Source organism: Pseudomonas koreensis (assembly GCF_036668835.1).
Classification (GTDB): Bacteria; Pseudomonadota; Gammaproteobacteria; order Pseudomonadales; family Pseudomonadaceae; genus Aquipseudomonas; species Aquipseudomonas koreensis_I.
This window is the reverse complement of sequence record NZ_JAZEVW010000004.1, coordinates 171,300-228,970: the sequence shown is the minus strand read 5'-3', so window position 1 is coordinate 228,970 and position 57,671 is coordinate 171,300. Positions and strand designations below refer to the sequence as shown.

Genomic DNA, 57,671 nt, shown 5'->3' with positions numbered 1-57,671 from the left:
CCGGCAGGCGTCGCGTGCCCCATGGCCACAGCAGCGCAACCGCCGGGTGCCACAAATCCGGCATGGCATGCTGGCGCGCGCTATTCGCCGCTTGCTGGTGCAACTGCTGTTGCACCTCGTCCCTGGACATCTGTAGATAAAGGCTGGTCAGGTACTGCCAGCGCTCACTGTGCGGACTGTCCCAGGCCTGATGCGCCGACAGCGCCAGCCCGTTAGCCAGCAGTACCGTATTGGCCGGCTGATTGAGCCAGCGGCGCAGGGTCGGGTCATCGTCGAGGCGGTTTTGCTGACGCAGCGGATGTTCGCTATCGCGGGCGATACGCAACACCTTCACCAGTTCACGCTGTTCGTTGAGCAGCAGTTTATAGCCTTGCTGGACCCAGATCGGCAGATGCCAGGCCTCGACCAGCGCATCGGCAATTTTAAGCAGGCGCACGCCAAACAATTGCTTTTCGACGAGGTGCGCCGGTTCGCGTTTGTGGATAACCCGCAGCTCCCATTCCTCAAGCAGTTGTGGAAAGGTCAGCGCCAGCGGCCACAGCGGCGAGAGAAACAGCAGGCTGCCCCAATGGATGTCCTGCCACAGCCGCGCCAGGCGACTGGCAAAAAAGCCGTTGGCCTGTTGCGTTGCGTGCTGACTGATCAACTGCAACTGGCGCAGGGCCTTGGGGATCTGCATCTGCGGTTCGGCGGGCAGGCGTGTGAGCAGTTCTTCGGTGCGCGCAAGGCCGAGGCGGTTGATCGCGACCTCGAGATTTTCCGCGGGCGTGGCCATGGTGCCGTGGGTGTGACGATTCGCCTCACGCAGGATGCTCAAGGCCAGCGCCGGGCTGTCCTGCATCAGATCGGCGATGTCGCGTAACGAGCTGCGATTGTCGCGGATCGCCCGGCAGACTTTGTCGTGCGCCGCTTGCGGGACAGGCAGCCGGACGCCGTCGAGAAGCTTGACCCAACCGTCGAGCGTGGTCGGTTTTGCGTGTGGGACGTTCGTTTCATTAGCCATGTCTGGACGGGATCTTCACTGACTGTAGACGCGCCCGGCATGGGCTAAATTGGCTTTTCGCCTGAACTGGCTATAGTCTGGCGCAGTTTTGCCGATAAGTAGAAGAAGAGATTTTTTAACTTCCGAATATGACCTTGAACCCGACTTAAACAAGTACCTTCTACCTATGGCTAAAATTATCGGCATCATCGTCGTATTCGCGAGCGTGCTCGGCGGATACGTGCTCTCCCACGGCAAGATTGCCGCCCTGATCCAGCCCTTCGAGGTGATGATCATCGGCGGTGCGGCATTGGGCGCGTTCCTGCAGGCCAACCCCGGTTACATGACCATGCACGTGCTCAAGAAATCCCTGAGCATGTTCGGTTCGCGTTTCACCCACACGTTCTATCTGGAAGTGCTCGGGCTGATCTACGAGATCCTCAACAAGAGCCGCCGTGAAGGCATGATGGCTATTGAAGGCGACATCGAAGATGCCGCCGCGAGCCCGATCTTCGCCAAGTACCCGGCGGTGCTCAAGGATGAACGCATGACCGCGTTCGTCTGCGATTACCTGCGCATCATGTCCTCCGGCAACATGGCTCCGCACGAGCTCGAAGGCCTGTTCGACATGGAACTGTACAGCCTCAAGGAAGACCTTGAGCACCCCTCGCATGCGGTCAACGGCATCGCCGACGGCATGCCCGGTTTCGGTATCGTCGCGGCGGTACTCGGTATCGTGGTGACCATGGCCTCGCTGGGTGAGGGCGACCAGGCGTCGATCGGTCTGCACGTCGGTGCGGCACTCGTCGGTACGTTCTTCGGTATTCTCGCGGCATACGGTTTCTTCGGCCCGCTGGCGCACTCGCTGGCTCACGATGCCAAGGAAGAACTCAACGTCTACGAAGCCATCAAGGCCTCGCTGGTTGCCTCCGCTTCCGGCATGCCGCCGTCGCTGGCGGTCGAGTTCGGGCGCAAGGTTCTGTACCCGGCGCACCGTCCGAGCTTCGCCGAGCTGGAACAAGCGGTTCGCGGTCGTTAAGTCATGGAAAATAATCAGCCGATCATAGTCAAGCGCGTCAAGCGCATTGCCGGCGGGCACCACGGCGGGGCGTGGAAAATCGCCTTCGCTGACTTCGCCACGGCGATGATGGCGTTCTTCCTGGTGTTGTGGCTGCTGTCCACCGCGACGCCGGAACAGAAAATCGCCATCGCCGGTTACTTCAAGGACCCGGTCGGCTTCTCCGAAAGCGGTACGCCGTACATCATCGATCTGGGCGGCACGCCGACCCTGGCGCCGGAAAATACCCTCAACCCGGAAGTGAAGTCGCAGCCGCAACCCGATAAGGTCACGGTCGACACCGAGCAGGTTGAAGGCATGGCCGAGCAGGTCGAAAAGGAGCGTCTGGAGCTGTTGCTGCAAGAATTGCAGAACAAGGTTGACGAGAACCCGCAGCTGCAGAAATTCAAAGACCAGATTCTCTTCGAAATCACGCCCAACGGCTTGCGCATCCAGATCATGGACGCCGAGAACCGGCCGATGTTCGACTCAGGGTCTGCACGTCTGAAACCGTACTTCGAAGATATTCTGCTGGCCATGGCCGACACCATCAAAGCGGTGCCGAACAAGATCAGCATCAGCGGCCACACCGACGCCAAGCCGTACATCGGCAGCGGCGACTACGGCAACTGGGAGCTATCGGCCAACCGCGCCAACGCCGCCCGGCGTGCCTTGGTCGCTGGCAGCTACCCGGATGCGCAAGTGGCGCGGGTGGTCGGTTATGCCTCGTCGGCACTGTTTGATCGCGAGAACCCGTTCAACCCGGTCAACCGCCGCATCGATATCGTCGTGCTGACCAAGAAGGCCCAAGCGGCCATCGAGGGTGCGCAGGGTGCCGATGCTGCCAAACCGGCGGATCAGAGTCAGAACGGTGCTGCACCGGCGGCGCCAGCTGATCCGAATGCATTGCCGGCGGATCAGCAACCGGTGCCTGCGCATGAACTGCGTGAGCGGCTGAATCTGTTTGATGATGCCGCGCCGAAGCCGGCTGCGCCGGGTGGGGCGGCGCCAGCGCCGAAGCAGTGATTGATAAAAAACCGACAGTGATGTCGGTTTTTTTTGCCTGATCTTTTCGGCTTGAGGATTAATGTGCCGCATAGATCTCAGCCCCTCACCCCAGCCCTCTCCCGAGGGAGAGGGAGCCGATCTTCAGGGATTTCAGAACCAGAGTTCGATCGTAATATCTCAAGTCTGCGTACTTCTCAAAAAACGCGCGGTCAGTCCCCTCTCCTTTGGGAGAGGGTTAGGGTGAGGGGCTTTCAGGCGTGACGACGTTCTAGAAACCGCGCCGAATCCGGTTTTTCAGCTGTTCATGAAAGAACTCGGCATTGCGCTTGTAGCTGCCCTTGATCGATTCATTGATCGAATCGAGCGCCATCGAGCGTTTGCTCAGGACTTCATCGCGATAGGCATCGATGAAAAAATCCAGATCACTGGTGGTGCTCAGCTTCGGCCATTTATCCAGATAAAGCGGCAGCTCCGCCGGGCCGGTCTTGAACGAACAGATCCGGCGATTGCTGATAGTCGCTTCGCCAATTTCGAACGGTACCCACCACGACAACGCCGTCTTCTCTGAAACCACCGCCAGCAAATGCGTGCACTCGGTAATGTTGCGCGTGATCACCCCGGTGATGTCGTCGGTGGTCTGCGATTCCGGGTCGAGCACGTCGAGGTAAGTCTTGATCTTCGCCTGGGTCAGGCGGGCATTGATAGCAATCGCATGCGCGCGGTCCATGTGGCGGTAGCTGATGAATACGGGCATCAGAAGTGTCCTTTGATAGCGAGTTCGCGGTAATACGCACCGAGGGCCGTCAGGCGGCAGCCGGTGGAGTGGAGGGCGGCGTAGTACATGTGTTCGGCGTCGACCGGTTCGATCAGGCTGTGGCGGTTGCACATCTGCAGTTGCTTGAAAATCGCGCCGTGGTCGGCATCGAATGTGGCTTCGGTGGGCTCGTAGCTGGGGTCGAGCCGGAACACGGAGCTGGGCTCGGGGAACCAGTCCTTGAGTTTGCGCAGGGTTTCTTCGGCGATCAGCGGCGCGACTTCGCGCAATGGCACGAACTGCGACACGTTGGTCTTGAACACCGGACGTTGTTCCCACGCACCCAGGGCGTTGTCGACAAACGAATACACACTGCCCGGCGTGACCTTGCCCAGCACATTCGCCGCGCCGCCGTGCAACGCCTGCAACAGCAGATCGGTAAACACGCCGTGACCGCGGCTTTCCAGGGCGTACTGTTCTTTCTTGCACGCGGTGAGAATGGTCATCCCTTCGCCGATCACACTGCTTCCGCCGCGCAAGTTGCGCAGGGCGCCCGCTGCACCGGCCTGACAGCAATCGAGAATGATGATCTTGTTCTTGATGTGCGGTGCTTGATCCGCCCATTGCAGAATGTCGCTGATGCGAATGCCTTCACCGCCGTGTTTGAAGTCCTGCGGGATCAGCAGACCCTCATCGATGCTGGTATCGAACTGACCGTGGCCGGCGAAGTACAGCAGCGCTACGTCGCAATCGCCTGAGAACAGACTTTGAATCTGCTGTTTCAGGGTCGCCAGTGTCAGGTTGTCTTCGGCCGAGGTCAGCACTTTGCAGCTGAAATTGGGGCGTCCGTTGGCGTGACGTTCCAGTACCGAGGCCATGGCCATCGCATCGTTGTTGCATCCACTCAACGGTGAAACGTGGGCGTAATGGTTGATGCCGATAAACAGTCCCTTGCGCATGCTCACACCGCCGTATGCAGGCGAATCGCACTGACGATGCTGTTGGTGTTCCACGCGCATTCGGCGTGTGCCGCGTTGCGCACCACGGTCGAAATGCGCTCGGCGCCGAACGGTTTGATGGCGATGATCACCTTGCCCATGCGTTTGGCGATCTCGATTTCCTTGTTGATCCACTTGCTGTACGTCGAATACATGCCGGCCATGATCAGCACCGCCGAGCAGGGGCGAATCTTGTTTTCGATGGCTTGCTCAAGTTCTTGATCGGTACGAGCATCAAGGATCGGATTGTGCGTTGGCACCGAAAAATTCTTGTAGGTAAACCCCGGTTTCGCGTTAAGCAGGCGCACCAGATTGTCGTGGGCGTGGGCATAGCTCCACGAATGGCTGATGAACAGGTGATAGGTTTGCATGGCGTTCCTCGAAGATCGCAAGAGGCGAAAGAGGAACCGAATGTAGGCATCTGGAACGCGCTCACAAGGTCTGAGCGGCAAAACAGAAATATCCTTCAAGCAGGCGTGCGAAAGCCTTACAGAAAACTCCGACGTTTAAAAATGCTTCGAAGGGTCAGGCAGAAACTGACAGTCGGCAACCCTGCGCGAAGGGCTGCCGACAGGCCTGTTTAATAGCCGTTTTCAGGCAGGCTGGCGATGATCGAGCGGTAGCTGTTCATCCGCTGCTGCTGAATGCGCCCATCTTCCAGCGCCTTGAGCAGCGCACAGCCCGGCTCGCGGTCGTGCTTGCAATCGCGGAAGCGGCAGGTGCCGAGCAGATCATCGAATTCGATGAAGCCTGCTTCAACATCGGCACGGCTGACGTGACCGAGACCGAACTCGCGGATACCCGGCGAGTCGATCAGTTCACCGCCGCCGGGGAAGTGGAACAGCCGCGCGGTGGTCGTGGTGTGCGTGCCTTGGCCAGACAGTTCGGACAACGGCCCGACACGAGTTTCCACCTCAGGCAACAAGCTGTTGACCAGCGAGGACTTGCCGACGCCGGACTGGCCAACGAACACGCTGATGCGCCCGTCCAGTTGCTGCTGCAGCTGTTCCATGCCATTGCCGTGATGCGCCGAAACTTCCAGCACCGGATAACCCAGCGTGCGATACACCGCCAGCAGCGCGTTGAGCGCCGGGGCGTTCTGCTCGTCGATCAGGTCAAATTTGTTCAACAGCAGAAGAGGGCGGATGCCTGCGTGTTCAGCGGCGACCAGATAGCGGTCGATCAGGTTGGCATGCGGCTCGGGCAGCGGGGCGAAGACGATGACGATCATGTCGACGTTGGCTGCGACCGGTTTGAGCTGGCCCCGGCTGTCCGGGCGGCACAGCTCGGTGGTGCGCGGCAATTGCGCGACGATCACGCCGATGCCCTGGTTGCCTGCGCGCCAGACCACTTTGTCGCCGGTTACCAGTGCCGGCAGGTTGGCGCGCAAATGGCAGCGAAACACTTGGCCCGCCAGTTCGCCGTCAACGGCCTCGACTTCGACCTGTACGCCAAAGTGCGCGATCACCAGGCCGTGTTGTTCAGGGCCGAGGTCGCCGCCCTCAAGGGCTTCGACCGCCGAGGACTCGCGTTTGGCGGCGCGGGCGGCGCGCTCGCCCTGAATCTTTTCGATGCGCCAGTTTTGACGACGATTGAGTTGGCGTTTGGCCATGGGTGTTCCGTCTGAAGAATGCAGCGATTAGGTAAAACGGCCGCGAGTTTAGCACGCCCGGCCAGCGGCCTAGGCTAAACTGCGCAGCATTGCCCAGGAGCCCGAATATGCAAAACCCGCAGAACCTGATCTGGATCGACCTTGAAATGACCGGTCTGGACCCGGATAACGACGTCATCATCGAGATGGCCACCATCGTTACCGACAGCGACCTCAACACGTTGGCCGAAGGCCCGGTGATCGCTATCCACCACAGCGACGAAGTCCTCGCGCGCATGGACGAGTGGAACACCCGCACCCACGGCAACTCGGGCCTGACCCAGCGTGTGCGCGACAGCCGCATCAGCATGGCCGAAGCCGAAGCCGAAACCATCGCCTTCCTGGAAAAGTGGGTGCCGAAGGGCAAATCGCCGATCTGCGGTAACAGCATCTGTCAGGACCGTCGCTTCCTCTATACCCACATGAAAGCGCTGGAACGCTATTTTCACTACCGCAACCTCGACGTTTCCACCCTCAAGGAACTGGCCGCACGCTGGGCGCCGGACGTGCGCGACAGCTTCAAGAAGGGCAGCACGCACCTGGCGCTGGACGACATCCGCGAATCGATCGCCGAGCTGCAGCATTACCGCAAGCACTTCATCAAATATTGATCAGGTTTGCGCAGGAGCGGCCGCGGGTTGCTCCTGCATTTTGCCTTTCTTTGATATTTCCGAACCTGCCGGGCCGATGATGTTAATTGAGCATTGGTAATTTTTTGTCTGGGCCGCAAATATTAGAGAAAACAACGTATTTACAAGTACTACCTCGGGCTATCCGCACTGACTTCAAAGAACGAAGCTTCAGGCTGGAGCGAGGCTAACGTCATCTCTTTTGATACCGGTGCGAAGTGGCTAGACTGCGCGCCTCTCTGCCGGGATCGCCGCCATGTTGCTGATGCTCTATCTGATTGCCATTACCGCTGAAGCCATGACCGGGGCTTTGTCTGCCGGTCGTCGCGGTATGGACTGGTTTGGTGTGGTGCTGATTGCCTGCATCACCGCGTTGGGTGGCGGTTCGGTTCGTGATGTGCTGTTGGGGCATTATCCGCTGACATGGGTCAAACACCCGGAATATCTGGTGTTGACCTCGGTTGCGGCAATGTTCACCGTGTTCACCGCGCGCTGGATGCGCCACCTGCGCTCATTGTTTCTGGTGCTCGACGCAGTCGGTCTGGTGGCGTTCACCCTGATCGGCTGCATGACCGCGCTGGAAATGGGCCACGGCATGCTGGTGGCATCAGTCAGTGGGGTGATCACCGGAGTATTCGGCGGCATTCTTCGCGATATTTTCTGCAACGACATTCCGTTGATTTTTCGGCGCGAACTTTATGCGAGCGTGTCGTTTGCTGCAGCATGGTGCTACATGCTGTGTCTTTATCTGAATGTCCCTGGCGAACAAGCCATCCTGATTACGCTGTTCGGCGGGTTCTTGTTACGTCTGCTGGCAATTCGTTTTCATTGGGAAATGCCAAAGTTTGTTTATAACGATGAACATTGAAGATTTTTATTCAGGTATGACTTTATAGTTTTACGACATTGCAAGGGTATGTTTCTTACATTTTTCATTTTGCCGATTTTTTAAAGTGATGTATTTCTCTGCGTGGCATCTGCGATGTCAGTCAAGAATGCATTTCTTAAAAGGATTTTCGTCATGAGTGAAAGTATCGAAACTGCAAGCGACCACCCCTCTATCCCTCCCCTACTCGAAGCTATTGCCCGTTTCAAGGTCAAGTTCGATGCCAGTGATAGTAGTTACAACAAAACGCTATTCGGTAATGGCCGAATGCAGGTCAAGGTACAAGTGCTGGTTTCCGGGGTGGACGTCAATGGCAGCGCAGTACACATACCGGCCGATGTAATGGAAAGTATTCAGCTGATTCATTACAACACAGGGAAAACCTTGCGCGACGGTTGGACGGCCAGTACGGAACAAGGGCAATACACTCTTGAAGCACCAGGCTCGTCCAATAATGCAAATGTTGACGACGACGGATCAGAATATGACAGCCTGCATCCGCAGGTCCGCACGTTCTGGGTGTCCTCAGCGGTCGCCGGCACCACCCAGGTTGCTGCGCGTTTGTTCCTGAATGGGGAAAAGCTTCTTAGCAACGGCACCACGCTTACCAGCGTTCATGACAGCAGCGTCACCCTCGAAGCACAAACACCTGTGACCTATGCCGTTGAACAGTTCCGCTGGTACCAGACCCGTCGCGGCAATGAGCACTACGGCAATCGTATCTTCAACTATTATTTGGGACTCTATCCGCAGGGGCAGCAGATCAAACTGGTCGACTGGATTGTAGATGGAATCGAAAAAGGTGCCGATCATTTGTTTGCAGGGGGAAATAAACTCAACGAACCAATGACCAATTACATGAGCGTGTTTCTGGCTCGCCCCGAAACAAAAGAATTGTTTGTTTCCTTGCCGGCGAAGGGCGACCCGTATGCGTACGCTTTCTTCCCTGACGCTCCGTCGTGGAATGATGAAAATTATCATGTAAAGGTTAATGACCACGATGGAGAACTGACCGTTGTGCAAGCCCTCTCCGAATATTCGAGCACAACTGCGGGTCGAAGCAAATTTGGAGGCACCCTTCACTTTGTTGCCATTGATGAATACGGCACTGAACATAAGCTGGCGATTCGCGTTAATTTTTATGAGCGCAATTTGTATCTGCAGCGCGGCTGATGAGTGCTTTCACTGATGCAATGTCGGTGGAAGTAGTAGATCTGTATGCCTCATGCGGTGCAGCTACCGATAAGCTGTGATGTTCAATGGTGGGTAGTTTGCATAAAAGTGCCCTTACCAGCTCCAGACGCTCGCCCCTTTGTCGAAAGGGGCAGCACAATCCCACCTCAAGGATGAGCACACATGGCTGGAAAACCGCCAAAGGTCAAACCTGTTTCTGCCCCAACCAAAACGCCTGAAGTCAATGCGGATGGCTCTCACCGGCTACCGTTCACCTCTCCAGCAATGCCGCATCTGCCCATACCCAGCCGCCTCGAACCGTTACGTCCTTCCTTCGAACCAGACGCCGTCGTAGTGATGCCGGCGATCAGCGTGAGCGCGAACCCGAGTTCTTCCGCAATTGGCGAATTTGAGCTGCTTGCCGCGAAGTCTTCGCTGACGGATTACTGGATACCCACACCTGAAAACCTCGGCGATGCCGATGCGCAGGGCATCCGGATTTTGAAGCAGCGTCGGTATGTCGCCGTCGCCAGTGACCATATCGTGCAAGTGGTTCCGGACGCTGAGAGCGGTCTGCTTCGTGCCACGCTGGCCAGAGAACGCACGCCTTCCGGGCCCCTATTGAAGCGGGATGGCGAGTCCCGGTTTTGGGTCGCACTGGAGAGTGACGGTTTCACTATCTCCGATTCAATTACAGCGCAGGCCGCAGAACTTTTTCGCCGATCGGGACGCTCCGTTGCGCAGTTTTCCGACACCACGGTTGTACGCCTGCTGGCAGTGAGCGGGGTCAACGAAGCAGAGCTGCGTCATCTGATCGCGCATGATCGCCCTGTGCCTTTTTTGCTGGAAGACACCCTCAGGCGATTCGAACTTGATCAACAAGTTCAGGCGGAGGGCCGCGGAGCCAATGAGAGTTTCACGCGCTTCAAAGAAGTTGAGGATGCCTTCGAGTCCGATTGTGATGAAAACACTTTGCGGATGCGCCGTGTATTCCCTGATCTACCGAAAACGGCTGCACAGGCGATATGGCGTGATACCAGTGCTGCCGAGCGTTTGCATCTGCATAACCAGCCTGGCATCCCACAGAGAGTGGCGCTTGCGACTCTCGTGGCTTTGCGAGAAGTTCGCTTGGCAAGGGCCCTGGAAGGCATTTATTTGGAGGCGCTAGTCAATCCGGACAGTGACCGGTTAGTACTGCATATGATCGGAAATCTCGTGGATTGGCCGCAGCAGGTTCGTATAGAGATTCATCAAGGCGCGATTGACGGAGACGTCTTCGCGGCTATCGGCGATGCCCAGTCATCGGATCGGCACCTGCTGATTCGTCATCATGATGCTTACATGGTGGCAAGCGGCGGCCCGCCGTCTCTTCAGGGTGCGCAAAATCTGTATACGACACTCTGGTCCTTGTTGTTGCCAGTGCATCGTAAAACGCTCGGCATTTCAGTCGGGGCTGGCCAGGCGCTGCAAAAATTAATCCGTACTCAGCCTCCACCATCGCGGCAAGTGGTGAGCGAACTGCTGCGCTTGGCACCGCTTCCAGCCACCGTCAAGGCGGGTACAACGCAAAACCGGCAAGAGGGGCTGTTGCGCGGCGGAGCCGACGTAAGCCCTGAATCGACGAAGTCTTTTGAAAGTCGCATACGTGATCTTTACCCAGAGATTTCGAACGACGACATGGCGGCGTTCATCGACAAGCGCTTACAGCACGATCCCTCTGGAGTTTTAAGTCGTCTGGAAAATGAGTTCGCCACGCTACGTCATGAATTGGAAGTGTGGCGTGTTGAGGTGCCTCCACATCCAACAGAGGGAGTGGTATGGAGCGCCGAGGCATTTGCTGAACAGTCGCGGCTGCGTCAGAGGTTCAGCGAAAAATTACTATTGGTTTGGCAGCAAAAAATGCTTTCAGTAGAAGACGCAGCAGGTGAAAGTTTCAGTTCGTTCATCGATTTCAACGCTGAGTTGCCCAAAATAAGCACTAGACTAGAGCACGTGACGGAGCTCGTGTTGGAGGCGCGCAATCCAGGCGTGAAATTGGGTAGATTTCTCGAAAGTTTCCCCAGTATGAGTTATTTGGTTCTTGAAAAAGTACGCATGGATGGATTCGCTCCGGGCATTTTCCAAATGCGTGACTTGCGGCACTTGATCTTGAAAGACTGTTTACTTCAACTGTCTGAAGCCGAAGCGGAGGGTCTTTCGAGAATCGAAACGTTGACACTATTGAGGCTTGACGGAAATCCGTTGGTTGTCGTTCCTCATGTGGGATTCATGCATCAACTCAAAGAGTTGTACTTGGCTAACACTGGGCTGACCAGTATTCCCTCCGGTGTAGAGCGCTTGAGCAGGCTCAAAATCCTTGATTTACGCGACAACAATATAGTTGATATCGGGGATGATTTTTTTGACATCCCGGATACCCAAGACACGTATGTAGACCTGAGGGGTAATCCGTTAAGCCAGGCAGCACTGCTACGTATTAATGAATATCTCCAGAACGCCAGCATGGATAGCGAAATCGCTATCAGGATTCAGGATCAGGTGTTTGATGAGGCTTTCGAGCTTTCCGAGTTTTCGGACAGCGGCGTGGGGTCTGATAGTGATGAGGTATGAAGTTCTTTTGATGTGATAATCGCGCTTCAGTAACAAGTAACAATATGAATAAAGTCCACTTCCAGTCTCGTTTTGCAAACGATTTCGTGTGAGTGGGCTTTTTTGTGTGTGAAAGTTTTCGGTATTGCATTGTGTTGGCTGTTTGGTTGGTTTCGGTGTTGAGGTTGTTTTCTGTCTCTGGCTAAGCTGTTTCGGGTTTTGTTTGTCTGGGAATTATTTTTTAATCATTACAAGTGGAAATAAAACCCCTGTTTTATTTGAATGCGGTGCGTGTATTAATAACGGCTCAAACAGCAATGTCGTGCTGCGTAAATAAGTTGGTTAAAGGGTTTTATATGTTTGAACAAGATTTGAGTGTTCAGCGATTTCAAGTAAAGTTTGACACTTCAACAATTCGTCATAAGGCGCTTTACGCCAACGGTCGTATGCAAGTCAGGGTATTGGTGCTGGTTTCGGGAGAAAATTCGAACGCTGAGGAGGTGTCGCTTTATGGGCATCCGGCCCTTGAGACTCTCAAGTTGATCAGCTATGACACCTCCGCACCATTGGGTGATAGCTGGAGTGTCGGAACTCAGGAAAACCGCTTTGCGCACAATATGTCAGGTGGTGCAGCCCGCGTTTTGCCGCTGGTGCCTGCGCCCGATAACCGGATATCGGATCCTTCGGAACGTGTGCAGATTTTTGAGTTTTGGGTCACCAGCAGTCGTCCGGGTTCGATTCAGATTGCAGCTGAAATTACATTGCAAGGAGTAAAGTATCGAAGCGATGGTCGTCATGGCTATGACAGCAGCGTTACCCTGGAGGCAATCGCCCCCAAGCAGTATCCAATCTCAAACTTTGTGATGAAAAAAACCAGAGTTCTTGATCTGCCCAGCCTTTTTGAACGAACCGAATTACACAGTCTCTCTTTACATGCGGAAGGACGGCAGATCAATTTGCTGGATTGGGCGAGTTTCGATGCCAGATATGACGAAGAGTTTGCAACCGAGTTCTTCTCATCGGGTAATGCCCTAAATCTGTCTCCTGGGGTGAGAGGTTATGTTGCTTTTATTGGACCGATTTATGGTGTGCAGGTCACCGCCCGTACTTCAACAGGATTCCGCTCTTTGGCCCAGGATCCTGGGACGATATCGATACTTAGCCATTTGACACAAGACTATCCGAACAAACCTGCTCGCACGGCTCAATTGAATCTGCAGGTTTTTGATGAATACGGTACCGAGCACAACGTTCGTATCAATCCCGATATTGTTAATCGCTCTTACACATTGAGTTGACTAGGTTTTTTGCGATTACCCCTATTCGTTGTTCTCTGCAATGTAAGCGGGACGCTTGCTTGTGTGCTTTTTGATAATAACAGGAAGTTATCCATGAACAGTCAAGCTACGGATTCAGTACGTTCCAATGCATTCAATTTCGGCGGATTTGTCGCTGGTGGCGTAGATCCCCGTACGGGTATCTATGCCGTGGCTCTGACACTGGGTGCCATTCGCTCTACCGATCTTAACGGACCATCATTCAATCTTTCGCTAGGCTTCAACCCAATTGACACGCGTAACGCAGGTTATGGCACAGGTTGGTCGCTCGCGAGCAGTCGTTATGACTTGCGCAGTAAGGTCATGACGTTGGCCAACGGTGAGACCTATAAAGCCTCTGAAACTTCTAAAGCTTTATTTTTCAGGGAAATGAAGCTGGAGAGCGCCAAGGTTCTGAAAACGGGTGTCGGGCAGTATGCCGTTCACTACAAAGATGGCCGGCGAGAAGAGCTTGAGGTTTTTGGTGCTACCCGGATCGCGGTGCCCAAGAAAATTATCGCTGCGAACGGCGCTAGCATCGCTTTGAAGTATGCCTTGTTCAATGAGCAACCAAAACTCGTTGAGATAAGGGATGCAAAAAGAGTACTGCTCAAGGTCGGCAGTACTGCTGGCAAGCTTACGTTTACTCAGAATCCTGACATGCCGGACAGCACAGAATTCTCGCTGACATTCAGTAACGATCGTGTCACCGCCATAGCCTTACCGGTCGGTGGGAGTTGGGATCTGCAGTACGAAATCATTCACGGTATCAATTATGTCAGTCGTGTTGATTCGCCGCTTGGGACCGTTGAAATCATCCGCTACAAGCGCGACGGCCACATGTTTCCTGGTGGAATGCAACACGTACCGTACGTGATAGCGCATGATATTTTTGCCAAGCAAGGGCAGCGAAAGATAATCAAGACTTACACCTACTCGGATCCAAACTACCTGGGCTATGGTGTAGAAGCGGATAGCAAGGATGACATTGACCTGCTTTACCGGGCACAGGCGAAATATCAGTACAGCTCCACTGAACAGTTGATTGTGGGAAATAAGCTTCATACTCACACCAAACGCACTTACAACAAATTTCATCTGTTGGTCTCTGAAGTGACGCAATGTGGTAATGCGGTGACGTCGGCTTCTACCGAATATCACTGTGACGTCACCAAGCCATTTACCGGGCAGGACCCGCAATTCAGGATGCCCAGGTCCCATGCCCTCAGTTATGAAGACCGCACGACCAATAAGAAGCGCACCGAGATATCTACCACTGAATTCGACTCTATCGGCAACCTGGTCAAGCAGGTGGGTGCCAACGGTGTGACCACGCAGTTTGAATACTACCCAGACTCCGAATCAGAAGACTGTCCGAAAGATCCCCTAGGGTTTGTCCGCTTTCTAAAGCAGAAGACCGTAGTGCCTGCGGTTGGCGGCGGCGCCTCTACCGTTACCCGCTATCGATACGCTTTGCATCCCGTTCTCGAAGGCGCGACGCACGCTAATGTCGTGCCCATCCAGGAGGAGTTTTTCGAACTGGTGGACGGAAGTGAGACTCTTCGCTCCCAAGTCGACATGACTTATCTCAATACACCCAAGGACCCTGCCAGGCACGGATTATTGCTACACCAAAGCGTGGTCCGCAATGCCACGACAACTCGCATCGAGTACTCGTATGTACTCGACGGTACCAGCCTGGTGCTGAAAAAAACCGTGCACGGTTTTGACGACACCACCAGTTCGAGTGAGCAAACGCTCTCGACCCTGAACGGACTGATAATGTCCGAGAAAGATGCTGACGACCGCGTCATCGAGTATGAATACGACAAACTTGGCCGCCGTCTGCGCAAGACATTCTCACCCGGTACGGCGTTTGCCTCCGCTACTCATTGGAACTATGAGGCTGCCAAAGATAACAAGCCTGCGAGGATGACCACGACAGACTCATCAGGTGGTATGCAGATCGCCAAATACGATGGTTTGGGCCGCATCATGGCGATTCAGGAAAAGGATTGCGACAACCCCGACACGCAGGGCAACTGCCCGATGCGCACGGTCTACAGCACGTTTCATGACCAGTCGGGACGGCCGGTGCAGGTCATTCACGGTGACTGGTGGGAAGGCCTTTTGCGGGAGGTCAGGACGGAGTTTTCTTACGACAATTGGGGACAGGTCACAGAGACCCGCCATGGCGATGGGCGCATCGAGCATAGTGTGTTTGACCCGATCAGCCGCCAGCAGCAAAACTGGCAGCAGGGCATGGGCAAGACAGTTGCCGCCGTCAATGCTTTCGGTAAGCCGGACAGCGTCGAGATGTTCGATCTCAAGGATCAAAGCCTGGGTAAAACCGTTTATGGATATGACGGTTTGGGCCGAACCCTGAGTCAGACCGATCCCGCCGGCAACATCACCCGCTACGAATATGATGTGTTCGACCGGATGGTTCGCAGTGTTCTGCCGGACGGCCATGCCGTGGAAACCACATTTGCTGCCCATAGCACTGGTGAGCTGCCGGTTGAAATCAAAGTGGCGGGTTTGCCACTGGGACAACAGAGGTTCGATGGTTTGAACCGTGTGACCGAGATTACTGTGGGGGGGCGTAAGTCGGTCAGCAGTTACGAGGCTGGGCGCAGCCTGCCCAAGTCCTCAACAGATGCTGCGGGCCAGAAAATCGAGTTCGTCCATGCCCCTGAACTGGGCGGAGTGTTGACTGAGCGCAAGGCCGTGACCGAGGGGGACGAAGACGGGTTGGCCACCCGATTCACCTACGATGTCCAGAACGGAAAAACCAAGAGCTGCATCGAACAGGGTCGCGAGCGTCATTTCGAGTACTTCCCCTCTGGACGCCTGAAGTCGGAAACCAGTCAATATGGCGAACAACGCAAGACGGTTTCCCATACCTATTCTTTCGCCGGTTTGCCCCTTACCTACGTGGATGTGCTCGGTACAAAGCACCAGACCGATTACGACAACTGGGGGCGAAGAACCTCATTCAAGCAAGGTGCGGTGCAGGCTGATTATTTCTATGACAAACGCGGCCTGCTGGAGAGGATCGAAACACGCGACACTTCGACCAAGCGCCTGTTGACCACGCGTCTGACCTACGACGATATAGGGCGTGAAACAACTCGAGGTTTTGAAGTCGGCGGTTTGCCCACTCAGACGCTGAGCTCCAGCTACACCGTGGCAGGTAAACTGGGGCAGAAGGTTTTGAGGCGCGGCGCTTTCGTGCTGCGTGATGAGCGTTTCACTTACGACGTGCGCGGGCGCCTCAAACAGTACGACTGCGATGGCAGCCAGCGGCCACGGGATCCCTACGGCAAGGAGATCGCTCAGCAAATATTTATCTTCGACGCGCAGGACAACATCCTGACGCTGCAAACCACCTTTCCCCAAGGCGTCAACGTAACGACCTTCAGTTTCAGCGAAATCGATCCGGCGCAGCTTATTGGTGTAACGCACTCCCATGCTGACTATCCCGCGCCGGTCACTCTGGAGTACGACGCCGACGGTCGAATGATCAAGGACGATCAGGCGCGTAATTTGGCTTATGACGCCTTCGGTCGGCTGAACCGGGTGAGCAATGCTCGAGGGGATGTAGTGCGTGGTTTCCATTACGACGGCTTTGACCGAATCGTTGAACTGTCGCAACCGCGCATGCCGGATGTGCAACGCTACTATCACCACTCGGCAGTCAGTAGCGAAATTCGTGGCGAGGATTCGCGCAGTGTCGTACGCGATGGTGGATTGATACTGGGGCAACAGCAATTCGGGGCTAACGTCGGCAGCCGGATCTTCGGGGCGGATCAACAGCAAACTGTGCTGGCCCAGTTACACGGGGAGCAATGGGAAGACAATGCCTACAGCCCTTATGGACATCGTCCAGCCGAAGGCGCGTTGTTCAGTTTGGCGGGTTTCAATGGCGAGCAACCGGATGCAATCACAGGTCTGTACCTGCTCGGCAACGGTTACCGGGCCTATAGCCCGACCCTGATGCGGTTCACCAGTCCCGACAGCATGAGTCCGTTTGGTGCGGGAGGTTTGAATGCCTATGCATACTGCCTGGGTGATCCAGTCAATCGCATTGACCCTACGGGACATATTTCCTGGCAGTCGATTGCGGGGATTGCGCTGGGGATTATCGGGATTGTCGCCAGTATCGTGACCCTGGGTGCTGCTACGCCATTAGCCCTGTTGGCAATGGGGCTGGGCGTCGCTTCAGGGGTGACTGCCATTGGCAGCGAGATTGCCTATGCGTATGACCCACAATCCCAGGTCGGCGAAATACTCGGCTGGGTAAGTATGGGGCTGGGTATTGCGTCGGCTGCTGCGGGTGCACTGGCGGTTCGGCACGCAGTCGCGCAAACACTGAAGCCGCGCCAGTATCTTGTGAAACTGGCTGACGAGCCGCCGGGCAGGATCGTGGAAAAGGAATACGCGACGTTCGGCATGCCTTACAAGAAAGAGTTTTCCAAATCAAGCAAAGCCGGTGCCGCTGCTGCTGAGGCGGAGCCGCCAGCAAACTGGACGGTTATTGAAGATTTTGCCAGTCACAATTATCTCGATGAGGGAAAACGTGGAAAAGCACAGCTTGCGAAGTACAACGAGTACAAGGCAGAGATCATAAACCACAATACGCATCCTCGAGAGGCCGCGAAGGTTTTCCCCACGGGCCTGTACGAAAACTATCCTAACTACAAAAACTTCAAACCTAATGGTGAGCATAAGGGATTCATGCATGCACACATGCGTGTGACGCATGATCACCGTACTTTTTTTCTGGTGAATGACAACACCAGACAAATCATCATCAAGCAAGTCGGTACTCACGACCCGCAATGGTGATTAGCGGGGTGGTCCCGTTTTAGGTCTACGGGTCACCTGTTCCGTCCGTTGGCAATATAGTGGCCTGGGTATGGATCAGAGCCGAATGCTGGCTTAACGCCCACTCCACATGCTCCCTCACCAACTCCGACGGATAATCCCGTCGCGCCTTCAACGCTTCCAGCACCGGTATCGTTGAAGGCGCATTGCCCAGCCCCACCGCCAGATTGCGCAACCAGCGCTCATACCCGGCCCGCCGCAACGGCGAGCCTTCAGTGCTGCTCAAAAACGTCTCTTCATCCCACAAAAACAACTCGGCCAGTTCGGCATTGTCGAGGTTGTGCCGTGGCTTGAAATCGCTTTCCGTGGAAGGTTTGGCGAAACGGTTCCACGGGCAGACGATCTGGCAGTCATCGCAGCCGAACACCCGATTGCCGATAAGCGGCCTCAGCTCCTCGGGGATGGCGGTCTTCAACTCGATGGTCAGATAAGAAATGCAGCGCCGCGCATCCAGCACATACGGGCCGACGAAGGCATTGGTCGGGCAGATATCCAGACACGCAGTGCAACGGCCGCAATGTTCGCTGCCGTGCGGCTCATCCACCGGCAGCGGCAGATCGACGAACAATTCGCTAAGGAAGAAATAACTGCCGGCCTTGCGATTCAGCACCAGGGTGTTCTTGCCGATCCAGCCCAGCCCGGCCTGTTCGGCGATGGCTTTTTCCAGCACCGGGGCGCTGTCGACAAAGGCGCGGAAACCGAACGGGCCGATCTGCGCCTGAATTCTGTCGGCTAATTGCTGAACACGTTTACGGATCAATTTGTGGTAATCGCGGCCCAAGGCATAACGCGAGACGTAGGCTTTTTCCGGTTGCGTGAGCATTTGCGCCATTTGTGTGTCGCCGGGCAGGTAGTCCATGCGCAGCGACACCACACGCAAAGTGCCCGGCACCAGCTCTTCGGGGTGCGAGCGTTTGCTGCCATGGGCGCCCATGTAGTCCATTTCGCCGTGATAGCCCGCTGCGAGCCAGCGCTCGAGGTGCTGCTCATGTTCGGCGAGGTTCAGGCCGCTGATGCCGACTTGCTGAAAGCCCAGCTCGCGGCCCCATTCCTTGATCGATTGGGCGAGGGCGGGCAGGTCTGTGGTGATGGCGGACATGAGGCGAGAGAAACCGGAGCTGAGGTGCGTATAATTCTGCCAGACATCGGAGCCCGAAGACGCATGCCGCAGACGAAAGATGAATTACCCGACGCACTGTACGGCGCCGCCCAGGTACGTGAACTCGACGCCCGGCTGATTGCCGTCGGCACGCCGGGCTTCGAATTGATGCAGCGCGCGGCCCGCGCGACCTGGCGCGCGCTGGTGCGGCAATGGCCGGACGCGAACGAACTGACGGTGCTGGCCGGGCATGGCAACAATGCCGGCGACGGTTACCTGATCGCCGCGCTGGCGCTTCGCGCCGGTTGGGCTGTACGCGTGCTGGCAGTGGGCGATCCGCAGCGCTTGCAAGGGGATGCGGCGCTTGCGCATGCCGAGGCACTGGCCGCAGGCGTTGCTGTGCAGCGCTGGACTGGTGAGTGCGAGCTGCGCGGCGTGCTTGTCGATGCCTTGCTGGGCACAGGCTTGAGTGGCGAAGTGCACGAGCCTTATGTGGCTGCGATCAATGCAATCAACGCCAGCGGCCTGCCGGTAACGGCGGTCGATGTCCCTTCCGGACTCTGCGCCGACACCGGGCGTACCCTGGGTGTCGCGGTACGTGCTGATCTCACGGTGACGTTTATTGCTCTCAAGGTCGGCCTGTTCACTGGCGATGCCGCCGATCACATTGGTGAGCTGGTGTTCAATGATCTGCAGGCCAGCGCCGACATTTATAGTGACATTGCTGTCCGCGCCCGACGCCTCAATCCGGCTAATCTTCCGCTGCCAGCCCCGCGCGCACCGACGGCGCACAAGGGCCGGTTTGGCCATGTGCTGCTGATCGGCGGCGATCACGGTTTTGGCGGGGCGATCCTGCTGAGTACGGAAACGGCCCTGCGCAGCGGCGCGGGCATGGTGTCGCTGGCAACGCGTCCGGAGCACGTTCCGGCGGCGCTGAGCCGGGTACCGGAAGCCATGGCCCTCGGCACCTCGTCGGCCAATCAATTGATGGGCTTGCTGGAGAAGGTCTCGACGCTGGTCGTCGGCCCGGGCCTCGGGCAAGCCAGTTGGGGCCGCGCATTGTTGTCTGCCGCGGCCAACGCACCCTTGCCGCAGGTGTGGGACGCCGATGCATTGAACCTGCTGGCCAGCGGTTTCGTTCAATTACCCAAGGACAGCGTGATCACCCCGCATCCGGGGGAGGCGGCGCGTTTGTTGGGCGTCAGTACTGCCGACGTGCAGGCGGATCGTCCGACGGCGGCGCTTGAATTGAGCAAAAAACATGCAGCGGTGGTCGTGTTGAAAGGCGCAGGCAGCCTGATCGCGCATCCCGACGGGCGCCTTTCGCTGTGTCATCAAGGCCATCCGGCGATGGCCACGGGCGGCCTCGGCGATGTGCTGGCCGGTTTGATCGGCGCACTGCTGGCGCAGGGCATGCAGGCTTTCGATGCCGCAAGTCTCGCCGTGTGGCTGCACGCCAATGCCGGGCTGCAACAAGGCAAATTCGGCCGTGGGCTGGCGGCCGGTGATCTGATTCCAGCCATTCGTCAGTTGTTGGAGGAGCAAGCACCGTGTCTGAAGTAACCCTGTACCTGGCCGATGAACAGGCGATGAGCGACTTTGGCGCACGGATCGCCCGCGTGACCCAGGGTCATGGCCTGATTTTTCTCGAAGGCAACCTGGGCATGGGCAAAACCACGCTCTCGCGTGGCATCATTCGCGGGCTGGGGCATGTCGGCGCGGTAAAAAGTCCGACCTTCACCTTGGTCGAGCCCTACGAGATCGGTGACGTTAGTGCCTTCCACTTTGACCTGTATCGCCTGGTCGATCCGGAAGAGCTGGAGTTTCTCGGCATCCGCGACTACTTCGAAGACGATGCGCTGTGCCTGATCGAATGGCCCGATAAAGGTGCAGGCTTTTTGCCAAAGCCTGACCTGACCATTACCATTAGCCCGCAAGACAGCGGGCGTTCGCTGAAAATTTTGTCCCAGGGCTCGCGTGGCGAGGCCTGGTGTGCCGCTTTGGCATTGGAATCCAATTAAATGATGGGGTTTGGTATGCGCTTTCGCGCGTTGGTGGCTGCCGCTGGACTGATGTTGATGGCAGTAACCGTCAACGCTGTGGCCGATTCAAAGGTCAACAGCGTGCGCCTGTGGCGGGCGCCGGACAACACGCGACTGGTCTTCGACCTGAGCGGCCCGGTCCAGCACAGTGTATTTACGCTGACTGCACCGGACCGACTGGTCATCGACATCAACGGCGCCACTCTTGGTGCGCCGCTGAATGTGCAGACCGCCAACACGCCGATCACCGCGATGCGTTCGGCTCAGCGTACGCCGACCGATCTGCGCGTGGTCATCGACCTGAAAAAAGCCGTTACCCCGAAAAGCTTCTCGCTGGCGCCGAACGCGCAGTACGGCAATCGTTTGGTGGTCGATCTGTTCGACAACCCGGCCGATGCCGCGCCGCCGCCCGCGCCTACGCCTTCGGTGGCAACCGTGCCGGCAGTGCCGGTGACCCCGACTGAGCCGGCGATCAAACTGCCGCCAGCCCCGGCCGGCAAGCGCGACATTATTGTCGTGATCGATGCCGGCCACGGCGGTGAAGACCCTGGTGCCTCCGGCTCACGCGGCCAGCGTGAAAAAGACGTGGTATTGCAGATCGCCCGAGAATTGCAGCGCCAGGTCAACGGCATGAAAGGCTTTCGCGCTGAACTGACCCGCACTGGCGACTACTTCATCCCGCTGCGTGGGCGTACCGAAATCGCGCGCAAGAAGGGCGCCGACCTGTTCGTCTCGATTCACGCCGACGCCGCACCATCCGCTGCCGCGTTTGGTGCATCGGTGTTCGCCCTGTCCGATCGCGGCGCCACGTCGGAAACCGCCCGTTGGCTGGCCGACAGCGAAAACCGTTCCGACCTGATCGGTGGTGCCGGCAACGTCAGTCTCGACGACAAGGACCGTATGCTGGCCGGCGTGCTGCTCGACCTGTCGATGACGGCATCGCTGACCTCAAGTCTCAACGTCGGTCAGAAGGTGCTGACCAATATCGGCCGCGTGACGCCGCTGCACAAACAGCGCGTGGAACAGGCCGGGTTCATGGTGCTGAAATCGCCGGACATCCCGTCGATTCTGGTCGAAACCGGCTTTATCTCAAATGCCAACGAAGCCAACAAACTCTCCGCGTCGAGCCACCAGCAAGCGCTGGCCCGCTCGATCAGCAGCGGCGTGCGCCAGTTTTTCCAGCAGAATCCGCCACCGGGCACCTACATCGCCTGGCTGCGTGATTCCGGCAAGATTGCTCAAGGCCCGCGTGATCACCGCGTCGGCCCGGGCGAGACGCTGGCGATGATCGGCGTGCGCTATCAAGTGTCGCCGGCCACGTTGCGCGCGGCGAACAACCTGAAGACCGATGAGCTGAAAGTCGGCCAGCACTTGACCATTCCAGGCACCGAACTGGCGTCGAAAGAATGAATCAGGTTTTGAACAACGCCCGCATCGAACTACTCAGCCCACGGCTGGCGAACCAGATTGCCGCCGGTGAGGTGGTTGAGCGCCCGGCCTCGGTGATCAAGGAATTGCTGGAAAACAGCCTGGACTCCGGCGCCAAACGTATCGATGTCGATGTCGAGCAGGGCGGCGTCAAGCTGCTGCGGGTGCGTGACGACGGCAGCGGCATCTCCGCCGATGACCTGCCGCTGGCGCTGGCTCGTCACGCCACCAGCAAGATTCGCAACCTCGAAGACCTCGAGCAGGTAATGAGCCTGGGTTTCCGTGGTGAGGCGCTGGCGTCGATCAGCTCCGTGGCGCGCCTGACCCTGACCTCGCGCACCCGTGATGCCGATCAGGCCTGGCAGGTCGAGACCGAGGGGCGCGACATGGCGCCCCGCGTACAGCCCGCCGCGCACCCGGTCGGCACCTCGGTGGAAGTCCGCGATCTTTTCTTCAACACCCCGGCGCGGCGCAAATTTCTCAAAACCGAAAAAACCGAATTCGATCACCTGCAAGAAGTGATCAAACGTTTGGCGCTGGCGCGTTTCGACGTGGCGTTTCATCTGCGTCATAACGGCAAAACCATTCTCAGCCTGCACGAGGCCCACGATGATGCGGCTCGTGCCCGGCGGGTAGCGGCGATCTGCGGCTCGGGTTTCCTTGAACAGGCGCTGCCGATCGAAATCGAACGCAATGGTCTGCACCTGTGGGGCTGGGTCGGTTTGCCGACGTTCAACCGCAGTCAGGCGGATTTGCAGTATTTCTTCGTCAACGGCCGCGCGGTACGCGACAAACTGGTCGCCCACGCGGTGCGTCAGGCTTATCGCGACGTGCTGTTCAACGGCCGCCACCCGACGTTCGCGCTGTTTTTCGAGGTTGATCCGGCGGCGGTCGACGTCAATGTGCACCCGACCAAGCACGAAGTGCGCTTTCGCGACGGGCGTATGGTCCATGACTTCCTCTATGGCACCCTGCACCGTGCGCTGGGTGATGTGCGTCCGGAAGACCAGTTGGCCGGCTCCGTGACCACGGCCATCGTGCGACCGAGCGGAGTCGAGGCGGGTGAATTTGGCCCGCAAGGCGAGATGCGTCTTGCGGCGAATGCATTGCTTGAGCAACCGCAGGCGCAACCGGCGTTCAATACCTCGTCCGGTGCCAGTGCTGGCGGCGCTTATCAATATCAGTACACGCCGCGCCCGCAATCGACCGTGCCCGCGGCCGAGGCTCAAGCCGCTTACAAAGAATTCTTTGCGCCGCTGCCCGAAGCCAATGCCAGCGCGCTACCGAGCGGCCAGGAAGATATTCCGCCGCTCGGCTATGCACTGGCGCAGCTCAAGGGCATCTACATTCTGTCCGAGAACGCCCATGGCCTGGTACTGGTGGACATGCATGCTGCCCATGAGCGGATCATGTATGAACGCCTGAAGATTGCCATGGCCAGTGAAGGCCTCAGTGGTCAGCCGTTGCTGGTGCCGGAGTCGCTGGCGGTGAGTCAGCGTGAAGCCGATTGCGCCGAGGAGCACGCCGCGTGGTTCCAGCGGCTGGGCTTCGAATTGCAGCGGCTGGGCCCGGAAACCCTGGCGATCCGGCAGATCCCGGCGTTGCTCAAGCAGGCCGAGGCCAACCGCTTGGTCGGTGACGTGCTGTCGGATCTGATGGAATACGGCACCAGCGACCGTATTCAGGCGCACCTCAACGAATTGCTCGGCACCATGGCCTGTCACGGCGCGATTCGCGCCAATCGGCGCCTGGCCCTGCCGGAAATGAACGGCCTGCTGCGAGACATGGAAAACACCGAGCGCAGCGGTCAATGCAACCATGGCCGACCGACCTGGACCCAACTGGGCCTGGACGATCTGGACAAACTGTTCCTGCGCGGTCGTTGATGAGCCTGCTTCCTCCAGCGATTTTCCTGATGGGCCCGACCGCTGCGGGCAAGACCGACCTGGCCATCGAGCTGACCAAGGTGCTGCCCTGCGAGCTGATCAGTGTCGATTCGGCGCTGGTCTATCGCGGCATGGACATCGGCACCGCCAAGCCCTCGAAAGAACTGCTGGCCGAACATCCGCACCGTTTGATCGATATTCTTGATCCGGCCGAAGCCTACTCGGCTGCGGATTTTCGCCGCGATGCCCTGCAAGCCATGGCCGATATCACCGCGCGCGGCAAAATTCCGCTGCTGGTGGGCGGCACGATGCTCTATTACAAGGCTTTGGTCGATGGTCTGGCGGACATGCCCGCCGCCGATCCCGAAGTCCGCGCGCAAATCGAAGAAGAGGCCGCACGCCTAGGCTGGCAGGCGCTGCACGATCAATTGGCGATCATCGACCCGGTGTCGGCGGCGCGAATTCATCCCAACGACCCGCAGCGCCTGAGCCGTGCCCTCGAAGTTTATCGAGTCAGTGGTCGAAGCATGACCGACCTGCGTCAGCAACAATCTGCGCAAAGTGCCGAAGCAGGCGCTTCGGGACTGCAACAATTGCCCTATACTGTCGCGAACCTGGCCATTGCCCCGGCAGAACGCCAGGTATTGCATGAGCGCATCAAACAAAGATTCACAAATATGTTGGAACAGGGATTCATCGACGAGGTCGTAGCCCTGCGTAATAGAAGTGACCTGCATGCCGGGTTGCCGTCTATACGTGCGGTAGGCTATCGCCAAGTCTGGGACTACCTGGATGGCAAGCTGACGTTGGCCGAAATGCAGGAGCGCGGCATCATCGCTACGCGCCAATTGGCCAAACGCCAGTTCACCTGGCTGCGCAGCTGGGAAGATTTACACTGGCTGGACAGTCTTGATTGCGACAATCTGCCACGCGCCTTGAAATACCTTGGGACCATCTCCATATTGAGCTGAGTCCTTGCAATTGCCGTCTATCCTTGGGGGTGTGACGGCCGAAGCCATCTGAATTACCTATTTTTTATTATTGAATCCTTAAAGGAGTGCGGCACATGTCAAAAGGGCATTCGCTACAAGACCCTTACCTGAATACTTTACGTAAAGAGAAAGTCGGGGTTTCCATCTACCTGGTCAACGGTATCAAACTGCAAGGCACGATCGAGTCGTTCGACCAGTTTGTGATCCTGCTGAAGAACACCGTCAGCCAGATGGTTTACAAACACGCTATCTCGACCGTAGTGCCGGTTCGTCCGATTCGTCTGCCTAGCGCAACCGAAAACGAACAGGGCGACGCAGAGCCAGCTCCGGGTAACGCCTGATAGGAGTCTCCTTTGTTCTTTGAGCGCCACGGTGGTGGTGAACGAGTGATCCTCGTTCACTTGGATGGACAGGACCCTGAGGCGCGCGAAGATCCGCAGGAGTTTCAGGAGTTGGCTAATTCGGCCGGCGCCGAGACCGTTGCGTTTTTTAACGTGCCGCGTCATCGGCCAACCGCCAAATACCTGATTGGCAGCGGCAAGGTCGAAGAGCTACGCGACCTGGTCAAGGCTGAAGAAGCCGATCTGGTGATTTTCAATCACGTCCTCACGCCTAGCCAGGAACGCAACCTCGAACGTGTTTTCGAGTGTCGCGTGATTGACCGCACCGGTCTGATTCTCGATATTTTCGCCCAACGCGCCCGTACCCATGAAGGCAAGCTCCAGGTCGAACTGGCCCAGCTTGACCACATGAGCACCCGGCTGGTCCGCGGCTGGACCCACCTTGAACGTCAGGGTGGCGGCATCGGCATGCGCGGTCCCGGTGAAACCCAGCTCGAAACCGACCGGCGTCTGCTGCGGGTGCGCCTGCGTCAGATCAAGGGCCGGCTGGAGAAGGTGCGCAGCCAGCGCGAGCAATCGCGTCGCGGCCGTTCGCGGGCAGAGATTCCGACCGTATCGCTGGTCGGCTATACCAACGCCGGCAAGTCCACGCTGTTCAACAACGTGACCAAATCCGAGGTCTACGCGGCTGACCAGTTGTTCGCCACGCTCGACCCGACCCTGCGTCGTCTGGATCTGGATGACCTGGGCCCGATTGTCCTGGCGGACACGGTAGGTTTCATTCGGCACTTGCCGCACAAGCTGGTTGAAGCATTTCGGTCTACCCTCGAAGAGTCGAGCAACTCTGATCTGTTATTGCACGTCATCGACGCGGCGGAACCGGATCGCATGTTGCAGATCGAGCAGGTGATGGTGGTGCTGGGCGAGATTGGTGCCCAGGACTTGCCGATCCTCGAGGTCTATAACAAACTCGATTTGCTCGAAGGTGTCGAGCCGCAAATCCAGCGCGACGAGGACGGCAAGCCCCAGCGGGTCTGGTTGTCGGCGCGTGATGGCAGCGGTCTGGAATTGCTTGAACAGGCGATTGCCGAATTGCTCGGCAGTGATCTGTTTGTCGGTACCTTGCGATTGCCGCAACGATTCGCCCGACTGCGTGCGCAGTTTTTCGAACTCGGCGCGGTGCAGAAAGAAGAGCACGACGAAGAAGGTGTCAGTCTGCTGACCGTTCGTTTGCCCCGGATCGAGTTGAATCGACTGGTAAGCCGCGAAGGATTGCAGCCGATGGAATTCATCGAGCAACACACTTTGCAATAAAAGCCTGAAAAAGCGGTTGTGCCGCAACGGCAGGCATTCTGTAGCATTGGTCGGCGCGCCGTGGGTGCGTCTTTGCTTTATCAGATGGAGAGCGCTATGGCTTGGAATGAGCCGGGTGGCAACTCGAACAATCAGGATCCCTGGGGTGGCAAGCGCCGCAATAACGGCGACCGCAAGGGGCCGCCGGATCTCGACGAGGCCTTCCGAAAGCTGCAGGAAAGCCTGAACGGGTTGTTCGGTGGTGGCAAGAAACGTGGTGATGACGGCGGTGGTTCGGGCAAGAGCAGTGGCGGCTTCGGCGGCCTGCTCGGCATCGGCCTGGTCGTGCTGGCGGCCGTCTGGCTGTACAGCGCCGTCTACGTGGTGGACGAGCAGGAGCAGGCCGTCGTGCTGCGCTTCGGCAAGTACTACGAGACTGTCGGCCCGGGCCTGAACATCTATTTCCCGCCGATCGACAAGAAGTACATGGAAAACGTGACGCGTGAGCGTGCGTACTCCAAGCAGGGTCAGATGCTTACTGAAGACGAAAACATCGTCGAAGTGCCGCTGACCGTGCAGTACAAGATCAGCAACCTGCAGGACTTCGTGCTGAACGTCGATCAGCCGGAAATCAGTCTGCAGCACGCGACTGAAAGTGCCCTGCGCCACGTGGTCGGTTCGACCGCCATGGACCAGGTGCTGACCGAAGGTCGTGAATTGATGGCCAGCGAAATCAAGGAGCGTCTGCAACGTTTCCTCGATACCTATCGCACCGGTATCACCGTTACCCAGGTCAACGTGCAGAGCGCAGCGGCACCGCGCGAAGTGCAGGAAGCCTTCGACGACGTGATCCGCGCCCGTGAAGACGAGCAGCGTTCGCGCAACCAGGCCGAAACCTACGCCAACGGCGTGGTGCCGGAAGCCCGTGGTCAGGCGCAGCGCATCATCGAAGATGCCAACGGTTACCGCGACGAAACGATCTCCCGCGCCAAGGGTGAGGCCGATCGCTTTACCAAACTGGTCGCCGAGTATCGCAAGGCACCTGAAGTCACCCGCGAGCGTCTGTATCTGGACACCATGCAGGAAGTCTTCAGCAACACCAGCAAGGTACTCGTGACGGGCAACAAGAACGGCCAGAGCAATCTGCTCTACCTGCCGTTGGACAAGATGATCCAGAACAGCTCGGGTAATGCACCGGTAACCGGTTCGGCCGCCAGCAACAACACCGACGTCACGCCGCATGTCACTGACGTGCCGCAGACGCGTACAAGGGAGACCCGCTGATGAGCAATAAATCGCTGATCGCCCTGATCGTTGGCGTCGTCGTGGTACTGGTGGGCTGGAATTGCTTCTACATCGTCGCTCAGACCGAGCGCGCGGTGCTGCTGCAATTCGGTCGCGTTGTTCAGGCCGATGTTCAGCCGGGTCTGCATGTGAAGGTGCCTTACGTTAACCAGGTGCGTAAATTCGACGCACGCCTGTTGACGCTGGACGCACCGACGCAGCGCTTCCTGACCCTGGAAAAGAAAGCCGTGATGGTCGACGCCTACGCCAAGTGGCGCGTCAAGGATGCCGAGCGCTTCTACACCGCGACTTCCGGTCTCAAGCAGATTGCCGACGAGCGTTTGTCGCGTCGTCTGGAATCGGGCCTGCGTGACCAGTTCGGCAAGCGCACCCTGCACGAAGTGGTGTCGGGTGAGCGTGACGCACTGATGGCTGACATCACTGCATCGCTGAACAAGATGGCGGAAAAGGAGTTGGGTATCGAAGTCGTCGATGTCCGGGTCAAGGCCATCGATCTGCCGAAAGAAGTGAACCGCAGCGTGTTCGAACGTATGAGCACCGAGCGTGAGCGTGAAGCTCGCGAGCACCGCGCCAAGGGTAACGAGCTGGCCGAAGGCATCCGTGCCGACGCCGATCGTCAACGCCGCGTGCTGCTGGCTGAAGCCTATCGTGAATCCGAAGAGGTTCGCGGTGATGGTGACGCCCAGGCCGCTGCGATCTATTCCAAGGCCTACGGCCAGGATCAGGAGTTCTACGGGTTCTACCGTAGCCTGCGTGCCTACCGTGAAAGCTTCGCGAACAAATCCGACGTCATGGTCCTCGACCCAAGCAGCGACTTCTTCCGTTATCTGGAAAAAGCCAAGCCTTGATGCGACGTTGACCTGAATCGCTCCGCCCGGCGGCTAAATCCTCGGGCGGGGTGATCCTTTGGGAAAACGTGTGTATGATGCGGCAGCCGGGAAATTCCCGGCTTTTTTGCGTCTGCACGTTTGATTGCTGTTTTTGTTGCAGGCATCGGGTTGAATGGCCCGAACGTTTTTCGAGGAAAGTGGTGGGCGAAGCCGGTAACAGGCCTTTCGCCGCGTCGTTCATGCGCGTGCGTTTTGAACGGATCGACCATTTTCTGCTTCACTCAAGGCTCGCCCGCAGGCTGGCCGCCCGGATCAAAGGGGAATGGCGTAATGGCAACGGTAGACCGCTGGCTGCTGCCAGATGGCATCGAAGAAGTACTGCCACCGGAAGCGGCGCGCATCGAAGTCGCGCGTCGTCAGGTGTTGGATCTGTTCCAGAGCTGGGGTTACGAGTTTGTCGTAACTCCTCATATCGAGTACCTGGAATCCCTGCTGACCGGTGCAGGCCAGGACCTGGATCTGCGCACCTTCAAGGTCATCGACCCGCAGTCGGGTCGGCAGATGGGATTCCGCGCCGACATCACGCCGCAAGTCGCGCGCATCGATGCCCACACCCTGCGCCGCGAAGGCCCGAGCCGCCTGTGCTACGCCGGCAGCGTACTGCACGCCCAGCCGCGGGCCTTGTCGTCTTCGCGCAGCCCGATCCAGTTGGGCGCCGAGTTGTACGGCGAGGCCAGCCCGAGCAGCGACGTTGAAGTGATCAGCCTGATGCTGGCCATGCTGCAACTGGCCGACGTTCCGGATGTGCACATGGACCTTGGCCATGTCGGCATCTATCGGGGTCTGGCGCGTGCTGCCGGTTTGTCCGGTGAAGTCGAGCAGCTGTTGTTCGATGCGCTGCAACGCAAGGCCATCGACGAGGTCATTACCCTGACCGAAGGTTTGCCGGCAGATCTGTCTGACATGCTGCGCGCATTGGTAGACCTGTGCGGTGGTCGTGAAGTGTTGAGCGCCGCGCGCGAGCGTCTGGTCAATGCGCCAGCGCCGGTGCTGGCGGCCCTGGAAGACTTGCTGGCAATTGCCGAGCGTCTGTCAGTGCGCTTCCCTGATCTGCCGTTGTACTTCGACCTGGGCGAATTGCGTGGCTACCACTATCACACCGGTGTGGTGTTCGCCGTGTTCGTGCCTGGCGTGGGTCAGTCCATCGCTCAGGGCGGACGCTACGATGACATCGGGGCCGATTTTGGGCGTGCCCGCCCGGCGACCGGTTTTTCCACCGATTTGAAAACCCTGGTGACCCTGGGGCGTGCTGAGATCGAGCTACCGTCTGGCGGTATCTGGATGCCTGACAGTACGGATGCGGCACTCTGGCAGCAGGTTTGCCAGTTGCGCAGTGAGGGTCAGCGTGTCGTTCAGGCCTTGCCTGGACAACCTTTGGCCGCCGCCCGTGATGCGGACTGCGACCGGCAATTGATTCAGCAGAACGGGCTTTGGCAAGTATCGCCACTGGCTTCTTGAGTTTTCCTGCCGGCCATCGCCGGCACCAAGTTTGCGCGAATGAGGACAAGTGTTATGGGTAAGAATGTCGTAGTCCTGGGCACCCAGTGGGGTGATGAGGGCAAAGGCAAGATCGTTGATCTGCTGACCGAACATGCTGCCGCCGTAGTGCGCTACCAGGGTGGCCACAACGCGGGCCACACGCTGGTGATCGACGGCGAGAAAACCGTCTTGCACCTGATCCCGTCGGGCGTGCTGCGCGAAGGCGTGCAGTGCCTGATCGGCAACGGCGTGGTCGTCGCACCTGACGCCCTGCTGCGCGAGATCACCAAGCTGGAAGAGAAAGGCGTACCGGTGCGCGAGCGCCTGCGTATCAGCCCGTCCTGCCCGCTGATCCTGTCCTTCCACGTTGCGCTGGACCAGGCCCGTGAAAAGGCCCGTGGCGAGCTGAAGATCGGCACCACCGGTCGCGGCATCGGCCCGGCCTACGAAGACAAGGTTGCCCGTCGTGGCCTGCGTGTCGGCGATCTGCTGAACATGCCGCGCTTCGAAGACAAGCTGCGTGAACTGGTGGATTACCACAACTTCATGCTGGTCGGTTACTACAAAGAGCCGGCCATCGAGTTCGAAAAGACCCTGGCCGAGTGCAAGGAATACGCCGAACTGCTCAAGCCGCTGATGCTCGACGTCACTGCCGAGCTGCATGACTTGCGTCGTGCCGGCAAGGACATCATGTTCGAAGGCGCCCAGGGTTCGTTGCTCGACATCGACCACGGTACCTATCCGTACGTGACCAGCTCCAACACCACCGCGGGTGGCGTGGCGACAGGTTCGGGCGTTGGCCCGATGTTCCTCGATTACATCCTCGGCATCACCAAGGCGTACACCACGCGCGTCGGTTCCGGTCCGTTCCCGACTGAGCTGTTCGACGACGTCGGTGCCCACCTGGCCAAGCAAGGTCACGAGTTCGGCGCCACTACCGGCCGCGCCCGTCGTTGCGGCTGGTTCGACGCTGTCATCCTGCGTCGCGCTATTGATGTGAACAGCATCTCGGGCATCTGCCTGACCAAGCTGGACGTACTCGACGGTCTGCAAACCATCAACATCTGCGTCGGCTACAAAGACGCGCAGGGCAACGCTGTTGCTCCTACCGATGCTGACAGCTACGTTGGCCTGCAGCCGGTGTACGAAGAAGTGCCGGGCTGGAGCGAATCGACCGTGGGTGCCAAGACCCTGGAAGAGCTGCCGGCCAATGCTCGCGCCTACATCAAACGCGTTGAAGAGTTGATCGGCGCACCGATCGACATTATTTCGACGGGCCCGGACCGCAACGAAACCATCGTTCTGCGTCATCCGTTTGCTTGATAAGTCGTTGATGTAAAAAACAAAGGCCCCTTAATCGGGGCCTTTGTCGTTTATGCCTGTTGGACGGCATGACCTTTGCTGTGAATCTGTCTACAAGAGTGCCATCAAATTAATGGCGTCAGACGTAGAGGGATTTCAAAGTGTCGGCCGTTCTCTCACTGTTACAAAGCCGTTTGCTGCGGCCCGTGTTCGTTACCTTGGGTATCGCCCTTTTGGTGCAGGTGTTGGTGGCCGTTGCCCTGACGCGGAGCACCGTCACGGCGCTGGAAGCGGATCTGGCGACGCGCCTGGGAACCGACAGCCAAAAGCTGTCCGGCGAACTGGAGCAGGCCGGGCGGGAAGTCACTTCCAGTCTCGACGCTTTGTCTGCCAGTACCCGGCAGCGACTCACCGCTGGCCTGTCTTCACGCCTGAAGGAAGAGCAGGCGCAACTGCGTGCCACGCTGGAAAAGGACCTCAAGGACTCCGCCAACGATATGGCGCAGTTGCTCGCCTCCGTTGCTCCGCGGGCGATGTGGGACAGCGACGTACCGACCCTGTCGGAATTTGCCCGCCGCGCCCAGCGCAATCCCAACGTGCTGTTCGTGGTGTATGACGATGCCACCGGCCAGCACCTGACCCGTTACCTGAACCGGGAAAACCCAATCAACAAGGCCTTGCTGGAGAAGGGGCAGGGTGAGCGGGCGCTGGATAAAGTCCTCGATGCAGCGAAAAACGATCCCTCGGTGTATTACCTCGAGGCGTCGATCAATCCCAACGGTGTGGAGATCGGCAAGGTGCTAATGGGCGTTTCCACAGCCTCGGTGGAAACCGATCTGGTCGAACTCGACAAACGTTTCTCGGCGCTGATCGCCAGCAGCGATCAACTGGTCGGTGACAGCCTCAAAGGCGCCGCAGCGGACAGTGCGAAAGCCATGCAGGCGCGCCTGCAGTCGGCGCAGTCCACGGCTGGCGAGATGAAAGCCAATACCGCGCAAACCGTTCAAGACGCAGCGGCGACTCTGCGCTGGCGCATCGGCCTGGGCTTGTCGCTGGTCGGATGTGCGGTGTTGCTGTTGCTGGCGGTGGTGTTGGGTCATCGCGTGGTCAATCGCCTGAAAATGCTCAATGCGGCGATGGACGATCTGGCGGCGGGCGAGGGCGATCTGACCAAGCGTGTACAGATCAACAGCAAGGATGAAATCGGCGACATGGCCTCGGCGGTCAACCGCTTTGTGGACAAGTTGCAGCCGATCGTGCGCGAGGCGGGTGATGTAGCGCAGCGCACCGGCGTCGAGATTGGCGCGATGACTCTGCGCAACGCCGGCGCCGATGCGGCTGCCGGCATGCAGCGCGATGAAGTTGCCGAGAGCCTGCGCGCGTTGTCGCAAATGGCCGACGAGGCGCAATCGGAAAGTCATGCGATGCAGGCCGCACTCAAGCAAGTGGTGGAGATCCGTCAGGCGACTGATGAAAACACCCGCACTTCGGCCAAAGTCGGCGGTCTGATCGAAGCGCTGGCCGGGCAGGTCGACACCGGAGCGAAAGTCATCGAGCGGCTGGCGCAGCAGAGTGAACAGATTGAAGTGGTGCTGACGGTGATCCACGGCATCGCTGAGCAGACCAACCTGTTGGCCTTGAACGCGGCGATTGAAGCGGCGCGCGCGGGCGAGACCGGCCGCGGCTTCGCCGTGGTGGCGGATGAAGTACGCGCACTGGCGAGCAAAACGCAAAGCTCCACCGGCGATATCCAGGCACACATCGTCGCGTTGCAGCAGGGCGCGCGCGAAGCGGTCGAGGCTATCGGGCAGGCCGGGCGTCAGGCCAGTGAGGGCTTGCTGGTGTTGCGTGATAGTGCTCGACTGCAGCAGTCGGTGCAGGCCTCGGTTGAACAGGTGCACGCGGCGATTGGCCTCGCGACACAAGCGGCAGCGCATCAGGCGCAGGGTGCGCAGGCAGTTCGCGGGCGGGTCGAGACGATTCACGCCCAGGCTGAAAAAGCCGCGCAGGCGGTGGTGGAAACCACGGCCAGTGGCAAGGTGCTGGATGGTCTGGCGGCGCAGCTAAAAGCGAGCCTGGGGCAGTTCAGGGCTTGATGGTGGCTGGGCTGGCCTCTTCGCGAGCAGGCTCGCTCCCCCAGGGAAACTCAATCCATTGTGGGAGCGAGCCTGCTCGCGAAAGCGGTATTAACGGCTCAGATACATCCGCGTCGTGAGCAGATAAACCGGCAACCCCGACACCACAATCAACAACGCCGCATAAGGCGCCGCCGCCGCGAACTCGACATTCGCCGTATGCGCCCAGACCTCAGTCGCCAGCGTATTGAGTCCGGTCGGACTCAACAGCAGCGTCGCCGTCAATTCCTTCATCGCATCGAGAAACACCAACGCAAACGCCGCGCCCAGTGCCGGGAAAATGATTGGCAGTGTCACCCGGCAAAAAGCCGAGAACGACGAAGCCCCTAGCGTGCGCGCCGCCTCCTCAAGCTGGGGTGCAGCCTTGTTCAGCGCGGTGCGGATCGGCGCCTGCGCCAGCGGCAGAAACAGCAGTGCATAAGCAATCAGCAGCAGTCCCGAGGTCTGATACAGCACCGGCACGTAGTGCAGGGCGAAATACACCAGCGTCAGGGCAATTACCAGTCCCGGCAGCGCGTGCAGCAGATACGGCAGACGCTCGGCCCAGATCGCCAGTTGGCCTTTGTAGCGCACCACCAGCAGTCCTACCGGAACCGCCAATACGAGACACAGCGCCGCGCCGCCCAGTGACAATGCCAGCGATGACAACAGCGCTTCGGTAATCGCCGCGACCGGAAACGCCGCAGAAGAGCCAACCGCCAGCCAGTAAGCGAGCATTCCCAGTGGAATCCCGCTGCCGACAATCGCCAACGCCAGGCAATACAACTGACCGAGTGCCGCCCATGGTCCCAGGTGGACCTGTTCGGCCTGGCGCGCTGCGCCCTGGCCGGTGCGCACATGCCGGCCCTTGCCACGCACGCGCAGTTCCAGCCACAGCAACAGCAGGCACAGCGCGAGCAGTACTGCCGAGAGCATCGCCGCGTTGGCGTTGCTGAATTCCAGCTCGAACTGCTGATAGATCGCCGTGGTGAAAGTTTGCAGGCCAATGATCGACAGCGCGCCGAACTCCACCAGCATGTGCAGCGCAATCAACAGCGAGCCGGCCAAAAGCGATGGCCACAGCAGCGGCAAGGTCACGCGGAAAAACACGCCCCAACGATTCTGCCCCAGTGTGCGTGCGGACTCCTCGAGTGAAGGATCAAGGTTGCGCAACGTCGCCGCGACCGGCAAGAAAATCAGCGGATACTTCGACAGGCTCATCACCAGAATGGCCCCGCCGAGGCCTTCGAACTGTGCGCTCAGCGAAACCCAGGTAAAGCTGCTGACAAACGCCGGCACTGCGAACGGCAGGCATAGAATCACGCCCCACAAACGCCGCCCCGGCAGATTGCTGCGTTCCAGCAGCCAGGCCAGCGACAGGCCGATCACGCCGCAAGTGAGCGTCACACCGACCATCAACGCCAGGGTGTTGCGCAACAAGCCAAACACATACGGGCGCCACAGCAAATGCAGCGCCTCGGCCCAACCCGCCTGCCACGCCTTGAGCCCGACATAGGCCAGCGGCAACAGGCTCAACACCACCAGCAGCAACACGGGTAGCAGCAGCCAGATTGATGGCCGTTTGCGTTTTGGCACGTAACCCCCGCGCGCGGCGGGGGCGGATAACGATGCTGTCATCAGTTCAAGCCAACTTCGCGTTCCAGTTCCAGCGCTTCCTCGGCATTGCCCAGATCGGCCGGCGTCACGTTCGGTGCTTCCAGCTCGCTGAATGGCTTGAGCCCGCGATCCGATTCCATGCCTTTGTGCAGCGGATATTCGGCGGTGGTCTGGGTGATCACGCGCTGACCTTCTTCGCTGGCCATGTAGGCGAGGAATTGCTGGGCTTCTTTTGGATGTTTGCTGGATTTCAGCACCGCAGCGCTGGATACAGTGATCAGGCCGCCAGCGTCACCGCCGGTGAAGTAGTGCAGTTGCGAATCGAGCTGGCCTTTTTCCCGTTGCAGGGCGAACCAGTAGTAGTTGTTCACCAGTACGGTGGCGACTTCGCCGTTTTCCACGGCTTTGAGCGCGACCATGTTGTTGCTGTAAGTCTTGCCGAACGCGCGCAGGCCGGTCAGCCATTCTTCGGCGGCGTCACGCCCGTGCAGCTTGATGATCGCCACGGCCTGTTCCTGGAATGCGCCGCTGGTCGGCACGAAACCCACCTTGCCTTGCCATTGCGGCTCGGAAAATTCCATCACCGATTTCGGCAGGTCTTTTTCGTCGATCAGTTTCGGATTGAACGCAACCACGCGCACACGAGCGGTGACGCCGATCCAGGTACCGTTGGCGGCGACGTATTTTTCCGGCAATACCGCGAGAGTTGCGTCATCGGCCTTGGCCAGCAGTCCTTGTTCGCCGAGGTTGTTCAGCGGCGGCGACTCTTCGGTGTAGATCACGTCGGCGGGGGAGCGGTCGCCTTCTTCAATGATCTGGCTGGCGAGCTGATTGCTGCTGCCTTTACGAACGTTGACATGAATGCCGGTCTTGGCTTCGAAAGCCTTGGCGATCGCATCGCCGACTTCTTTGTGCTGGCCGTTGTACAGGGTCAGGGAAACCGCATCGGCTGCCTGGGTGAGGGGAGTGGCGAGCGCCAGGCCGAGGAGGGTGAAGGTCAGGCCTCGGCGCAGGGTATTTCGAAACGTCATTCGCAGGGTTCCTCACTGTCGCATTGCAAAAACTTGCAACAATGATAAACGATATTGTTTCTCAAGTGCGCTTCGCGGTCCGATCGGCACGTGGGGTGTGAGTTGGAATTTACGGAAGCCAGAAACGCAAAAACCCGCTTTCGCGGGTTTCTGTGAAATTCAAGGCCTGAACCTTGGATTTGAATTGGTGCCCAGAAGAAGACTCGAACTTCCACGACCGTAAGGTCACCAGCACCTGAAGCTGGCGTGTCTACCAATTTCACCATCTGGGCAATCATCTCGAGCGTTGCCGCTGTTGATGTGGCGCACTATACGGAGCGCATTTTGATCTGTAAACCCCTGATTTAATTTTAATAAATCGGTTTTAAGAAAACCCGGGCTTAGAATGCAAAAAACCCGCTTTCGCGGGTTTTGTGTGAGCCTTGAAACTGATCTAGTCTCAAGCTCGAAATTGGTGCCCAGAAGAAGACTCGAACTTCCACGACCGTAAGGTCACCAGCACCTGAAGCTGGCGTGTCTACCAATTTCACCATCTGGGCAGTATCGTCAACGCATCTGCGTCGTCAATGGCGCGCACTATACGGAGGGTCTTTTTGGCTGTAAACCCCTGTCGGCAAAAAATATGATTTTTTTTACCGGTGGTGGTCAAAATGGCTTTCGGACGGCAGATCATGGCATCAGTTGCGCCTTATATAGCCGGAAATTTCCCGTTTCATGGCGCCTATGCCAAACTAACCCGCATATAGACAAGGTGAAAACTCTCTAATGGCCGATTGGCAGTCCCTCGATCCCGAGGCCGCTCGTGAAGCGGAAAAATACGAAAACCCTATTCCTAGCCGCGAACTGATCCTGGCGCATCTCGCCGATCGTGGTTCGCCGGCTGCCCGCGAGCAACTGGTCGAAGAGTTCGGTCTGACGACCGAAGACCAGATCGAAGCCCTGCGCCGCCGTCTGCGCGCCATGGAGCGCGACGCTCAACTGATCTACACCCGTCGTGGCACCTATGCGCCAGTGGACAAGCTCGATCTGATCCTCGGTCGCATCAGCGGTCACCGTGACGGTTTCGGCTTCCTGGTGCCGGACGACGGCAGCGACGACCTGTTCATGAGCCCGGCGCAAATGCGTCTGGTGTTCGATGGCGACCGTGCGCTGGCGCGTGTTTCCGGCCTCGACCGTCGCGGTCGTCGCGAGGGTGTGATCGTTGAAGTGGTGTCCCGCGCCCACGAAACTATCGTCGGTCGTTACTTCGAAGAAGGCGGCATCGGCTTCGTGGTTGCCGACAACCCGAAGATCCAGCAGGAAGTGCTGGTTACGCCGGGCCGCAACGCCAACGCGCAGATCGGTCAGTTCGTCGAGGTGAAAATCACCCACTGGCCAACGCCGCGCTTCCAGCCGCAAGGCGATGTGGTCGAAGTGGTCGGCAACTACATGGCGCCGGGCATGGAGATCGATGTCGCCCTGCGTACCTACGACATTCCGCACGTCTGGCCTGAAGCCGTACTGAAGGAAGCCGGCAAGCTCAAGCCGGAAGTTGAAGAAAAAGACAAAGAGAAGCGCATTGACCTGCGCCATCTGCCGTTCGTCACCATCGACGGCGAAGATGCCCGCGACTTCGATGACGCGGTTTACTGCGAAGCCAAACCGGGCAAGCTGCGTCTGTTTTCCGGCGGCTGGAAGTTGTACGTGGCGATTGCCGACGTTTCCAGTTACGTGAAAATCGGTTCGGCGCTGGACAACGAAGCGCAGGTGCGCGGCAACTCGGTGTACTTCCCCGAGCGCGTGATTCCGATGCTGCCGGAGCAATTGTCCAACGGCCTGTGCTCGCTGAACCCGCAGGTTGATCGTCTGGCCATGGTCTGCGAGATGACCATCTCCAAGTCTGGCGAAATGACCGACTACTGCTTCTATGAGGCGGTGATTCACTCCCACGCCCGTCTGACCTACAACAAGGTCAGCGCGATGCTGGAAACGCCGAAGGTGGCCGAAGCGCGCAAGCTGCGCGGCGAGTACACCGACGTCGTGCCGCATCTGAAGCAGCTTTACGCGCTGTACAAAGTATTGCTGGCGGCCCGTCACGTACGTGGTGCTATTGATTTCGAAACGCAGGAAACCCGGATCATCTTCGGTTCCGAGCGCAAGATCGCCGAAATCCGTCCGACTATCCGCAACGACGCGCACAAGCTGATCGAGGAATGCATGCTGGCGGCCAACGTGGCCACCGCCGAATTCCTCAAGAAGCACGAAATTCCTGCGTTGTATCGCGTTCACGCCGGTCCGCCGCCGGAGCGTCTGGAAAAACTGCGCGCGTTCCTGGGCGAGCTTGGCCTGTCCCTGCATAAAGGCAAGGACGGTCCGTCGCCGAAGGACTACCAGGCCTTGTTGGCGGGCATCAAGGATCGTCCGGATTTTCATCTGATCCAGACCGTCATGCTGCGCTCGCTGAGCCAGGCGGTGTACAGCGCTGAAAACGATGGCCACTTCGGCCTGAATTACGAAGCCTATACCCACTTCACTTCGCCGATCCGTCGTTATCCGGACCTGCTGACGCACCGCGCGATCCGCAGCGTGATCCATTCGAAGCAGGATACCCCGCACGTTCGCCGTGCCGGTGCGATGACCATTCCGAAGGCGCGTATCTATCCGTACGACGAAGCGGCGCTGGAACAGCTCGGCGAGCAATGCTCGATGAGCGAACGCCGCGCCGACGAAGCGACGCGCGACGTAGTGAACTGGCTCAAGTGCGAGTTCATGAAGGATCGCGTCGGCGAGTCGTTCCCGGGCGTGATCACCGCGGTGACCGGTTTTGGTCTGTTCGTCGAACTGACCGATATCTACGTCGAAGGCCTGGTGCACGTGACTGCGCTGCCGGGTGATTACTACCACTTCGACCCTGTGCATCACCGCTTGGCAGGCGAACGCACCGGTCGCAGCTTCCGCCTCGGCGATACCGTTGAAGTGCGGGTTATGCGCGTCGATCTCGACGAGCGCAAGATCGACTTCGAGATGGCAGAAAAAACCATCAGCGCGCCGATCGGTCGGAAAAAGCGTGGCGCTGAAACCGCTGCACCGGCTGCCAGGGTTTCGGAAGACAAGGCTCCGGCGAAAAGCGCCAGCCGCCGTCCGGCCAAGGAAAAGGTTGCCGAAGCCTATCGCCCGAGCGACGCTGTGGCGAAAAACGCCGAGCTGCGTAAAAGCCGCGAAATGAAGAAGGCCTTGCTCGCCGATGCGAAAAGCGGTGGTAAAGCGGCGTCTGGGGGAAAGACCGGACGGTCGGCGCCTGACAAGGTGACCGGCGGCAAGCCAGCCAAACCGAGCAAGCACCGCAAGGGCCCGCCAAAAGCGGGTTCCGCTCCAGCCAAAAGTGGCGGAGCCCGTAAACCGAAGGCGAAGTCATGAGTCAGTTGGAAAAAATCTACGGCGTTCACGCGGTAGAAGCTTTGCTGCGTCACCACCCGAAACGCGTCAAGCAGATCTGGCTGGCGGAAAGCCGCAACGATCCGCGTGTGCAGACTCTGGTTGAGCTGGCCAACGAAAATCGTGTTCAGGTCGGCCAGGCCGAGCGCCGCGAAATGGACGCCTGGGTCGAAGGCGTGCACCAGGGTGTGGTAGCGGAAGTGAGTCCGAGCCAGGTCTGGGGCGAAGCGATGCTCGACGAGTTGCTCGATCGCACCGAAGGCGCGCCGCTGCTGCTGGTGCTTGATGGCGTGACCGACCCGCACAACCTCGGCGCCTGCCTGCGCTCGGCCGATGCGGCTGGCGCGCTGGCGGTGATCGTACCGAAAGACAAGTCGGCGACCCTGACGCCTGTGGTGCGTAAAGTTGCTTGCGGCGCGGCGGAAGTAATCCCGCTGGTGGCGGTTACCAACCTCGCTCGTACGCTGGAGAAACTGCAGCAGCGCGGCCTGTGGGTAGTCGGTACGGCGGGGGAGGCCGAAGTCAGCATTTATGACCAGGACCTGACCGGCCCGACCATTCTGATCATGGGCGCCGAAGGCAAAGGCATGCGTCGCCTGACTCGCGAACATTGCGACTATCTGGTGAACCTGCCGATGGCTGGCAGCGTCAGCAGTCTCAACGTCTCCGTGGCAACGGGCGTCTGCCTGTTCGAAGCCCAGCGCCAGCGTGGCGCCAAAGCGCGCGCTTCGCGCAAGCCATAAGCTGCAAGCCTCAAGCCTCAAGTCAAAAGCGGTCCGCTTGCAGCTTGAGGCTTGTAGCTCATAGCTGCTGTTCATTTATTCACCAATTACCTTGCACCCCCGCGGTCCCTTCTCTACAATTGCGCCCCTTGCTGTGGCGGCAGGCACGCATGTGCCCCGGGCCAGCAAGTCCATAAGTGTCATTCACTCCTTGTCTGACCGTTTTTGAGCGGCAGGCTACAACCCGTAAGGAGCATTCATGCGTCATTACGAAATCATCTTTCTGGTCCACCCGGATCAGAGCGAGCAAGTCGGCGGCATGGTTGAGCGTTACACCAAGCTGATCGAAGAAGACGGCGGCAAAATCCACCGTCTGGAAGATTGGGGCCGTCGTCAACTGGCCTACGCAATCAACAATGTTCACAAGGCTCACTACGTGATGCTGAACGTTGAGTGCACTGGCAAGGCCCTGGCCGAGCTGGAAGACAACTTCCGCTACAACGATGCAGTGATCCGTAACCTGGTCATCCGTCGCGACGAAGCCGTTACTGGCCAGTCCGAGATGCTCAAGGCTGAAGAAAACCGCAGTGAGCGCCGTGAGCGTCGCGACCGTCCTGAGCACGAAGGCGCCGAAGGCACCGACAGTGATGACAGCGACAACAGCGATAACGCTGACGAGTAATCCACGGACCTTATTAAGGAGCCTATCAAATGGCACGTTTCTTCCGTCGTCGTAAATTCTGCCGCTTCACCGCTGAAGACGTGAAAGAGATCGATTACAAAGATCTCAACACTCTGAAAGCCTACGTATCCGAGACCGGCAAAATCGTTCCAAGCCGCATCACCGGTACCAAAGCTCGTTATCAGCGTCAGCTGGCCACCGCTATCAAGCGCGCCCGCTTCCTGGCCCTGCTGGCCTACACCGACAGCCACGGCCGCTGAGACCGGGCAGTCGACAAGTAGCAAAGGATTGAATGCATGCGCGCCTTAGCTGAGTTCATCATGCGCGGCCGTATGCAGGCCACTCTCGTGGTGGCCGGATGTGCAACATTGCCGTTGTTGTATTGGTTGGGTGCTGCCGCGGGGAGCCTTGTGCTGCTGCGGCGCGGTCTGACGGACGCCCTGGGTGTTCTGTCTCTGGGGCTGCTGCCGGCGTTAGTCTGGTGGCTGTATGCCGATGACCCACGGGCACTTCTGGTGCTGCTGGGGTCTTCGGGGCTTGCGCTGGTTTTGCGCGCAAGCGAGTCCTGGGTCCGTACGCTGCTGGTCAGCGTAGCAATGGGCGTGGTGTTTTCAGTGGTGCTCGGGGTCGCGTTTGCGGCCCAGATCGAGATGCTCGCGCAGGCCTTGATAAAGGTCATGCCAGCGCTTCTCGGTGAAACCTACAAGCAATTGTCGGTGGATGAGCAAGCGCGTTTCGCGTCCCTGATCGCACCCGTCCTGACCGGACTGATTGCGGCATTGTTGCAAATCGTCAGCGTGCTGAGCCTGATTGTCGGGCGGCATTGGCAGGCGTTGTTGTACAACCCGGGCGGTTTTGGTCGCGAGTTTCGCGCCATCCGCATTCCGCTGGGGCCGGCGATGTTACTGCTGGCGTTGATGCTTCTGGGCCCGAATCTCGGTGCACAGATGGCCATGTTGACGCCGTTGTGCAGTGTACCGCTGGTGTTCGCCGGGCTGGCCCTGATTCACGGGCTGGTCGGGCAGAAGCGACTGGCCGGTTTCTGGCTGGTGGGGTTGTACGTCACGCTGCTGTTGTTCATGCAGCTGATCTATCCGTTGCTCGTGGTTCTGGCCATTGTCGACAGCCTGATTGATTTTCGCGGTCGTCACGTGTCGAAAGACACCGACAGCGCGAACGGTGAAGGTTAAAAGTTAGAGGATTTTCACATGCAACTGATCCTTCTGGAAAAAATCGCCAACCTGGGCAACCTGGGCGACAAAGTAAACGTTAAGGCCGGTTACGGCCGTAACTACCTGCTGCCTTTCGGCAAGGCTACCGCTGCGACCGCTGCCAACCTGGCTGCGTTCGAAGAGCGTCGCGCCGAGCTGGAAAAAGCCGCCGCAGACCGTAAGGCATCGGCTGAAAGCCGTGCTGCCCAACTGGCCGAGCTGGAAGTGACCATCACTGCCACCGCTGGCGACGAAGGCAAGCTGTTCGGTTCGATCGGTACTCACGACATCGCTGACGCACTGACCGCTTCCGGCGTTGAAGTGCAGAAGAGCGAAGTTCGTCTGCCGAACGGCACCATCCGCAACGTGGGTGAATTCGACGTAGCCGTGCACCTGCACGCCGAAGTTGAAGCCACCGTACGCGTTGTCGTGGTAGCAGCTTAAGCAACACCGGATCGGCTGGCGGCTTGTCCGTCAGGCGGTTAACATCGGGCACGATCCTGTTTACAGGTCGTGCCCTTTGTCTTTCTGAATTCCTGCTTTTCACCTGATTATCAAGTGGCCATGAACGATATCTCCGCTCCCGAGCAATACGATCTGCAAACCGCTGCCCTGAAGGTGCCGCCACATTCCATCGAGGCCGAACAGGCCGTACTCGGCGGTTTGATGCTGGACAACAACGCCTGGGAACGCGTGCTTGATCAAGTCTCCGACGGCGATTTCTATCGACATGACCACCGCCTGATCTTCCGTGCGATCGCCAAACTGGCCGATCAGAACATGCCGATCGACGTCGTGACCCTGTCCGAACAACTGGACAAGGAAGGTCAGACGTCCCAGGTGGGCGGTCTCGGTTATCTCGGCGAGCTGGCGAAAAACACGCCATCGGTCGCCAACATCAAGGCCTATGCGCAAATCGTCCGCCAACGTGCGACGTTGCGCCAGTTGATCGGCATCAGTACCGAAATCGCCGACAGCGCCTTCAACCCTGAAGGCCGTACCGCTGAAGAGATCCTCGACGAAGCCGAGCGGCAGATCTTCCAGATCGCCGAGGCGCGGCCGAAGACCGGCGGCCCGGTTGGCGTCAACGAGCTGTTGACCAAGGCCATCGATCGTATCGACACCTTGTTCAACACCGACAATGCCATCACCGGCCTGTCCACCGGCTACACCGACCTCGACGAAAAGACCAGCGGCCTGCAACCGGCCGACTTGATCATCGTCGCCGGCCGACCGTCGATGGGCAAGACCACCTTCGCGATGAACCTGGTGGAAAACGCCGTGTTGCGCAGCGAGAAAGCCGTCCTGGTGTACTCCCTCGAGATGCCAGGCGAATCGCTGATCATGCGTATGCTCTCGTCGCTCGGCCGTATCGACCAGACCAAGGTGCGTTCCGGCCAACTGGAAGACGACGACTGGCCGCGCCTGACTTCGGCGGTCAACCTGCTCAACGACCGCAAGCTGTTCATCGATGACACCGCCGGCATCAGCCCGTCGGAAATGCGCGCGCGGACCCGACGACTGGTGCGTGAGCACGGTGACGTCGGCCTGATCATGATCGACTATCTGCAACTGATGCAGATCCCGGGCTCCAGTGGTGATAACCGCACCAACGAAATTTCCGAGATCTCTCGATCCCTGAAAGCCCTGGCCAAGGAATTCAACTGTCCGGTAGTGGCCCTGTCGCAGCTCAACCGCTCCCTCGAACAGCGCCCGAACAAGCGCCCGGTGAACTCCGACTTGCGTGAATCCGGTGCAATCGAGCAGGACGCCGACGTGATCATGTTCGTATACCGGGACGAGGTGTACCACCCGGAAACCGAGCACAAAGGCATCGCCGAAATCATTATCGGCAAGCAGCGTAACGGTCCGATCGGCTTTATCCGCCTGGCGTTCATCGGTAAATACACCCGTTTCGAGAACCTCGCGCCGGGTAGCTACAACTTCGACGACGACGAGTAAGGGCTGGCCGAACACCGTCGGTCGGTTTGGCATCATTGCCGGTTTGATTGAATCAGCGGGTTGCTGCGGCTGCTTCACTGGCGAGGACGAAAATCCTTTTCGCGGTCCTGCCGTCGAAGGTCTGGCGCCAGATGGCCACGTGAGGCAGGCCAGCCTGCTCGTCGCGGCGTTGCGACTCGCTGCCGCGCTTGCTCTGTTCCAGGGTTTTCAGATGGCTACCCCTGATGGTGAAGTTCAGTGGCTCGCTACTCTGTTTTTCATAATGAAAATGCGCTTCCCACAACGGCGCATCGTCAGCGCGATCCCTGATCGAGTAAACGTCGAGAAAGGATTTCTCCTTGCCTTTGCCCAGCTGTTTGCGGTCAACCGTTTTCAGTGCTTTGAGCTCGGCGTGATCGAGCAGCCAGTTCAGACGCATGATGTCCAGCACCTCCTTGTTCTTGTACATCCGCACCAGCAGCTGTTGCCCTTGCGCGGACAAGGTATCGGCGGCGCTTTGCAAGCGCTCGACGAAGGTTGTGAGTTCAGCATCGTGTTGCGCTTTTTCGAGGTTTTGAAGGCGTCTGGCCTGCTCGCGCAGTGTCTCGACGGCTTTTTCCAGGTCTTCAAGAATTTCGGTCGGGTTGTCCTTTTGCGCCTCTCTGGCTCTGGCGTCGGCGCTGTGCGTTTCGAACTGCGTCAACAGCTGGTTGCCTTCGGCAATCAGCTGCGGTTTCGGTGTGTGGGCGATGGGCGGGTGAACAGGCAGCCATTCGCCGTGGCGCTGCTCATAGCGTTCGGCCGGGCCGTGGGGTTGCAGCGGGTTGGCGACCTTGATGACGACGCTGCCGTCCGCAGCGATTTCGGTGTCGCCGATGAGGACTCTGGAGGTGCCATGGCGGCGGGTGCGGAACACCTTGCGGGTCACCGGCGGCGCGGTCGTCACGCTGTCGTTTGGCCGGGGCGGCAGAAAGCTGAAATCGATGTTCTGATCCAGGTTCGGCAGTTCGGTATTGCGATCGAACGTGGCGAAGAGTTCGTTCAGCCGGGTTTCGATACGGATTTCGATCGGGTTGATCAATGCGATGATTTCCCGCGCATACTCAGCTTTCACTCCCTCGGCAGACGCCTGTGATTCAAAACGACTTCTGTCGCTTCTGATCTGATCAAGCGTCAGCATCAATGCCAGGGGGTGCGAGCGTTCCGGGATGTTCTTCAGTTCGCCGGTGACCAGATCGATGGAAGCCAGCGAAGGCATAGTGGTATTGGGCGAATGGTCTGGCGTGCCGGCAAACAGATGGACGTACAGCGTCAGTTTGTTGAAGTTGATGCGCTCGGCGGTGGGCACTTCCTGGCTGAGTTCGATCAGTGTGGGCTCGGCGCCGGGGGAAGCTTTCCTGACCTGTTCCATGACGCCCTGGCGGTCCTCGAGCAGCTTCAGTTTCTTGTTCAGGTGGGTGATCATTTTCTTGCAGGTGTCTGCACTCAGCGTCGCGAACGCCGGAGCGGCGCGCAGGTCCATGACGGCCATGAGCCGGTTCAGATAACGCACGCGGTCCAGGCGGAACGTGTGCAGCTCTTCCTTGTAAACCCCGCCGGCTTTCAGATGAATCATCCAGTCCTTGTTATCGACGATGGACTGGATGAAATCCGTCTGCTTTCTGATGTGCTTGAGCAAATGAACTTCGACGGCGATCAGGGTTGCGGTTTTCCCTGCGCTGCCGTCCGCTTGCGCACGAGCCTCGCTCCAGAGACTGTCGAAGCGCGTGGCGGAGTCGACCAGTTCCTGATGCGCGGCGGCAAAAGGCGCATAACGTTGCAACAGTATTGCCATGTTGGCCTGAGCCGTCTCACGGCGGCGCATGCCACCGCTCAGTCCCGGGGAAACCAGCACCCAGGCGTTTTGCGCGTTGCGCGTGATGGCGCGGGACTCGCCGCTGCGGCTGGCGTGGTAAACGTTTTCGCTGTCCGTGGCCACTGCGTCCCTGGCTTTGACGATGCGCCAGACCGTTTGCGCAGGCGTCGACGCCTGCGTATCGAGCAGCGCCTGATAGGCGTGGTCGTGAATGACTACATAGCGTTTGCCATCGTGGCTGAACAAACCGTCACTGTCCGGCCGGGCAGTGCTGAAATCCAGCTCCGTGCGCCAGTCGCGCAGAGTTGTTTCGGTCAATGGCAGGCCGGTAACTTCAGCATCATCAGCTATGTGCCAGAGCCCGCTGTCAGCATCGCGCAGCAGGACCGGGCCGGAAGCGCTACGCTCGCTGGCCAGCCCTGCGCGCAGCAATCCGCTGTCAGCATCCAGCCCGACCAGGACGATGCCGCCGTCGCTCAGGTCGGCATAGCGGCGGCCTTTGTGTGTGCGCAAGCCCGATGCGTCTGCTGCTGGCAGCGCGTCAGAAGTGGCCAGGCGGTAATACTCAAGCGGGTGCGTCATGGGTGTCGGGGTTTCAGTCACGAGGGGCGCGGGCTGTACCTTGATGGCGAGTGCAGGAGCCGGGCGGATTGCGTCGAGGTCGCCGTCGGCCACGGGTCTGCCCGATTGGATTTCCACGTCTGGAGTGAATCGCAGCGTGCCGTCGGGGTGTAGCGCCGGCCCCTGTGGTGATGAACCGGGGCGTGTGTGGACATCGACCGATACGGTGCCTCGAATGGGCGGTTTTGCAGGCATGTTTTCCATCCTTGATCATTAATCCCCGGCAGAGGTCGGGGAGGGTTGTCGTTTGGCTTCCTGCCAGTGGACGCGGTCATGCAGGCAGCGTCTTGCGCTGCCAGGTGTGTCAGGTGCAAACGGCGGGGGCGAAAATGCTTTACTGACGCGTGGCGCAGCTAGCGAGAGAAACCGACCACTGTCGTCGGAATTGGTCAAAATTTGTGCTATATTCCGCGCCCGCGATTTTTCACTTCAACACCGGTCGTCGACATGCAAGCAGCCAAGCCGTTATTTGACTATCCAAAATATTGGGCCGAATGTTTCGGACCAGCGCCATTCCTGCCGATGAGCAGGGCGGAGATGGATCAGCTTGGCTGGGATTCGTGCGACATCATCATTGTTACCGGTGATGCCTACGTCGATCATCCGTCGTTCGGCATGGCGATCATTGGCCGGCTGCTGGAGTCGCAAGGCTTTCGCGTCGGGATCATTGCCCAGCCGAACTGGCAGTCCAAAGACGACTTCATGAAGCTTGGCGAGCCGAACCTGTTCTTCGGCGTCGCAGCGGGCAACATGGACTCGATGATCAACCGCTACACCGCGGACAAGAAAATCCGTTCCGATGACGCCTACACGCCCGGCGGCATGGCCGGCAAGCGTCCGGACCGCGCGAGCCTGGTCTACAGCCAGCGCTGCAAGGAAGCCTACAAGCACGTGCCGATCGTACTCGGCGGCATCGAAGCTTCGCTGCGCCGCATCGCCCACTACGATTACTGGCAGGACCGGGTGCGCAACTCGATCCTGATCGACGCCAGCGCCGACATCCTCCTGTACGGCAACGCCGAGCGGGCCATCGTCGAGGTCGCCCAGCGTCTGTCCTACGGCCACAAGATCGAAGACATCACCGATGTACGCGGCACGGCGTTCATTCGCCGTGACACGCCGCAGGGCTGGTACGAAGTCGATTCCACGCGCATCGACCGTCCGGGCAAGGTCGACAAGATCATCAACCCGTACGTCAACACTCAGGACACTCAGGCTTGCGCCATCGAACAGGAAAAGGGCCCGGTCGAAGACCCGCAGGAAGCCAAGGTCGTACAGATCCTGGCCAGCCCGCGGATGACCCGCGACAAGACCGTGATCCGTCTGCCGTCGATGGAAAAGGTCCGTAACGACCCGGTTCTGTATGCCCACGCCAACCGCGTGCTGCACCTGGAAACCAACCCGGGCAACGCCCGTGCGCTGGTGCAGAAGCACGGCGAGATCGACGTCTGGTTCAACCCGCCGCCGATTCCGATGACCACTGAAGAAATGGACTACGTGTTCGGCATGCCTTACGCCCGCGTACCGCACCCGGCGTACGGCAAGGAAAAGATCCCGGCCTACGACATGATCCGTTTCTCGGTGAACATCATGCGTGGCTGCTTCGGTGGCTGCACTTTCTGCTCGATCACCGAGCATGAAGGCCGGATCATCCAGAACCGTTCCGAAGAATCGATCATTCGCGAAATCGAAGAGATCCGCGACAAGGTTCCGGGCTTTACCGGGGTCATTTCCGACCTCGGCGGGCCGACCGCGAACATGTACCGCATCGCCTGCAAGAGCCCGGAAATCGAATCCGCGTGCCGCAAGCCGTCGTGCGTGTTCCCGGGGATCTGCCCGAACCTGAACACCGATCACTCGTCGCTGATTCAGCTGTACCGCAGCGCCCGTGCGTTGCCGGGCGTGAAGAAGATTTTGATCGCGTCGGGCCTGCGTTACGACCTCGCGGTCGAGTCGCCGGAATACGTCAAGGAGCTGGTGACCCACCACGTCGGCGGCTACCTGAAGATCGCCCCGGAGCATACCGAGGAAGGTCCGCTCAACCAGATGATGAAACCGGGCATCGGCAGCTATGACAAGTTCAAGCGCATGTTCGAGAAGTACACCAAGGAAGCGGGTAAAGAGCAGTACCTGATTCCCTACTTCATCGCCGCTCACCCGGGCACCACCGACGAAGACATGATGAACCTGGCGCTGTGGCTCAAGGGCAACGGCTTCCGCGCCGATCAGGTGCAGGCGTTCTACCCGTCGCCGATGGCCACCGCCACCGCGATGTACCACTCGGGCAAGAACCCGCTGCGCAAGGTGACGTACAAGAGCGACGGCGTGACCATCGTCAAGAGCGAGGATCAGCGTCGTCTGCACAAGGCGTTCCTGCGTTATCACGACCCGAAAGGCTGGCCGATGCTGCGTGAAGCGCTGATCCGCATGGGCCGTGGCGATCTGATCGGCCCGGGCAAGGATCAACTGATCCCGGCCCATCAGCCGGCCACCGACAGTTATCAAAGCGCGCGTCGCAAGAACTCGACGCCGGCCGGCAGCCATAAAGTGGCGAAGGAAGGCAAAGAGAAGACCACCAAGATCCTCACCCAGCACAACGGCCTGCCGCCGCGTGCCAGTGATGGCGGCAACCCGTGGGACAAGCGTGAACAAGCCAAGGCTGCGGCATTCGCCCGCAACCAGCAGGCCGCCAAGGAACGCAAGGACGCCGCCAAAGGCAAAGGGCCGAAGCCGACGCGCAAGCCGGTGGTGCCTCGTTAAAAGAAAACGCCAACCTTCGGGTTGGCGTTTTGCATTTCTGCCGTTGGATTTATATAGGCCGCAAGATCCATCCCCCTCACCCCAGCCCTCTCCCCCATGGGGGCGAGGGGGAAGGGAGCCGATCGCTGTGCTTTTCAGAATCGAAGTTCGACTCGAAGTTTCAGGTCGGTGTAGCTCGCATAATCAACTCGGTCGGTCCCCTCTCCCTCTGGGAGAGGGCTAGGGTGAGGGGCTCTTAGCAACATTTACGTGCAATCTGCCCAAAGCATTTCCTCGCGTCGCCCGATTTTGGTGCTGTACTGCCCTGAGCATTCCGCGAAAGTGCGCAAGCCTGTGCATGGCATAAGTCTTGCGCGCTTTCCAATACGCCCAGGCTCGCAGGAGGCACGCCGTGTCGATTCATGTCGCATTGCACCACGTCACGCATTATCGCTACGACCGCGCTGTCGAACTCGGCCCGCAGATCGTGCGCTTGCGCCCGGCTGCCCACAGCCGCACGCGGATTTTGTCCTATGCGCTGAAAGTCTCGCCCGAGGAGCATTTCATCAATTGGCAGCAAGATCCGCAGGGCAATTACCTCGCGCGCCTGGTATTTCCCGAGAAGACCGATGAGCTGCGCATCGAAGTCGACCTGCTCGCCGAGATGGCGGTGTTCAATCCGTTCGACTTCTTCCTCGAGCCTTACGCCGAAAAGATCCCGTTCGCCTATGCCGCCGACGAGCGCAAAGAGCTGGCGCCGTACCTCGAAACTCTGCCGCTGACGCCAAAATTCAAAGCGTATCTGGACGCCATCGACCGCACGCCATTACCGGCGGTGGATTTTCTCGTCGCCCTTAACCAGCGTCTGAGCGAAGACATCGGTTACCTGATCCGCATGGAGCCGGGCGTGCAGACCCCGGAGCACACCCTCGAACACGCTTCCGGTTCCTGCCGCGATTCGGCGTGGCTGCTGGTGCAATTGCTGCGCAACCTCGGGCTGGCGGCGCGGTTCGTTTCCGGTTACCTGATCCAGCTCACCGCCGACGTGAAAAGCCTTGATGGCCCGTCCGGCACCGAGGTGGATTTCACCGACCTGCATGCCTGGTGCGAGGTGTACTTGCCCGGCGCCGGCTGGATCGGTCTGGATGCGACTTCAGGGCTGTTTGCCGGTGAAGGGCACATCCCGTTGGCTTGCAGTCCCGATCCGTCCTCGGCGGCACCGATCAGTGGCCTGGTGGAACCCTGTGAATGTGAGTTCAGCCATGAAATGTCGGTCGAGCGCATCTGGGAAGCTCCACGGGTCACCAAGCCGTATACCGACGAGCAATGGCGGGCGATCGAGGCGCTGGGGCGGCAGATCGATGCCGACCTGCTGGAAGGTGACGTGCGCCTGACCATGGGCGGCGAACCGACGTTCGTTTCCATCGACGATCCGGACGGTGCCGAGTGGAACACCGCCGCGCTGGGGCCCGACAAACGACGTCTTTCCGCCGAACTGTTCGAGCGTATGCGCACGCACTACGCGCCGCAGGGGCTGGTGCATTTCGGCCAGGGCAAGTGGTACCCCGGCGAGCAATTGCCGCGCTGGTCGCTCAATTGTTATTGGCGCCGCGACGGCGTGCCGATCTGGCACAACACCGCACTGATCGCCGACGAGCAGCAAGACTACGGCGCCGACGGCGAACTGGCCGGGCGCTTTCTGGCGAGTGTCGCCGAACGGCTGAAATTGCCGCCGCGTTTTGTCTTTCCAGCCTACGAAGACAATTTCTATTACCTGTGGCGCGAAGGTGCGTTGCCGAGCAATGTCAGCGCCGAAGATTCACGTCTGGAGGAGCCGCTGGAGCGCGCACGCCTGCGCAAGGTCTTCAGTCAGGGGTTGAACAAGGTGATTGGCCAGGTGCTGCCGCTGGCGCGCACCGCCAAGGGCGATCAGTGGCAGAGCGGGCGCTGGTATCTGCGTGAGGAACATTGCCGGCTGGTGCCGGGGGATTCTCCGCTCGGTTATCGTCTGCCGCTGGCTTCGCAGCCGTGGGTGAAAGCGGCCGAATATCCCTTCATTCACGCGCAGGATCCGAATCAGGACTTCCCCGAGCTTCCAGACGCCGCGCAGCTCAACCGGCACGCTGAGGCCGCGACCGCTGACGAGCGTGCGCCGGGCATCGACGAATCCGCCGACTGGCTGACCCGCACGGCATTTTGTGCCGAGGCGCGCGAAGGGCGTTTGTATCTGTTCATGCCGCCACTGGAGCGGGTCGAGGATTATCTTGAACTGGTTGCGGCCATCGAAGCCACCGCCGAAGAACTGCATTGCCCGGTGCTGCTGGAGGGCTATGAGCCGCCGAGCGATCCGCGCCTGAGTAACTTCCGTATCACCCCTGATCCCGGCGTGATCGAAGTCAACGTGCAGCCCTCGGCGACCTGGAGCGAGTTGGTCGAACGCAGCGAATTTCTGTATGAACAGGCACGGCAAACCCGGCTGACCACCGAGAAATTCATGATCGACGGCCGCCACACCGGCACCGGTGGCGGTAACCATTTCGTGCTCGGTGGCGCGACGCCGGCGGACTCACCGTTCCTGCGTCGCCCGGACCTGTTGCGCAGCCTGATCAGTTACTGGCACAACCATCCGTCGTTGTCGTATCTGTTCTCCGGCTTGTTCATCGGCCCGACCTCCCAGGCGCCGCGGGTCGACGAGGCGCGCAACGATTCGTTGTACGAGCTGGAAATTGCCTTCGCGCAGATGCCTGCACCGGGCGAAGCCTGCGCGCCGTGGCTGGTTGATCGTCTGCTGCGCAATTTGCTCATCGACGTCACCGGCAATACCCATCGCGCCGAATTCTGCATCGACAAACTTTATTCGCCGGACGGCGCCACCGGGCGCCTCGGCCTGCTGGAACTGCGCGCCTTTGAAATGCCGCCGCATGCGCTCATGAGCCTGGCCCAGCAGCTCTTGCTGCGGGCGCTGGTGGCGCGGTTCTGGCGCGAGCCTTATGCGCCGCCGAAACTGGCACGCTGGGGCACCGAACTGCACGATCGGTTTCTGCTGCCGCACTTTATCGAGCAGGACTTTGCCGACGTCATCGTTGAACTCAATAACGCCGGGTATCCGTTGCGCGCCGAATGGTTCGCCGCGCACCTGGAGTTTCGTTTTCCCAAGGTCGGCGATTATGCGGTCAACGGCATCGAGCTGGAGCTGCGTCAGGCGCTGGAGCCTTGGCATGTGCTGGGCGAGGAGGGCGCGGCAGGCGGCACGGTGCGTTATGTCGATTCATCGCTGGAGCGTTTGCAGGTCAAGCTCAACGGCTTGCCGCCGCAGCGCTATCTGCTGACCTGCAACGGCGTTGCCGTGCCGCTGCACCCGACCGGGCGTGTCGGCGAGTTCGTCGCCGGCGTGCGCTATCGCGCCTGGCAACCGGCCAACTGCCTGCAACCGACGATCCCGGTGCACGCACCGCTGGTGTTCGACCTGCTCGACACCTGGATGGGCCGTTCGCTGGGCGGTTGCCAATATCACGTTGCGCATCCCGGTGGGCGCAATTACGAGACGTTTCCGGTCAACGCCAACGAAGCGGAGAGCCGGCGCATGGCGCGGTTTTTCCGCGTCGGACACACGCCGGGGAAACTTTTGGCACCCCCTGTCGAAATCACTGACGAGCTGCCGATGACCCTCGATTTGCGACGTTTCCGTGTCCTGCGCGACGAGTAGATTTTTCGTCTATCCGGGCGTCATGTGCCTGCGTTAGTCTGACCGTTCCTTGCTGTCTGCCGAGCTTTCCATGCCTGACCTGCTAGACCGCTACCCGCTGACTGCGGGCACTTATCACGAACTGCTCGACGGCAGTGGAGCGGTGCGCGCGCATTGGCAGCGGCTGTTCGATCAGTTGCAGCGCAGCACCCCGGCGCAGTTGATTCAGCGCCAGGCACTGCTGGCGCGGCAGATTCAGGAAAACGGCGTGACCTATAACGTCTATGCCGACCCCAAAGGCGCGGATCGGCCGTGGGAACTGGACCTGCTGCCACACGTGATTGCTGCGGATGAATGGCAGCAGTTGTCCGCCGGCATCGCCCAGCGCGCGCGCCTGCTCAACGCGGTACTGGCCGACCTGTACGGCCCTCAGCGGCTGATCAGCGAAGGTCTGTTGCCAGCGGAACTGGTATTTGGACACAACAACTTCCTCTGGCCGTGCCAGCACGTCGCAACCGCGGAACAGACCTTTTTGCACTTGTACGCGGTGGATCTGGCACGGACTCCGGACGGGCGCTGGTGGGTCACGGCTGATCGCACCCAGGCGCCGTCCGGCGCCGGGTATGCCCTGGAAAACCGCACCATCGTCTCGCGCGCGTTCCCCGAGTTGTACCGCGATCTCAAGGTGCAGCATCTGGCCGGTTTTTTCCGCACCTTGCAAGAGACCCTCGCGCGGCAGGCGCCGTGCGAGGATGACGCGCCGTTGGTAGTGTTGCTCACGCCGGGGCGCTTTAACGAAAGCTATTTCGAACATCTGTACCTGGCTCGCCAGCTCGGCTATCCCTTGGTCGAGGGCGGCGATCTGACGGTGCGCGATGCCACGGTCTACCTGAAGACCCTGAGCGGCCTGCGCCGGGTGCACGCAATCATGCGTCGGCTCGATGATGATTTCTGCGACCCGCTGGAGCTGCGTACGGACTCGGCGCTTGGCGTGCCCGGCCTGCTCGAAGCAGTGCGGCAAGGCCGGGTACTGGTGGCCAATGCGCTGGGCAGCGGGGTACTGGAGTCGCCGGGGTTGCTCGGATTTCTGCCGAAGATCAATCAATACCTGTTTGGCGAAGAACTGATCCTGCCGTCGATTGCGACGTGGTGGTGCGGCGAAGCGCCGGTGCTCGCGCAGGCGCTGGAAAAGCTGCCGCAGCTGCTGATCAAACCGGCGTTTCCCTCGCAAAGTTTCGCCCCGGTGTTCGGTCGCGATCTGACTGAGCCGCAACGTGTCGAGCTGGCCGCGCGCATACAGGCCCGGCCCTACGCCTATGTCGCGCAGGAATTGGCGCAGCTGTCCCAGGCGCCCGTCTGGCAAGCCGACGAAGGCCAGTTGCAGCCGCGGGCCATCGGCATGCGCATGTACGCGGTGGCCAGCGCTGATGGCTATCGGGTACTGCCCGGCGGTTTGACCCGGGTCGCCGCCGAAGCCGATGCCGAGGTGGTGTCGATGCAGCGTGGCGGGGCGAGCAAGGACACCTGGGTGCTCGGTGACCGGCCGCCGAATGGCGAACAATGGAAGAGCCAGCGTAATGTCGGCGTCCATGATTTGGTGCGGCGTGATCCGTACCTGCCGTCGCGGGTCGTGGAGAACCTGTTCTGGTTTGGTCGCTACTGCGAGCGCTGCGATGACAGCGCGCGTCTGCTGCGGATCATGCTCGCCCGGCATGTCGATGGCGATGACCCGCAAGCGCTGCAGGCCGCGGTCGATCTCGGCGAGCGGCTGTCGCTGCTGCCCGACGAAGGCGAACTGCCGGAACGCCTGCTCGCAGCCTTACTCGGCGACGACTGGTCATTCAGCCTGCGTTCCAACCTGCAGCGTTTGCAGTGGGCGGCGTCACAGGTGCGCGGCAAGCTTTCGCGGGAGAACTGGCAGGCGCTGGTGGAATTGCAGCGCGAAGCGATGGAGCTGGAGACCGATGAGCCGGACTTTGCCGAATTGCTGGATTTCCTCAACCGTCTGGTGATGTCGCTGGCGGCGCTGTCCGGTTTCGCTCTGGATGACATGACCCGCGATGAGGGCTGGCGCTTCCTGATGATTGGCCGGCGCATCGAGCGTCTGCAGTTTCTCAGCAGCAGCCTCGCCGCATTTTTGCGCGGCGCCGGGGCCTGTGATCAGGCCGGGCTGGAATGGCTGCTGGAGCTGGGTAACAGCAGCATCACTTACCGCTCACGCTATCTGGCCGTGGCGCAGTTGATCCCGGTGCTCGACTTGCTGCTGCTCGATGAGCAAAACCCGCATGCGGTGCTGTTCCAGCTGAAACTGGTGACGCGCACGCTGAAGCGCCTGAACGATGATTTCGGCGTGCCACGGGAGGCCGGCCTGCCGAAACTGGTCGAGCGTCTGGCACGGTTCGATCTGGGTTGCCTGGAAAATCCGTTGTTTGGTGAGTCCAGCGTGCGCGCTGCGCTCGAGGGACTGGCCGATCTGCTGCAGGACATCGCCGAGGCCAGCGGCCAGGTTTCCGATCGATTGGCGCTGCGGCATTTTGCTCACGTCGATGATGTCAGCCAGCGCACGGTGTCCGTCTGATGAATGCTCGTTACCAGATCTTCCACGACACCTGTTATCACTACGACAGCCCGGTTTCGCTGGCGCAACAACTGGCGCATCTGTGGCCGCGTGAGTGCGCCTGGCAGCGCTGCACTGAGCAGCAATTGCTGATTAGCCCGCAGCCTACGTCGCGCCGCGATGAACGGGATGTATTCGGCAATCCGCTGACCCGCCTGGCGTTCGAGCGCCCGCATGACCAACTGCAGGTCGGCGCACGGCTGACCGTCGAGGTACTGGCGCGGCCGGCGCTGGATTTCCATCAATCGCCCGCTTGGGAGCTTACCCGCGATGCGCTGACCTACAGCAGTCAGCCGTTGCCTGCCGGTGTGCTCGAAGCTTGCCGTTATCGGTTCCAGTCGCCGTATGTGCATCTCAAGCGCAGCTTCGTCGAGTTTTCACACAGCTGTTTCCCGCCCGGCCGGCCGTTGCTGTTGGGCGTGCAAGACTTGATGGAGAAAATCTTCAGCGAATTCACCTTCGATGCCGAGGCGACCCAGGTGGCGACGCCGCTGGTGGAAGTGCTGGAACGCCGGCGCGGGGTTTGTCAGGACTTTGCGCACTTGATGCTGGCGTGCGTACGCTCGCGGGGGTTGGCGGCGCGTTATGTCAGCGGCTATCTGCTGACCCAGCCACCGCCGGGACAGCCACGGCTGATCGGCGCCGATGCTTCGCATGCCTGGGTGTCGGTGTTCTGTCCGGTGCTGGGCTGGGTGGATTTCGATCCGACCAACAATGTGCAGCCGGCGCTGGAGCACATCACGTTGGCGTGGGGGCGGGATTTTTCCGATGTCTCACCGTTGCGCGGGGTGATTCTGGGGGGCGGCAATCATGACCCGCAAGTGAGTGTCACGGTGATGCCGCAGAATTGATGATTTCAAATGTGGGAGCGAGCCTGCTCGCGAACGCGGTGTATCAGATAGGAATGGGTTGGCTGACTTGACGCTTTCGCGAGCGGGCTCGCTCCCACAGGGGAATTTTTGTGTGTCGTTGACTGTGAGGGCCGGCAGCAGAACCGCCAGCCCTGTCACAAATCCGCAGGGTTCGATGCACTGATCAAACCCGGTGGGGCTCAGGCGTCGGGCGCCTGGTCTTTCGGTGCATCGGGTGCATCGGGTGCATCAACATCATCTTGCGTCGCCACTTCACCGTCAGGGTTCAGTGCCGCTTCTTCAGCGGTTTGTTTCTTGCGCTGAAGCTTTTCCTCTTTCTTCTGTTCCTTTGCCAGGTCTCGTTGACGTTTGGCGAAGGAGTAATTGGGTTTGGCCATGGGCGATCCTCTAGGTCGAAGGTGAGGTTGAGCGGCGCATATTCTGCCCTGTATCGGTGCCGGGGGGTTAACCGGGTTTTTGGTCGACCCACTTGGGCGTGACGGTCGGCCGCCATAGATCAAGGGCGTCGAGCAGGGTTTGCGGCGATTCGCTCACTTGCAGCATGTCACGGTGTGGCGCGCGAA

At 59.3% G+C, this 57,671-nt stretch carries 42 protein-coding genes and 2 tRNA genes (2 of these 44 cut by a window edge); 31 read left to right on the top strand and 13 right to left on the bottom strand.

What is annotated here, in order from left to right:
- Nucleotides 1-1,003: the 5' portion of an HDOD domain-containing protein gene (locus tag V6F91_RS13785; protein ID WP_332765265.1), read on the bottom strand. The gene continues 536 nt to the left of window position 1, outside the view; only the first 1,003 of its 1,539 coding nucleotides appear in the window; it begins with the start codon at nt 1,001-1,003; the stop codon falls past the left edge of the window.
- Between the two features lie 166 nt (nt 1,004-1,169).
- Here V6F91_RS13785 and motA point away from each other — a divergent pair, with 166 nt between their 5' ends.
- Together motA and motB are read left to right on the top strand one after the other, a co-directional pair.
- Nucleotides 1,170-2,021: a flagellar motor stator protein MotA gene (motA, locus tag V6F91_RS13780; protein WP_024011357.1), complete on the top strand. Its 852-nt coding sequence runs from the start codon at nt 1,170-1,172 to the stop codon at nt 2,019-2,021.
- Nucleotides 2,022-2,024: 3 nt separating this feature from the next.
- Nucleotides 2,025-3,065: a flagellar motor protein MotB gene (gene motB / locus V6F91_RS13775; RefSeq protein ID WP_332765261.1), complete on the top strand. Its 1,041-nt coding sequence runs from the start codon at nt 2,025-2,027 to the stop codon at nt 3,063-3,065.
- Between the two features lie 250 nt (nt 3,066-3,315).
- Here motB and V6F91_RS13770 read toward each other — a convergent pair whose 3' ends face one another.
- From V6F91_RS13770 to rsgA, 4 genes are all read right to left on the bottom strand, one after another.
- Nucleotides 3,316-3,801 carry a toll/interleukin-1 receptor domain-containing protein gene (locus V6F91_RS13770; protein ID WP_332765259.1) on the bottom strand — a complete coding sequence of 162 codons (486 nt, stop codon included), beginning with the start codon at nt 3,799-3,801 and terminating at the stop codon, nt 3,316-3,318.
- Nucleotides 3,801-4,760, bottom strand: coding sequence for a caspase family protein (locus V6F91_RS13765; protein WP_332765257.1), 960 nt, complete (start codon nt 4,758-4,760; stop codon nt 3,801-3,803). The genes V6F91_RS13770 and V6F91_RS13765 overlap by 1 nt, the downstream gene beginning before the upstream one ends.
- 2 nt (nt 4,761-4,762) lie before the next feature.
- The gene (locus tag V6F91_RS13760; RefSeq protein WP_090280733.1) at nt 4,763-5,170 is read right to left on the bottom strand and encodes a TIR domain-containing protein; all 408 of its coding nucleotides are present in this window, start codon (nt 5,168-5,170) and stop codon (nt 4,763-4,765) included.
- Between the two features lie 209 nt (nt 5,171-5,379).
- The gene (rsgA, locus tag V6F91_RS13755; protein ID WP_332765254.1) at nt 5,380-6,411 is read right to left on the bottom strand and encodes a small ribosomal subunit biogenesis GTPase RsgA; all 1,032 of its coding nucleotides are present in this window, start codon (nt 6,409-6,411) and stop codon (nt 5,380-5,382) included.
- A gap of 107 nt (nt 6,412-6,518) precedes the next feature.
- On the opposite strand from rsgA, the gene orn reads away from it, so the two are divergent.
- The 6 genes from orn (at nt 6,519) to V6F91_RS13725 (ending at nt 17,891) form a co-directional block, all read left to right on the top strand.
- Nucleotides 6,519-7,061, top strand: a complete 543-nt coding sequence (orn, locus tag V6F91_RS13750) for an oligoribonuclease (protein WP_332765252.1) — start codon at nt 6,519-6,521, stop codon at nt 7,059-7,061.
- 274 nt (nt 7,062-7,335) lie between these two features.
- Nucleotides 7,336-7,947 (top strand): trimeric intracellular cation channel family protein, encoded by a 612-nt coding sequence (locus V6F91_RS13745; protein ID WP_039756834.1) that lies wholly within the window; start codon nt 7,336-7,338, stop codon nt 7,945-7,947.
- Nucleotides 7,948-8,100: 153 nt separating this feature from the next.
- Complete coding sequence (locus tag V6F91_RS13740; protein ID WP_332765249.1) at nt 8,101-9,138, top strand: hypothetical protein; 1,038 nt, start codon at nt 8,101-8,103, stop codon at nt 9,136-9,138.
- Between the two features lie 183 nt (nt 9,139-9,321).
- Complete coding sequence (locus tag V6F91_RS13735; protein WP_332765247.1) at nt 9,322-11,748, top strand: leucine-rich repeat domain-containing protein; 2,427 nt, start codon at nt 9,322-9,324, stop codon at nt 11,746-11,748.
- A 335-nt stretch (nt 11,749-12,083) separates the two neighbouring features.
- Entirely contained in the window at nt 12,084-13,025 is a 942-nt protein-coding gene (locus V6F91_RS13730; RefSeq protein WP_332765245.1) for a hypothetical protein, read from the top strand.
- 93 nt (nt 13,026-13,118) lie between these two features.
- Nucleotides 13,119-17,891: an RHS repeat-associated core domain-containing protein gene (locus V6F91_RS13725; RefSeq protein WP_332765243.1), complete on the top strand. Its 4,773-nt coding sequence runs from the start codon at nt 13,119-13,121 to the stop codon at nt 17,889-17,891.
- Nucleotides 17,892-17,916: 25 nt separating this feature from the next.
- Here the strand turns inward: V6F91_RS13725 and queG are convergent, their stop codons facing one another.
- Nucleotides 17,917-19,029, bottom strand: coding sequence for a tRNA epoxyqueuosine(34) reductase QueG (queG, locus tag V6F91_RS13720; RefSeq protein WP_332765241.1), 1,113 nt, complete (start codon nt 19,027-19,029; stop codon nt 17,917-17,919).
- Between the two features lie 63 nt (nt 19,030-19,092).
- Here queG and V6F91_RS13715 point away from each other — a divergent pair, with 63 nt between their 5' ends.
- The 12 genes from V6F91_RS13715 (at nt 19,093) to V6F91_RS13660 (ending at nt 34,083) form a co-directional block, all read left to right on the top strand.
- A complete protein-coding gene (locus V6F91_RS13715; RefSeq protein ID WP_332765239.1) occupies nt 19,093-20,592 on the top strand; it encodes an NAD(P)H-hydrate dehydratase in 1,500 nt (499 codons plus the stop codon).
- Nucleotides 20,580-21,050: a tRNA (adenosine(37)-N6)-threonylcarbamoyltransferase complex ATPase subunit type 1 TsaE gene (tsaE, locus tag V6F91_RS13710; RefSeq protein WP_332765237.1), complete on the top strand. Its 471-nt coding sequence runs from the start codon at nt 20,580-20,582 to the stop codon at nt 21,048-21,050. The genes V6F91_RS13715 and tsaE overlap by 13 nt, the downstream gene beginning before the upstream one ends.
- Before the next feature lie 51 nt (nt 21,051-21,101).
- Nucleotides 21,102-22,481, top strand: a complete 1,380-nt coding sequence (locus V6F91_RS13705) for an N-acetylmuramoyl-L-alanine amidase (RefSeq protein ID WP_394505899.1) — start codon at nt 21,102-21,104, stop codon at nt 22,479-22,481.
- A complete protein-coding gene (gene mutL, locus V6F91_RS13700) occupies nt 22,478-24,385 on the top strand; it encodes a DNA mismatch repair endonuclease MutL (protein WP_332765234.1) in 1,908 nt (635 codons plus the stop codon). The genes V6F91_RS13705 and mutL overlap by 4 nt, the downstream gene beginning before the upstream one ends.
- Complete coding sequence (miaA, locus tag V6F91_RS13695) at nt 24,385-25,356, top strand: tRNA (adenosine(37)-N6)-dimethylallyltransferase MiaA (RefSeq protein ID WP_332765232.1); 972 nt, start codon at nt 24,385-24,387, stop codon at nt 25,354-25,356. The genes mutL and miaA overlap by 1 nt, the downstream gene beginning before the upstream one ends.
- A gap of 95 nt (nt 25,357-25,451) precedes the next feature.
- Nucleotides 25,452-25,718 (top strand): RNA chaperone Hfq, encoded by a 267-nt coding sequence (gene hfq, locus V6F91_RS13690; protein ID WP_090280768.1) that lies wholly within the window; start codon nt 25,452-25,454, stop codon nt 25,716-25,718.
- Between the two features lie 12 nt (nt 25,719-25,730).
- Nucleotides 25,731-27,032, top strand: coding sequence for a ribosome rescue GTPase HflX (gene hflX, locus V6F91_RS13685; protein ID WP_090280771.1), 1,302 nt, complete (start codon nt 25,731-25,733; stop codon nt 27,030-27,032).
- A 96-nt stretch (nt 27,033-27,128) separates the two neighbouring features.
- Entirely contained in the window at nt 27,129-28,295 is a 1,167-nt protein-coding gene (gene hflK / locus V6F91_RS13680; RefSeq protein WP_039756854.1) for an FtsH protease activity modulator HflK, read from the top strand.
- The gene (hflC, locus tag V6F91_RS13675) at nt 28,295-29,164 is read left to right on the top strand and encodes a protease modulator HflC (protein ID WP_039756857.1); all 870 of its coding nucleotides are present in this window, start codon (nt 28,295-28,297) and stop codon (nt 29,162-29,164) included. Before hflK ends, hflC begins: the two co-directional genes overlap by 1 nt.
- A gap of 312 nt (nt 29,165-29,476) precedes the next feature.
- Nucleotides 29,477-30,664: an ATP phosphoribosyltransferase regulatory subunit gene (locus V6F91_RS13670; protein WP_332765226.1), complete on the top strand. Its 1,188-nt coding sequence runs from the start codon at nt 29,477-29,479 to the stop codon at nt 30,662-30,664.
- A gap of 54 nt (nt 30,665-30,718) precedes the next feature.
- Nucleotides 30,719-32,008 (top strand): adenylosuccinate synthase, encoded by a 1,290-nt coding sequence (locus V6F91_RS13665; RefSeq protein WP_101157743.1) that lies wholly within the window; start codon nt 30,719-30,721, stop codon nt 32,006-32,008.
- Between the two features lie 140 nt (nt 32,009-32,148).
- Nucleotides 32,149-34,083, top strand: a complete 1,935-nt coding sequence (locus V6F91_RS13660; protein WP_332765222.1) for a methyl-accepting chemotaxis protein — start codon at nt 32,149-32,151, stop codon at nt 34,081-34,083.
- Nucleotides 34,084-34,173: 90 nt separating this feature from the next.
- On the opposite strand, the gene V6F91_RS13655 is transcribed toward V6F91_RS13660, so the two are convergent.
- From V6F91_RS13655 to V6F91_RS13640, 4 genes are all read right to left on the bottom strand, one after another.
- The gene (locus V6F91_RS13655; RefSeq protein ID WP_332765220.1) at nt 34,174-35,739 is read right to left on the bottom strand and encodes an iron ABC transporter permease; all 1,566 of its coding nucleotides are present in this window, start codon (nt 35,737-35,739) and stop codon (nt 34,174-34,176) included.
- Entirely contained in the window at nt 35,739-36,749 is a 1,011-nt protein-coding gene (locus V6F91_RS13650) for an extracellular solute-binding protein (RefSeq protein ID WP_332765218.1), read from the bottom strand. The genes V6F91_RS13655 and V6F91_RS13650 overlap by 1 nt, the downstream gene beginning before the upstream one ends.
- Before the next feature lie 185 nt (nt 36,750-36,934).
- A tRNA-Leu gene (locus tag V6F91_RS13645) sits at nt 36,935-37,021 on the bottom strand.
- 180 nt (nt 37,022-37,201) lie between these two features.
- A tRNA-Leu gene (locus tag V6F91_RS13640) sits at nt 37,202-37,288 on the bottom strand.
- Nucleotides 37,289-37,514: 226 nt separating this feature from the next.
- On the opposite strand from V6F91_RS13640, the gene rnr reads away from it, so the two are divergent.
- From rnr to dnaB, 7 genes are all read left to right on the top strand, one after another.
- Complete coding sequence (gene rnr / locus V6F91_RS13635; RefSeq protein WP_332765216.1) at nt 37,515-40,145, top strand: ribonuclease R; 2,631 nt, start codon at nt 37,515-37,517, stop codon at nt 40,143-40,145.
- Nucleotides 40,142-40,906, top strand: coding sequence for a 23S rRNA (guanosine(2251)-2'-O)-methyltransferase RlmB (rlmB, locus tag V6F91_RS13630; RefSeq protein WP_090280791.1), 765 nt, complete (start codon nt 40,142-40,144; stop codon nt 40,904-40,906). Before rnr ends, rlmB begins: the two co-directional genes overlap by 4 nt.
- Before the next feature lie 238 nt (nt 40,907-41,144).
- The gene (gene rpsF, locus V6F91_RS13625; RefSeq protein ID WP_016771938.1) at nt 41,145-41,567 is read left to right on the top strand and encodes a 30S ribosomal protein S6; all 423 of its coding nucleotides are present in this window, start codon (nt 41,145-41,147) and stop codon (nt 41,565-41,567) included.
- Nucleotides 41,568-41,596: 29 nt separating this feature from the next.
- Entirely contained in the window at nt 41,597-41,827 is a 231-nt protein-coding gene (rpsR, locus tag V6F91_RS13620) for a 30S ribosomal protein S18 (RefSeq protein WP_002551829.1), read from the top strand.
- 36 nt (nt 41,828-41,863) lie between these two features.
- Nucleotides 41,864-42,757, top strand: a complete 894-nt coding sequence (locus tag V6F91_RS13615; RefSeq protein WP_332765211.1) for a hypothetical protein — start codon at nt 41,864-41,866, stop codon at nt 42,755-42,757.
- 18 nt (nt 42,758-42,775) lie between these two features.
- Nucleotides 42,776-43,222 (top strand): 50S ribosomal protein L9, encoded by a 447-nt coding sequence (gene rplI, locus V6F91_RS13610; protein WP_003221136.1) that lies wholly within the window; start codon nt 42,776-42,778, stop codon nt 43,220-43,222.
- Between the two features lie 120 nt (nt 43,223-43,342).
- Nucleotides 43,343-44,740 carry a replicative DNA helicase gene (gene dnaB, locus V6F91_RS13605; protein WP_008016882.1) on the top strand — a complete coding sequence of 466 codons (1,398 nt, stop codon included), beginning with the start codon at nt 43,343-43,345 and terminating at the stop codon, nt 44,738-44,740.
- Nucleotides 44,741-44,792: 52 nt separating this feature from the next.
- On the opposite strand, the gene V6F91_RS13600 is transcribed toward dnaB, so the two are convergent.
- A complete protein-coding gene (locus V6F91_RS13600; RefSeq protein ID WP_332765208.1) occupies nt 44,793-47,156 on the bottom strand; it encodes a hypothetical protein in 2,364 nt (787 codons plus the stop codon).
- A gap of 486 nt (nt 47,157-47,642) precedes the next feature.
- Here V6F91_RS13600 and V6F91_RS13595 point away from each other — a divergent pair, with 486 nt between their 5' ends.
- From V6F91_RS13595 to V6F91_RS13580, 4 genes are all read left to right on the top strand, one after another.
- A complete protein-coding gene (locus V6F91_RS13595) occupies nt 47,643-49,955 on the top strand; it encodes a YgiQ family radical SAM protein (protein ID WP_332765206.1) in 2,313 nt (770 codons plus the stop codon).
- A 391-nt stretch (nt 49,956-50,346) separates the two neighbouring features.
- Nucleotides 50,347-53,640 (top strand): transglutaminase family protein, encoded by a 3,294-nt coding sequence (locus V6F91_RS13590; RefSeq protein ID WP_332765204.1) that lies wholly within the window; start codon nt 50,347-50,349, stop codon nt 53,638-53,640.
- A 70-nt stretch (nt 53,641-53,710) separates the two neighbouring features.
- Entirely contained in the window at nt 53,711-56,197 is a 2,487-nt protein-coding gene (locus V6F91_RS13585; protein ID WP_332765202.1) for a circularly permuted type 2 ATP-grasp protein, read from the top strand.
- A complete protein-coding gene (locus tag V6F91_RS13580; RefSeq protein ID WP_332765200.1) occupies nt 56,197-57,087 on the top strand; it encodes a transglutaminase family protein in 891 nt (296 codons plus the stop codon). Before V6F91_RS13585 ends, V6F91_RS13580 begins: the two co-directional genes overlap by 1 nt.
- Nucleotides 57,088-57,287: 200 nt before the next feature.
- Here V6F91_RS13580 and V6F91_RS13575 read toward each other — a convergent pair whose 3' ends face one another.
- A complete protein-coding gene (locus V6F91_RS13575; protein WP_332765198.1) occupies nt 57,288-57,485 on the bottom strand; it encodes a hypothetical protein in 198 nt (65 codons plus the stop codon).
- A gap of 67 nt (nt 57,486-57,552) precedes the next feature.
- On the bottom strand, nt 57,553-57,671 hold the end of the coding sequence (locus V6F91_RS13570; RefSeq protein WP_332765196.1) for a TIGR00730 family Rossman fold protein. The gene runs 469 nt beyond the window's last position; 119 of the gene's 588 nt are visible here — the last part of the coding sequence; the start codon falls outside the window, past its right edge; the stop codon is at nt 57,553-57,555.

What these genes read in the sequence shown, in the direction of transcription:
- hfq (WP_090280768.1), top strand. Translation starts at nt 25,452, where the DNA reads ATGTCAAAAGGGCATTCGCTACAAGACCCTTACCTGAATACTTTACGT.
- rlmB (WP_090280791.1), top strand. Translation starts at nt 40,142, where the DNA reads ATGAGTCAGTTGGAAAAAATCTACGGCGTTCACGCGGTAGAAGCTTTG.
- V6F91_RS13585 (WP_332765202.1), top strand. Translation starts at nt 53,711, where the DNA reads ATGCCTGACCTGCTAGACCGCTACCCGCTGACTGCGGGCACTTATCAC.
- miaA (WP_332765232.1), top strand. Translation starts at nt 24,385, where the DNA reads ATGAGCCTGCTTCCTCCAGCGATTTTCCTGATGGGCCCGACCGCTGCG.
- dnaB (WP_008016882.1), top strand. Translation starts at nt 43,343, where the DNA reads ATGAACGATATCTCCGCTCCCGAGCAATACGATCTGCAAACCGCTGCC.
- V6F91_RS13735 (WP_332765247.1), top strand. Translation starts at nt 9,322, where the DNA reads ATGGCTGGAAAACCGCCAAAGGTCAAACCTGTTTCTGCCCCAACCAAA.
- V6F91_RS13580 (WP_332765200.1), top strand. Translation starts at nt 56,197, where the DNA reads ATGAATGCTCGTTACCAGATCTTCCACGACACCTGTTATCACTACGAC.
- rplI (WP_003221136.1), top strand. Translation starts at nt 42,776, where the DNA reads ATGCAACTGATCCTTCTGGAAAAAATCGCCAACCTGGGCAACCTGGGC.
- V6F91_RS13715 (WP_332765239.1), top strand. Translation starts at nt 19,093, where the DNA reads ATGCCGCAGACGAAAGATGAATTACCCGACGCACTGTACGGCGCCGCC.
- V6F91_RS13665 (WP_101157743.1), top strand. Translation starts at nt 30,719, where the DNA reads ATGGGTAAGAATGTCGTAGTCCTGGGCACCCAGTGGGGTGATGAGGGC.
- V6F91_RS13705 (WP_394505899.1), top strand. Translation starts at nt 21,102, where the DNA reads ATGTTGATGGCAGTAACCGTCAACGCTGTGGCCGATTCAAAGGTCAAC.
- V6F91_RS13745 (WP_039756834.1), top strand. Translation starts at nt 7,336, where the DNA reads ATGTTGCTGATGCTCTATCTGATTGCCATTACCGCTGAAGCCATGACC.
- V6F91_RS13600 (WP_332765208.1), bottom strand. Translation starts at nt 47,156, where the DNA reads ATGACGCACCCGCTTGAGTATTACCGCCTGGCCACTTCTGACGCGCTG.
- rpsF (WP_016771938.1), top strand. Translation starts at nt 41,145, where the DNA reads ATGCGTCATTACGAAATCATCTTTCTGGTCCACCCGGATCAGAGCGAG.
- motA (WP_024011357.1), top strand. Translation starts at nt 1,170, where the DNA reads ATGGCTAAAATTATCGGCATCATCGTCGTATTCGCGAGCGTGCTCGGC.
- V6F91_RS13730 (WP_332765245.1), top strand. Translation starts at nt 12,084, where the DNA reads ATGTTTGAACAAGATTTGAGTGTTCAGCGATTTCAAGTAAAGTTTGAC.
- V6F91_RS13595 (WP_332765206.1), top strand. Translation starts at nt 47,643, where the DNA reads ATGCAAGCAGCCAAGCCGTTATTTGACTATCCAAAATATTGGGCCGAA.
- queG (WP_332765241.1), bottom strand. Translation starts at nt 19,029, where the DNA reads ATGTCCGCCATCACCACAGACCTGCCCGCCCTCGCCCAATCGATCAAG.
- hflK (WP_039756854.1), top strand. Translation starts at nt 27,129, where the DNA reads ATGGCTTGGAATGAGCCGGGTGGCAACTCGAACAATCAGGATCCCTGG.
- V6F91_RS13670 (WP_332765226.1), top strand. Translation starts at nt 29,477, where the DNA reads ATGGCAACGGTAGACCGCTGGCTGCTGCCAGATGGCATCGAAGAAGTA.
- mutL (WP_332765234.1), top strand. Translation starts at nt 22,478, where the DNA reads ATGAATCAGGTTTTGAACAACGCCCGCATCGAACTACTCAGCCCACGG.
- rsgA (WP_332765254.1), bottom strand. Translation starts at nt 6,411, where the DNA reads ATGGCCAAACGCCAACTCAATCGTCGTCAAAACTGGCGCATCGAAAAG.
- V6F91_RS13650 (WP_332765218.1), bottom strand. Translation starts at nt 36,749, where the DNA reads ATGACGTTTCGAAATACCCTGCGCCGAGGCCTGACCTTCACCCTCCTC.
- V6F91_RS13725 (WP_332765243.1), top strand. Translation starts at nt 13,119, where the DNA reads ATGAACAGTCAAGCTACGGATTCAGTACGTTCCAATGCATTCAATTTC.
- V6F91_RS13770 (WP_332765259.1), bottom strand. Translation starts at nt 3,801, where the DNA reads ATGCCCGTATTCATCAGCTACCGCCACATGGACCGCGCGCATGCGATT.
- rnr (WP_332765216.1), top strand. Translation starts at nt 37,515, where the DNA reads ATGGCCGATTGGCAGTCCCTCGATCCCGAGGCCGCTCGTGAAGCGGAA.
- V6F91_RS13615 (WP_332765211.1), top strand. Translation starts at nt 41,864, where the DNA reads ATGCGCGCCTTAGCTGAGTTCATCATGCGCGGCCGTATGCAGGCCACT.
- V6F91_RS13575 (WP_332765198.1), bottom strand. Translation starts at nt 57,485, where the DNA reads ATGGCCAAACCCAATTACTCCTTCGCCAAACGTCAACGAGACCTGGCA.
- V6F91_RS13760 (WP_090280733.1), bottom strand. Translation starts at nt 5,170, where the DNA reads ATGCAAACCTATCACCTGTTCATCAGCCATTCGTGGAGCTATGCCCAC.
- rpsR (WP_002551829.1), top strand. Translation starts at nt 41,597, where the DNA reads ATGGCACGTTTCTTCCGTCGTCGTAAATTCTGCCGCTTCACCGCTGAA.
- hflC (WP_039756857.1), top strand. Translation starts at nt 28,295, where the DNA reads ATGAGCAATAAATCGCTGATCGCCCTGATCGTTGGCGTCGTCGTGGTA.
- orn (WP_332765252.1), top strand. Translation starts at nt 6,519, where the DNA reads ATGCAAAACCCGCAGAACCTGATCTGGATCGACCTTGAAATGACCGGT.
- V6F91_RS13655 (WP_332765220.1), bottom strand. Translation starts at nt 35,739, where the DNA reads ATGACAGCATCGTTATCCGCCCCCGCCGCGCGCGGGGGTTACGTGCCA.
- motB (WP_332765261.1), top strand. Translation starts at nt 2,025, where the DNA reads ATGGAAAATAATCAGCCGATCATAGTCAAGCGCGTCAAGCGCATTGCC.
- V6F91_RS13740 (WP_332765249.1), top strand. Translation starts at nt 8,101, where the DNA reads ATGAGTGAAAGTATCGAAACTGCAAGCGACCACCCCTCTATCCCTCCC.
- V6F91_RS13765 (WP_332765257.1), bottom strand. Translation starts at nt 4,760, where the DNA reads ATGCGCAAGGGACTGTTTATCGGCATCAACCATTACGCCCACGTTTCA.